At 72.2% G+C, this 56,207-nt stretch carries 55 protein-coding genes and 1 pseudogene (2 of these 56 cut by a window edge); 37 read left to right on the top strand and 19 right to left on the bottom strand.

The genetic code is table 11. The features are described 5' to 3' along the window. From ACQPXB_RS23500 to ACQPXB_RS23465, 8 genes are all read left to right on the top strand, one after another. A protein-coding gene (locus tag ACQPXB_RS23500; protein WP_366587120.1) for a helix-turn-helix domain-containing protein crosses the window boundary here: on the top strand, nt 1-55 show its 3' portion. Its footprint begins 1,373 nt before the window's first position; the window shows 55 of its 1,428 coding nt (coding positions 1,374-1,428); its start codon lies beyond the left edge, outside the window; the stop codon is at nt 53-55. A 50-nt stretch (nt 56-105) separates the two neighbouring features. Then, on the top strand, nt 106-513 hold the full coding sequence (locus ACQPXB_RS23495; RefSeq protein WP_366587122.1) for a YkvA family protein: 408 nt from the start codon (nt 106-108) through the stop codon (nt 511-513). Nucleotides 514-651: 138 nt separating this feature from the next. Then, on the top strand, nt 652-1,473 hold the full coding sequence (locus ACQPXB_RS23490; protein ID WP_366587124.1) for a nuclear transport factor 2 family protein: 822 nt from the start codon (nt 652-654) through the stop codon (nt 1,471-1,473). Between the two features lie 134 nt (nt 1,474-1,607). Then, a complete protein-coding gene (locus ACQPXB_RS23485) occupies nt 1,608-2,144 on the top strand; it encodes a hypothetical protein (protein ID WP_432855937.1) in 537 nt (178 codons plus the stop codon). Between the two features lie 329 nt (nt 2,145-2,473). Next, on the top strand, nt 2,474-3,097 hold the full coding sequence (locus ACQPXB_RS23480) for a TetR/AcrR family transcriptional regulator (protein WP_432855935.1): 624 nt from the start codon (nt 2,474-2,476) through the stop codon (nt 3,095-3,097). A 67-nt stretch (nt 3,098-3,164) separates the two neighbouring features. Beyond that, nucleotides 3,165-4,118 carry a TIGR03619 family F420-dependent LLM class oxidoreductase gene (locus ACQPXB_RS23475; RefSeq protein WP_432855932.1) on the top strand — a complete coding sequence of 318 codons (954 nt, stop codon included), beginning with the start codon at nt 3,165-3,167 and terminating at the stop codon, nt 4,116-4,118. Between the two features lie 162 nt (nt 4,119-4,280). Beyond that, nucleotides 4,281-7,394, top strand: a complete 3,114-nt coding sequence (locus ACQPXB_RS23470; RefSeq protein ID WP_432855929.1) for an amidohydrolase family protein — start codon at nt 4,281-4,283, stop codon at nt 7,392-7,394. A 30-nt stretch (nt 7,395-7,424) separates the two neighbouring features. After that, the gene (locus ACQPXB_RS23465) at nt 7,425-9,170 is read left to right on the top strand and encodes an amidohydrolase (protein WP_432855927.1); all 1,746 of its coding nucleotides are present in this window, start codon (nt 7,425-7,427) and stop codon (nt 9,168-9,170) included. Between the two features lie 52 nt (nt 9,171-9,222). Here ACQPXB_RS23465 and ACQPXB_RS23460 read toward each other — a convergent pair whose 3' ends face one another. Further along, on the bottom strand, nt 9,223-10,245 hold the full coding sequence (locus ACQPXB_RS23460) for an LLM class flavin-dependent oxidoreductase (protein ID WP_386956090.1): 1,023 nt from the start codon (nt 10,243-10,245) through the stop codon (nt 9,223-9,225). 109 nt (nt 10,246-10,354) lie between these two features. Here ACQPXB_RS23460 and ACQPXB_RS23455 point away from each other — a divergent pair, with 109 nt between their 5' ends. Together ACQPXB_RS23455 and ACQPXB_RS23450 are read left to right on the top strand one after the other, a co-directional pair. Further along, on the top strand, nt 10,355-13,441 hold the full coding sequence (locus ACQPXB_RS23455) for an NACHT domain-containing protein (protein ID WP_432855923.1): 3,087 nt from the start codon (nt 10,355-10,357) through the stop codon (nt 13,439-13,441). Between the two features lie 26 nt (nt 13,442-13,467). Beyond that, the gene (locus ACQPXB_RS23450) at nt 13,468-14,397 is read left to right on the top strand and encodes an AraC family transcriptional regulator (RefSeq protein WP_432855920.1); all 930 of its coding nucleotides are present in this window, start codon (nt 13,468-13,470) and stop codon (nt 14,395-14,397) included. A gap of 3 nt (nt 14,398-14,400) precedes the next feature. Here the strand turns inward: ACQPXB_RS23450 and ACQPXB_RS23445 are convergent, their stop codons facing one another. From ACQPXB_RS23445 to ACQPXB_RS23435, 3 genes are all read right to left on the bottom strand, one after another. Continuing rightward, nucleotides 14,401-14,958 carry a flavoprotein gene (locus ACQPXB_RS23445; protein WP_366589529.1) on the bottom strand — a complete coding sequence of 186 codons (558 nt, stop codon included), beginning with the start codon at nt 14,956-14,958 and terminating at the stop codon, nt 14,401-14,403. A gap of 72 nt (nt 14,959-15,030) precedes the next feature. Beyond that, nucleotides 15,031-16,386, bottom strand: coding sequence for an MFS transporter (locus ACQPXB_RS23440; protein ID WP_432855916.1), 1,356 nt, complete (start codon nt 16,384-16,386; stop codon nt 15,031-15,033). 204 nt (nt 16,387-16,590) lie between these two features. After that, nucleotides 16,591-17,667: a 1-aminocyclopropane-1-carboxylate deaminase/D-cysteine desulfhydrase gene (locus tag ACQPXB_RS23435; protein WP_366589525.1), complete on the bottom strand. Its 1,077-nt coding sequence runs from the start codon at nt 17,665-17,667 to the stop codon at nt 16,591-16,593. Between the two features lie 76 nt (nt 17,668-17,743). Here ACQPXB_RS23435 and ACQPXB_RS23430 point away from each other — a divergent pair, with 76 nt between their 5' ends. Then, on the top strand, nt 17,744-18,646 hold the full coding sequence (locus ACQPXB_RS23430) for a LysR family transcriptional regulator (RefSeq protein ID WP_366589522.1): 903 nt from the start codon (nt 17,744-17,746) through the stop codon (nt 18,644-18,646). 49 nt (nt 18,647-18,695) lie between these two features. On the opposite strand, the gene ACQPXB_RS23425 is transcribed toward ACQPXB_RS23430, so the two are convergent. Further along, nucleotides 18,696-18,962, bottom strand: a complete 267-nt coding sequence (locus ACQPXB_RS23425) for a hypothetical protein (RefSeq protein ID WP_366589520.1) — start codon at nt 18,960-18,962, stop codon at nt 18,696-18,698. A gap of 4 nt (nt 18,963-18,966) precedes the next feature. Continuing rightward, on the bottom strand, nt 18,967-19,389 hold the full coding sequence (locus ACQPXB_RS23420; protein ID WP_432857344.1) for a hypothetical protein: 423 nt from the start codon (nt 19,387-19,389) through the stop codon (nt 18,967-18,969). Here ACQPXB_RS23420 and ACQPXB_RS23415 point away from each other — a divergent pair. The 3 genes and pseudogenes from ACQPXB_RS23415 to ACQPXB_RS23405 all read left to right on the top strand — a co-directional run bounded on the left by ACQPXB_RS23415 (nt 19,289) and on the right by ACQPXB_RS23405 (nt 20,749). Next, nucleotides 19,289-19,770: pseudogene (locus ACQPXB_RS23415) on the top strand (molybdopterin-dependent oxidoreductase). The gene ACQPXB_RS23420 and the pseudogene ACQPXB_RS23415 overlap by 101 nt on opposite strands. Next, a complete protein-coding gene (locus ACQPXB_RS23410; RefSeq protein WP_432855911.1) occupies nt 19,740-20,492 on the top strand; it encodes a ferredoxin reductase in 753 nt (250 codons plus the stop codon). The pseudogene ACQPXB_RS23415 and the gene ACQPXB_RS23410 overlap by 31 nt, the downstream one beginning before the upstream one ends. Beyond that, nucleotides 20,489-20,749 carry a DUF6510 family protein gene (locus tag ACQPXB_RS23405; protein WP_366589512.1) on the top strand — a complete coding sequence of 87 codons (261 nt, stop codon included), beginning with the start codon at nt 20,489-20,491 and terminating at the stop codon, nt 20,747-20,749. Before ACQPXB_RS23410 ends, ACQPXB_RS23405 begins: the two co-directional genes overlap by 4 nt. On the opposite strand, the gene ACQPXB_RS23400 is transcribed toward ACQPXB_RS23405, so the two are convergent. Then, a complete protein-coding gene (locus tag ACQPXB_RS23400; RefSeq protein WP_432855908.1) occupies nt 20,740-23,439 on the bottom strand; it encodes an AAA family ATPase in 2,700 nt (899 codons plus the stop codon). The genes ACQPXB_RS23405 and ACQPXB_RS23400 overlap by 10 nt on opposite strands. A gap of 202 nt (nt 23,440-23,641) precedes the next feature. On the opposite strand from ACQPXB_RS23400, the gene ACQPXB_RS23395 reads away from it, so the two are divergent. The 7 genes from ACQPXB_RS23395 to ACQPXB_RS23365 all read left to right on the top strand — a co-directional run bounded on the left by ACQPXB_RS23395 (nt 23,642) and on the right by ACQPXB_RS23365 (nt 29,725). Continuing rightward, nucleotides 23,642-26,131 (top strand): LuxR C-terminal-related transcriptional regulator, encoded by a 2,490-nt coding sequence (locus tag ACQPXB_RS23395; protein WP_432855905.1) that lies wholly within the window; start codon nt 23,642-23,644, stop codon nt 26,129-26,131. After that, nucleotides 26,128-26,259 (top strand): hypothetical protein, encoded by a 132-nt coding sequence (locus tag ACQPXB_RS23390; RefSeq protein WP_366589505.1) that lies wholly within the window; start codon nt 26,128-26,130, stop codon nt 26,257-26,259. The genes ACQPXB_RS23395 and ACQPXB_RS23390 overlap by 4 nt, the downstream gene beginning before the upstream one ends. Then, nucleotides 26,256-26,426, top strand: a complete 171-nt coding sequence (locus ACQPXB_RS23385; protein ID WP_432855902.1) for a hypothetical protein — start codon at nt 26,256-26,258, stop codon at nt 26,424-26,426. Before ACQPXB_RS23390 ends, ACQPXB_RS23385 begins: the two co-directional genes overlap by 4 nt. Nucleotides 26,427-26,587: 161 nt before the next feature. Further along, on the top strand, nt 26,588-26,758 hold the full coding sequence (locus ACQPXB_RS23380) for a hypothetical protein (protein WP_432855899.1): 171 nt from the start codon (nt 26,588-26,590) through the stop codon (nt 26,756-26,758). Next, complete coding sequence (locus ACQPXB_RS23375; RefSeq protein ID WP_432855896.1) at nt 26,755-26,925, top strand: hypothetical protein; 171 nt, start codon at nt 26,755-26,757, stop codon at nt 26,923-26,925. The genes ACQPXB_RS23380 and ACQPXB_RS23375 overlap by 4 nt, the downstream gene beginning before the upstream one ends. Then, a complete protein-coding gene (locus tag ACQPXB_RS23370) occupies nt 26,922-27,083 on the top strand; it encodes a hypothetical protein (RefSeq protein WP_432855893.1) in 162 nt (53 codons plus the stop codon). The genes ACQPXB_RS23375 and ACQPXB_RS23370 overlap by 4 nt, the downstream gene beginning before the upstream one ends. Further along, complete coding sequence (locus ACQPXB_RS23365) at nt 27,080-29,725, top strand: AAA family ATPase (protein WP_432855890.1); 2,646 nt, start codon at nt 27,080-27,082, stop codon at nt 29,723-29,725. The genes ACQPXB_RS23370 and ACQPXB_RS23365 overlap by 4 nt, the downstream gene beginning before the upstream one ends. A gap of 2 nt (nt 29,726-29,727) precedes the next feature. Here ACQPXB_RS23365 and ACQPXB_RS23360 read toward each other — a convergent pair whose 3' ends face one another. The 8 genes from ACQPXB_RS23360 to ACQPXB_RS23325 form a co-directional block, all read right to left on the bottom strand. Beyond that, complete coding sequence (locus tag ACQPXB_RS23360) at nt 29,728-30,666, bottom strand: urease accessory protein UreD (RefSeq protein WP_432855887.1); 939 nt, start codon at nt 30,664-30,666, stop codon at nt 29,728-29,730. Then, entirely contained in the window at nt 30,663-31,361 is a 699-nt protein-coding gene (gene ureG, locus ACQPXB_RS23355; RefSeq protein ID WP_432855884.1) for an urease accessory protein UreG, read from the bottom strand. The genes ACQPXB_RS23360 and ureG overlap by 4 nt, the downstream gene beginning before the upstream one ends. An 11-nt stretch (nt 31,362-31,372) precedes the next feature. Continuing rightward, a complete protein-coding gene (locus ACQPXB_RS23350) occupies nt 31,373-32,119 on the bottom strand; it encodes an urease accessory protein UreF (protein WP_366589491.1) in 747 nt (248 codons plus the stop codon). 1 nt (nt 32,120) lies between these two features. After that, nucleotides 32,121-33,839 carry an urease subunit alpha gene (gene ureC / locus ACQPXB_RS23345; RefSeq protein WP_432855880.1) on the bottom strand — a complete coding sequence of 573 codons (1,719 nt, stop codon included), beginning with the start codon at nt 33,837-33,839 and terminating at the stop codon, nt 32,121-32,123. Continuing rightward, nucleotides 33,836-34,216: an urease subunit beta gene (locus ACQPXB_RS23340; RefSeq protein ID WP_386956109.1), complete on the bottom strand. Its 381-nt coding sequence runs from the start codon at nt 34,214-34,216 to the stop codon at nt 33,836-33,838. Before ACQPXB_RS23340 ends, ureC begins: the two co-directional genes overlap by 4 nt. A gap of 9 nt (nt 34,217-34,225) precedes the next feature. Next, a complete protein-coding gene (locus ACQPXB_RS23335) occupies nt 34,226-34,528 on the bottom strand; it encodes an urease subunit gamma (RefSeq protein WP_366589545.1) in 303 nt (100 codons plus the stop codon). 54 nt (nt 34,529-34,582) lie between these two features. Next, nucleotides 34,583-35,818 (bottom strand): beta-propeller fold lactonase family protein, encoded by a 1,236-nt coding sequence (locus ACQPXB_RS23330; protein ID WP_432855876.1) that lies wholly within the window; start codon nt 35,816-35,818, stop codon nt 34,583-34,585. A 164-nt stretch (nt 35,819-35,982) separates the two neighbouring features. Then, nucleotides 35,983-37,383, bottom strand: a complete 1,401-nt coding sequence (locus tag ACQPXB_RS23325) for an FAD-dependent oxidoreductase (RefSeq protein WP_386956111.1) — start codon at nt 37,381-37,383, stop codon at nt 35,983-35,985. A gap of 218 nt (nt 37,384-37,601) precedes the next feature. Between ACQPXB_RS23325 and ACQPXB_RS23320 the strand changes: the two genes are divergently transcribed. The 5 genes from ACQPXB_RS23320 (at nt 37,602) to ACQPXB_RS23300 (ending at nt 41,367) form a co-directional block, all read left to right on the top strand. Beyond that, nucleotides 37,602-37,730: a hypothetical protein gene (locus tag ACQPXB_RS23320; RefSeq protein ID WP_354870323.1), complete on the top strand. Its 129-nt coding sequence runs from the start codon at nt 37,602-37,604 to the stop codon at nt 37,728-37,730. 105 nt (nt 37,731-37,835) lie between these two features. Then, nucleotides 37,836-38,645: an Fpg/Nei family DNA glycosylase gene (locus ACQPXB_RS23315; protein ID WP_386956112.1), complete on the top strand. Its 810-nt coding sequence runs from the start codon at nt 37,836-37,838 to the stop codon at nt 38,643-38,645. 87 nt (nt 38,646-38,732) lie between these two features. Then, a complete protein-coding gene (locus ACQPXB_RS23310) occupies nt 38,733-39,566 on the top strand; it encodes an EamA family transporter (RefSeq protein WP_432855871.1) in 834 nt (277 codons plus the stop codon). A gap of 107 nt (nt 39,567-39,673) precedes the next feature. Then, nucleotides 39,674-40,534 (top strand): SAM-dependent methyltransferase, encoded by an 861-nt coding sequence (locus ACQPXB_RS23305; RefSeq protein ID WP_386956113.1) that lies wholly within the window; start codon nt 39,674-39,676, stop codon nt 40,532-40,534. A 5-nt stretch (nt 40,535-40,539) separates the two neighbouring features. Next, on the top strand, nt 40,540-41,367 hold the full coding sequence (locus tag ACQPXB_RS23300; RefSeq protein ID WP_432855867.1) for an NAD(P)H-binding protein: 828 nt from the start codon (nt 40,540-40,542) through the stop codon (nt 41,365-41,367). Between the two features lie 3 nt (nt 41,368-41,370). On the opposite strand, the gene ACQPXB_RS23295 is transcribed toward ACQPXB_RS23300, so the two are convergent. Then, complete coding sequence (locus ACQPXB_RS23295) at nt 41,371-42,123, bottom strand: SDR family oxidoreductase (RefSeq protein WP_432855864.1); 753 nt, start codon at nt 42,121-42,123, stop codon at nt 41,371-41,373. Nucleotides 42,124-42,224: 101 nt separating this feature from the next. On the opposite strand from ACQPXB_RS23295, the gene ACQPXB_RS23290 reads away from it, so the two are divergent. Further along, on the top strand, nt 42,225-43,046 hold the full coding sequence (locus tag ACQPXB_RS23290) for a helix-turn-helix transcriptional regulator (RefSeq protein ID WP_432855861.1): 822 nt from the start codon (nt 42,225-42,227) through the stop codon (nt 43,044-43,046). 10 nt (nt 43,047-43,056) lie between these two features. After that, nucleotides 43,057-44,013, top strand: a complete 957-nt coding sequence (locus ACQPXB_RS23285) for a DUF1152 domain-containing protein (protein ID WP_366589466.1) — start codon at nt 43,057-43,059, stop codon at nt 44,011-44,013. A 13-nt stretch (nt 44,014-44,026) separates the two neighbouring features. Here ACQPXB_RS23285 and ACQPXB_RS23280 read toward each other — a convergent pair whose 3' ends face one another. Further along, nucleotides 44,027-44,380, bottom strand: coding sequence for a hypothetical protein (locus ACQPXB_RS23280; protein ID WP_366589464.1), 354 nt, complete (start codon nt 44,378-44,380; stop codon nt 44,027-44,029). A gap of 167 nt (nt 44,381-44,547) precedes the next feature. On the opposite strand from ACQPXB_RS23280, the gene ACQPXB_RS23275 reads away from it, so the two are divergent. From ACQPXB_RS23275 to ACQPXB_RS23260, 4 genes are all read left to right on the top strand, one after another. Beyond that, on the top strand, nt 44,548-45,096 hold the full coding sequence (locus ACQPXB_RS23275) for a hypothetical protein (protein ID WP_432855856.1): 549 nt from the start codon (nt 44,548-44,550) through the stop codon (nt 45,094-45,096). 121 nt (nt 45,097-45,217) lie between these two features. Beyond that, nucleotides 45,218-45,883: a hypothetical protein gene (locus tag ACQPXB_RS23270; protein WP_386956118.1), complete on the top strand. Its 666-nt coding sequence runs from the start codon at nt 45,218-45,220 to the stop codon at nt 45,881-45,883. Between the two features lie 46 nt (nt 45,884-45,929). Next, the gene (locus ACQPXB_RS23265) at nt 45,930-46,244 is read left to right on the top strand and encodes a hypothetical protein (protein ID WP_432855853.1); all 315 of its coding nucleotides are present in this window, start codon (nt 45,930-45,932) and stop codon (nt 46,242-46,244) included. 89 nt (nt 46,245-46,333) lie between these two features. After that, on the top strand, nt 46,334-47,332 hold the full coding sequence (locus tag ACQPXB_RS23260; protein WP_432855850.1) for an IS481 family transposase: 999 nt from the start codon (nt 46,334-46,336) through the stop codon (nt 47,330-47,332). 49 nt (nt 47,333-47,381) lie between these two features. Here ACQPXB_RS23260 and ACQPXB_RS23255 read toward each other — a convergent pair whose 3' ends face one another. Beyond that, a complete protein-coding gene (locus ACQPXB_RS23255) occupies nt 47,382-48,254 on the bottom strand; it encodes a LysR family transcriptional regulator (protein WP_386956120.1) in 873 nt (290 codons plus the stop codon). Between the two features lie 70 nt (nt 48,255-48,324). On the opposite strand from ACQPXB_RS23255, the gene ACQPXB_RS23250 reads away from it, so the two are divergent. The 5 genes from ACQPXB_RS23250 to ACQPXB_RS23230 all read left to right on the top strand — a co-directional run bounded on the left by ACQPXB_RS23250 (nt 48,325) and on the right by ACQPXB_RS23230 (nt 55,315). After that, a complete protein-coding gene (locus ACQPXB_RS23250; protein ID WP_432855846.1) occupies nt 48,325-50,115 on the top strand; it encodes a gamma-glutamyltransferase family protein in 1,791 nt (596 codons plus the stop codon). Nucleotides 50,116-50,253: 138 nt separating this feature from the next. Continuing rightward, a complete protein-coding gene (locus ACQPXB_RS23245; protein WP_432855843.1) occupies nt 50,254-51,885 on the top strand; it encodes an ABC transporter substrate-binding protein in 1,632 nt (543 codons plus the stop codon). Between the two features lie 3 nt (nt 51,886-51,888). Further along, on the top strand, nt 51,889-52,845 hold the full coding sequence (locus tag ACQPXB_RS23240; RefSeq protein WP_432855840.1) for an ABC transporter permease: 957 nt from the start codon (nt 51,889-51,891) through the stop codon (nt 52,843-52,845). After that, nucleotides 52,842-53,714: an ABC transporter permease gene (locus tag ACQPXB_RS23235; RefSeq protein WP_432855837.1), complete on the top strand. Its 873-nt coding sequence runs from the start codon at nt 52,842-52,844 to the stop codon at nt 53,712-53,714. The genes ACQPXB_RS23240 and ACQPXB_RS23235 overlap by 4 nt, the downstream gene beginning before the upstream one ends. A gap of 11 nt (nt 53,715-53,725) precedes the next feature. Continuing rightward, nucleotides 53,726-55,315: an ABC transporter ATP-binding protein gene (locus ACQPXB_RS23230; RefSeq protein ID WP_432855834.1), complete on the top strand. Its 1,590-nt coding sequence runs from the start codon at nt 53,726-53,728 to the stop codon at nt 55,313-55,315. A gap of 79 nt (nt 55,316-55,394) precedes the next feature. Here the strand turns inward: ACQPXB_RS23230 and ACQPXB_RS23225 are convergent, their stop codons facing one another. Further along, nucleotides 55,395-56,207: the 3' portion of a sialidase family protein gene (locus tag ACQPXB_RS23225; RefSeq protein ID WP_432855831.1), read on the bottom strand. 675 nt of this gene lie beyond the right edge of the window; only the last 813 of its 1,488 coding nucleotides appear in the window; its start codon lies beyond the right edge, outside the window; the stop codon is at nt 55,395-55,397.

The raw sequence follows: 56,207 nt of genomic DNA, 5'->3' as shown, positions 1-56,207 counted from the left end.
GATCTACCGGAAGATGGCGCAGTACGGAATAAAGAACCGGCAGCTACGTTCCTGAACTGCCCTTCCGTAGCATCGGGCCGTGACGACAAACCTCGGCCCCGGCCGGTGACCGGCTCGTTCTGGTGGGACCTGGTGATCGGGCTCGCCGGTGGGCTGCTGCTGTTGTGGCTGGCCCTCGTGGTCGTGCTCGCCGTGGTCCGCCCGCGCGGCGACCTGCTGCGCGAGGCGCTGCGCCTGCTTCCCGACGTCCTGCGGCTGATCCACCGCCTGGCCGGCGACCGCAATCTTCCCCGCGGCGTGCGGGTGCGGCTGGGTCTGCTGCTGGTCTACCTGGCGCTGCCAATCGACCTGATCCCGGACTTCATCCCGGTGCTCGGCTACGCGGACGACGCCATCGTCGTCACCCTCGTGCTGCGCAGTGTCGTGCGCCGCGCCGGGATCGACGCCGTCCGCGCCCACTGGCCCGGCACCGAAGACGGCTTCGCCGGTCTGACGCGGTTGACCGGCCTCTGATCCGGACGGGCGCCTCGTGCCGTGCCGTGTAGGGCGTTATACACCGGGTGAAGTCAGCCTTCCGGGACTGTCGCCGCGGCGCCGGACGGGGCAGGGTGGGGTCCGGGTGTCCGCTCGGGAGAAGGAGCGTGGGTCGAGATGCCGTGGTTCCCGGACTTCGTCAATGCCGCCGAGCTGGCGCGCAAGCAGACCCGTGTCCAGGGGCACGAAGATCCCGTCGGGCAGTTCTTCGCGGCGCTGACCGACGGCGACGCGCGCACGCTCGAGACGATCTGGCCCGGTGAGGTCGCGGTGTTCGACCCCCGGGCCGGGGAGATCCGCAGCCGCAAGGAACTGCGGCACTTCGTGCACGTGAACCAGGTCTGGCTGCGCGACCAGCACGCCCGCGCGGAGACGATCGCGACCACGCGCGTCGGCGGGCGTGCCGTGGTCGAGCTGCTGGCGCGGCTCGGCGGCGACGGGCAGGAGGTGGCCTGGCCGGTGGCCGTGGTCGCCGAGTCCGCCAAAGAGCGGTCCGTGGTCTTCCGCACCTACTGCAGCCAGTGGCCGGTCGACGGGCGCCGGCACCTGCGGCCGCCGATCCTCGCGTCGGCCGACACCCCGCTCGGCGACGTCGTCGGGCACTACCTCGCGGCGCTGGCGGCGGGCGACGCCGACGCGATCGTCGGCACCTTCTCCCCCACCGGCTACCTGCGCGAACCCATCGGCACGCACGCGCAGCACACCGGTCCCGACGCGCTGCGCGAGTTCTTCACGACGACGTTCGCGGCCGGCGGGATCCACCTGGAACCGTGCGTGGTCACCGACGACGGCGTGCGCTGCGTCCTCGAGTACAACTGCGTGCGCTGGGGCCCGCACGCCGTGCCGCCGCAGGCCGGGGTGTGCGTGTTCGACCGCGGCCCGGACGGGCTGCTGAGCGCGGTCCGCGTCTACGACGACATCGAGGCACCGGCGGCGTGAGCCCACCGGACCGGTGACCAGCACCCGCGTACGCACGCAGTAGTACGCCGAAGTACCGCAGCTCGACGGACGACGCCCGCCCGCCTTCCCCCGACGATGGACGCACAGCACGGGCCATCGACGGAGGAGGCGGCATGGCGACCGGACAGGGGTGGCGGCTCGGCGCGAGCACCCGGAAGTGGTACCTGGTCGGGCACATCGTGTCCGGGGCGGCGTGGTTCGGTCTCGACCTCGCGCTGGGGATCCTCGCGTGCACGGCCCTGCTGGCCGACGACCCGGCCGTGACCGCGACGTCGTTGCAGGCGCTGGAGTTCTTCGCCGTGTGGCCCATGTTCGCCGCATGCCTGCTCACGCTCGCGACCGGCGCCGTACTCGGCCTGGGCAGCAAGTACGGCCTGGTCCGGTACTGGTGGGTGGCCGCGAAACTGGCGGTGAACGTGCTGATGGCGGTGCTCATCCTGATAGCGCTGCGGCCGGGGATCGACGCGGCCGCCGATTACGGCCGGGCGCTGATGGCCGGTGAAACCGCCGCGCGCCCGGCGGATCTGCTGTACCCGGTGTTCGTGGCGCCGAGTCTGCTGCTGTTCTCCTATGTGATGACGGTGTTCAAACCGTGGGGTCTCCTCCGGCGCGGTGCGGCCGCGAAAGCACTCGCCCACGACGGAGCGTGAGCGGAAAGGGCGGCGGGGGCACGAAAGCGTGCAAGATCGTTTTCGGGCGAGGCGTGGCCCGCGTTTCCTGTTAGCGTCGATCGAGAAGGGCCGAATGGCCGGCCGGGATCGACAGGGAGGAAATGACCATGTTTCGCCTTCGCAGGATTCTCGGTCACGTCGTGAGCGGATTCGCCACCGCAGGGTTGTGCGTGAGCGGTCTCGCCGTCGCCGAAGCCTGATCTTCGCCATTCTCGGCGATTCTTTTCGCGAAAAGGAATCGCATTTTCTCTCGCACCCGCGGTGACCACGAAAGCCGCCGCCGGCCGCCTGCAGTACCGTGACGGTCCGTGACTCCCGAGAAGCCGCCGACCGCGCGCCAGGCCGCCGCCGAGCAGACCCGGCAGAAGCTGCTCGAAGCCGCGCGGGCGGAGTTCTCGCGGCGGCCCTACGCCGAGGTGACCGTCGGAGACATCGCGCGCGCCGCCGGCGTGGCCCACGGGCTGGTGTCACACCATTTCCAGGGCAAGCAGGGTGCATACGTCGCCGCGGTGGCCGAGGTCTACGAGCAGCTGCGCGAGGCGGAGGAAGCCGAGCAGCCGGCCGCGGTGCCCGAGCGGATCCGGGCCCGCTTTCGCGGGTTCGTCACCTTCCTCGCCGCGCACCCCGACCTGGCGTTGAACCTGGTCCTCGCCGTCGGCCGGGACGAGGCGTTCGCCGACCTCCGCGGCCGGAACCTGCGGGTGCTTGCCGGGCTGCTCGGCCTCGACCCGGATCGGCCCGCCGTGGCCACGGCGCTGCGCTCGTTCGCCGACGGCGCCGAAGGCCTGACGGCCGATTGGCTGCGGGACGACCGCCCGTTCGACCTCGACGCGCTGGTGGAGGCGTTCTGCGCCCTGCTCGCCGGCGCCCTGCGCGGCGCGCGCGAGCTGGACCCCGCCCTCGACGTGGCGAAGGCCCTCGCCCGCCTGTAGCTCCCGGATGGTTTCGCTCTCAATCAGTTTCGGCGTACGCTGATCATTGATTTACAGTCAATGATTGATGGTCAGCAAGGAGACCTGGATGAAGCTCGGCGTGACGCTGCCCCAGAACTGGAAGTTCGACCCCCGCATCGACCTGGTCCGCGGCGCCCGCGAGGCCGAGGAGCTCGGCTACGACAGCGTGTGGGTGGCCGAACGGGTGCTCTACCCGCAGGATCAGACGGGGATCCACCGGCTCACCGAGTACGGCGACGGCGCGTGGCCCGACGTCTACCGCAAGGTGCTCGACCCGATCGTGGCGATCACGATGGCCGCGACCGTCACCTCGCGGGTCCGGATCGGCGCGTCGGTGCTGCTGCCGCCGCTGCACATGCCCTACCGGCTCGCGAACTCGCTGGCGGCGATCGGCGCGATCAGCGGCGGACGGGTGATCGCGGGGCTCGGCACCGGCTGGTCCGTGGACGAGTTCGCCGCCACCGCGCCCCGGCCGATGGATGAGCGCGGCGCCGCCCTGGAGGAGTTCCTCGACGTGGCCGACGCGGTCTGGGGCCCGGACCCGGCGTCCTTCGAGAACGAGCGCTACACGTTGTGGCCGGCCGAAACCGGCCCCAAACCCGCCGAGCGGATCCCCGTGTTCCTCGGCGGCTGGTCCCGCAAGCCGCTCGAGCGCATCGCCCGCCGCGCCGACGGCTGGCTCCCGGTCATGGTGCCGCCCGCCCAGGTCGCCTCGACGCTGACCGACCTGCGCAAGCGGGCCGAGGAGCACGGCCGCGGCCCGCAGGCGATCCGGTGCATCGCGATCATCGCGCTGGGCGGCGAGTTCGTGCGCGTCGAGACGGCCGATCGCGCGCCGTACCAGGGCAGCATCGAGCAGATCCTCGGCGATCTCGCCGAGCTGGGTGCCGCAGGTGTCGAGGAAGCCGTGCTGACGCTGCCGAACATCTCGCGCGACATCGAGGAGTACAGCGACCTGCTCGCCGAGTTCCACGCGGCGTTCGGCGCGGCCGGGATCTGACCACCGCGATGTCCGGCACTACCCCGGACGGCCCGGTCGCCAGGGCCGTCCGGGCAAGACGACTGCTCTGTTCGTGTCGTTCCGTGGTCGAGGGTTCACTCACGGCACAACTTCGGTACTAGGGTCCGGTTCGATCTTGCGTCGAGGTGGAGGTGGGACTCGGTGACGGTCAACAGGCGGGGATTCCTGACCGGCGTGGCAGGTGCGGTCGGGGCCGTGGGCTTCGGCACCGCGAGCGCCGGACGGGCGGCGGCCGAGCCCCGCGCGGGTCAGCCGCTCGCGCTGCGCCAGGGCACGAACATCGCGGCGCAGGTCTCCCCGGACGGTCGCCAGGTCGCCCTCGACCTGCTCGGCGTCCTGTGGCTCATGCCGGCGCGCGGCGGGCCGGCCCGGCGGCTGACCGGCGATCTGTTCGACATCGCGATGCCGACGTGGTCGCCGGACAGCTCCGCGCTGGTGTTCCAGTCCTACCGCGAGGGCAGCTTCGACCTCTGGACGATCCGGGCCGACGGCACCGGTCTGCGCCGGCTCACGAGCGGGCCGTTCGACCACCGCGAGCCCGTTTTTTCGCCGGACGGCAGTAAAATCGCCTACTCGTCCGACGCGCCGGGCAGCTACGGGATCCACGTGCTGGACGTCGCGTCGGGCCGGGCCACGCTCGTCACCGACACGCCCGACGAGGAGTACGAGCCGGCATGGTCACCGGACGGGAGCAAGCTCGCGTTCGTGGCAGCCGGGACGAGGATCGACGTCGTCACGGTCGCGAGCGGCGCCCGCAGCACGTTCGCCACCGAGCCGGGCACCGTGCTGCACAGTCCGATGTGGACACCGGACGGCCGCGACCTCGTCTACGCGCGCTTCTCCGGCGGGGTGCCACCGGTCGCGGTCGGCGCCGCCGAGCTGGTACGGGGCGGGAAACCGCTGTTCACCGGCGAGGACGTCTTCCCGTTCCGCGTCTCGTGGCTGAGCGCCGACGAGTACCTCTACACCGCCGACGGCGCGCTGCGGCGCCGCAGCCTCGGCGGCGGCGCGGCGACGGACGTGCCGTTCACCGCTCCGGTCACGGTCGCCGGCGGGCCCGTCCACGCGCGGCCGCGTGACTTCACCTCGGCCAAGGCGAATCCGGTGCTCGGCATCGGCAGCCCGGTGCTCTCGCCCGACGGCCGCAGTGTCGCGTTCCGGGCGCTCAACGACATCCAGGTGATGGAGCTCGGCCGGCCGCCGCGTCCGTTGACCGGCGACGGCTGGTGGAAGAGCGATCCCGCGTGGTCGCCCGACGGCACGCGGCTCGCGTACTCGACCGACCGCGGCGGCACGCTCGACCTGTGGATCCGCGATCTGAAAACCGGGCAGGACCGGCAGCTGACGAACCTGCCCGACCTCGCCGCGGTGTCGGGCACCTGGTCTCCCGACGGCACGAAGATCGCGTTCCTCGACCAGACCGGCGCGCTGCACACCGTCGACGTCGCGTCGGGCGCGGTGCGGCAGGTCTTCACGGCGACGTTCGAGCCCGGGCGCCCGACGTGGTCGGCCGACGGCCGGGTGATCGCGCTGGCCGCGGTGAAGCCGTTCTCCGCGCGCTACCGCGAGGGACTCAGCAAGATCCTGCTGGTGAACGTCGCTACGGGCGAGGGCCGCTACGTCGACCCGATGCCGGACCGCTCGATCCAGACCCGCGGTGACGACGGGCCGGTGTGGTCCCCGGACGGGCGGCGGATGGCGTTCGTGGTGGCCAGCGTGCTCTACGTCGTGGACGTGCACGCGGACGGCACCTTCGCCGGAAAACCGCGGCAGATCACCGACGAGGTCACCGACGCGCCGAGCTGGAGCGGCGACTCGCGCACGGTGCTGTACCTCAGCAACGGCCGGCTGCGGCTCGTCTCGGCGTCCGGTGGGAAGCCACGCACCGTGCCGACGAACCTGACCTGGACCAACGCCCGCAGCCGCGGCCGCGTGGTGGTGCGCGCCGGCCGGATGTGGGACGGCACCTCGCGCACACTGCGGTCCGATGTGGACATCGTGGTGGACGGCGGCCGGATCACGAGCGTGGAACGCGCGGGCAGCGGGCTCGACGGCACGGTCGTCGACGCGCGCGACGGCGTGGTCGTGCCCGGCATGATCGACATGCACAACCACCGCCAGATGCAGGGCTACGGCTACGGCGACCGCCAGGGCCGGCTGTGGCTTTCGCTCGGTTTCACCACGACCCGCTCCCCCGGCAGCCCGGCGTACCACATGGTGGAGGAACGCGAGTCGATCCAGTCCGGCGCGCGCCTCGGGCCGCGGTACTTCGCGACCGGCGAGGCGATCGACGGTTCGCGCATCTACTACAACTTCATGCGCCCGACGTTCGACGAGCGCCAGCTGGAGCTCGAGCTCGATCGCGCCGAGAAGCTCGACTACGACCTGATGAAGGCCTACGTCCGGCTCAGCCCCGAGATGCACCGGCGCGTGATCGACTGGGCCCACGCGCGACGGCTGCCCGTGACGTCGCACTACCACCACCCGGCGCTCGCGTTCGGCGGCGACGGGATGGAGCACATGGGCGCCACCAACCGCCTCGGCTACTCGCGCACGGTGTCGCTGCTCGGCTCCGGCTACGACGACGTGGTGGCGCCCTTCGTCCGCCGCGGCGCCGCACGTACGCCCACGCTGTTCGCGGCCAGCGCCCTGTTCCGCGACGACACCAGCCTCGTGACCGACCGCCGCGTGCGCACGCTGTACCCGGCGTGGGAGTACACCTCGCTGCAGAACTCCGTCACCGCCGCGAAATCCGCCGACCAGACCGCGCTGCTCGACAACCTGCGCCGCCAGGTCGCCCAGGCCGCCGCGATCCTGCGCGGCGGCGGGCGGGTCGTCACCGGCACCGACTCCCCCATCGACCACACCGCCGTGAGCACGCACATGAACCTGCGCGCGATGGTCAAGTACGGCTTCACCCCGTACGAAGCGCTGACCACCGCCACGAGCATCGCCGGCGACGTCCTGGGCGAACCCCTGGGCCGCATCGCCCGCGGCTGCTACGCCGACCTCGTCGTCCTCGGCGCCGACCCGCTCACCGACATCACCGCCGCGGCCGACGTCCGCCGGACCCTGGTGGCCGGCCGCGAGCACACGGTGGACGACCTGCTGGCGCCGTTCACCTCTGTCCCGACCACGGCCGCGGTCAACCCGCGGCTCGCGCCGGTCCCCGACCACCCCGCGAACGCCGCCTTCTGGTGGCACGACCCGCATTACGTCGCGGCGGCCCGCACGTCGTGCTGCAGCGGGCACTAGGTCCGTTCTCCCGTCCCGGAAGGTGAAGGCATGTGCCAGCTGTGTGGTTCCGAACCGCGGGAAAGCTCCGCGGTCTCGAGGCGGACGTTGTTCGCCGCGGCGGCCGGGCTGGCCGTGACGCCGATGATGCTCGGGACGCCCGCGGAAGCCGCGACCCACGCGGACGCCGAGGCCGACCTGATCCTCCACAATGGACACGTCGTGACCGCGGCGCTGCACGGGCGCACCACGCAGGCGATCGCGATCCGCGGGGGTCGGGTGCTCGCGGCCGGCCCGTCGGACCGGATCCGGCGCCTGGGCGGGCGGCACACGCGGACCGTGGACCTCAAAGGTCGCGCGGTGGTACCGGGGCTGATCGACAGCCACCTGCACCAGTTCACCTCGGCGCTGGACCGGCCCAACGTGTCACTGCTGGAAGCGCGCAGCATCGCCGACGTCGTCGCGGCCATCGGCACCCGGGTCGCCGCGAGCGCAGCCGGCGCGTGGGTGCAGGCGCGGTCGGGCTGGCACGAGAGCCTGCTCGCCGAAGGCCGGCTGCCCGCGCGGGCCGAGCTCGACCCGGTGTCGCCCGAGAACCCGGTGTTCATCCCGCGCGGCGGCCACGTCGCCACCGTGAACAGCAAAGCGCTGGAACTCGCCGGCATCACGCGTGACACCCCCGATCCGACGGGCGGCGTCATCGTCCGCGACGCGAACGGCGAGCCCACGGGCGTGCTGCTGGAACGCGCGCGTTCGCTCGTGACGCCGGTGTTGCCGGCCCCGCCGTCCGCCGACCAGCAGCGCCGGCAGTTGCGCGACCAGATGGCCGAGCACAACGCGCTGGGCATCACCGGTGTCACCGAGCCGGGGCTGGGCCCTTCGCAGATCGAGATCTACACACGTCTGTGGCACGACGCCGAGATGACCACGCGCGCGCACCTGCTGTGGCGGATTGCCGCGCTCGCGGACGTCGACGCGGCCGTGGCGGCCTTCAAGCCGCGCACCGGCGACGACATGCTCCGCTTCGACGGCCTCAAGTACCTCTCCGACGGCGGCGTCGAAGGCGGCTTCCTGCGCGACCCGTACCAGCTGGTGCCCGGCGAGCAGACCAGCCCGGACTACCACGGCGTGCAGCTGCTTCCGCCCGGCGGCCGGGACGAGCTGACCGAGATGTACCGCCGCGCCGCGCGCCACGGCTTCCAGGTGCAGACCCACGTCGTCGGCGACGCGGCGATGGACTTCATCGTCGACGTTCTCGCCACCGTGCACCGCGACACGTCGCTCGCGCACCTGCGCTGGGTCCTGATGCACCTGTTCCTGCCCAGCGGCCCGAACCTCGCGCACATGCGGAACATGGGCCTGCTCGCGAGCGTGCAGGACCACCCCGTGCTGCTCGGCGCCAACCAGGTCAAGTGGTGGGGCGCCGAACGCGGCTCCCGCGCCGTGCCCATCCGCGACATCCTCGACGCGGGCCTGCTCGCCGGCGGCGGCACCGACGCCCCGGTGGTCCCGCCCAGCCCCCTGTGGTCACTCGGCTGGATGGTCACCCGCGAGACCCTCAAGGGCGACGTCCTCGGGCCCGAACAGGCCATCACCGCCCGCGAGGCCCTGCACCTCTACACCCTCGGCAGCGCGCAGACGCAGTTCGCCGAGCACACCCTCGGCACGCTCGACCCCGGCAAACTCGCCGACCTCGTCGTCCTCGACGCCGACCCCCTGACCACCGACCCCGGCGCGATCAAGGACCTGGGCGTGACCATGACCGTCGTCGGCGGGCGGGTGGTGCACGAAACCTGAGGACCACGTGACAGCGCGGGCTCGGCCGGCCGGCCGAGCCCGCGCGGAGAACTCAGCGCCAGCCGAGCTCGGGAGCCACGTGCGTCAGGATGCTCTCCAGCACGTGGGCGTTGTACTCCACCCCGAGCTGGTTCGGGATCGTCAGCAGCAGGGTGTCGGCGGCCTCGACGGCCTCGTCCTCCTTGAGCTGCCGCACGAGCTCGTCGGGCTCGGCCGCGTAGGAGCGGCCGAAGATCGCGCGCGTGTTCTCGTCGATCATGCCGACCTGGTCGCGCGAGTTGCGGTCGCGGCCGAAGTAGGCGCGGTCGAGGTCGTTGGTGAGGGCGAAGATGCTGCGGCTGACCGACACGCGCGGTTCGCGCTCGTGGCCGGCCTCCTTCCACGCCTCGCGGTAGGCCTCGATCTGCTTGCGCTGCTGGACGTGCAGGGGCTCGCCCGTCTCGTCGTCCTTGAGGGTGGAGCTCTGCAGGTTCATGCCGAGCTTCGCGGCCCACACGCCGGTCGCGTTGGAGCCGGAGCCCCACCAGATGCGCTCGCGCAGGCCGGGCGAGTGCGGTTCGACGCGCAGCAGGCCGGGCGGGTTGGCGAACATCGGGCGCGGGTTCGGCTGGGCGAAGCCTTCGCCCTCGATGACCTTCAGGAAGACCTCGGCGTGCTGGCGGGCCATGTCCGCGTCGGTCTCGCCCTCGGCGGGGGCGAAGCCGAAGTAGCGCCAGCCGTCGATCACCTGCTCGGGGGATCCCCGGCTGATGCCGAGCTGAAGCCTGCCGCTGGAGATGAGGTCGGCCGCGCCGGCGTCCTCCGCCATGTACAGCGGGTTCTCGTAGCGCATGTCGATCACACCGGTGCCGATCTCGATCTTCGAGGTGCGGGCGCCGATGGCCGAGAGCAGCGGAAACGGGCTGCCGGCCTGCCGCGCGAAGTGGTGCACGCGGAAGTAGGCGCCGTCCACACCGAGCTCCTCGGCCGCCACCGCCAGGTCGATGGACTGGTGCAGGAAGTCCTTCGCCGACCGGGTCTCGGAGTGCGGGGTGTCCGACCAGTGGCCGAACGAGAGGAAACCAATCTTCTTCACGCCCGTGGAAGCGTACGCGGGCCTCGATTGATTCCCGCACGCGGTGCGGCTCACGTCCTCGCCGCGGGTCGCCCCGGCCGGTAACCTGAACCCGGAACGCACACTGGGGGTGTCCGTCGTAGATCCGCTCTCCTCCGCACTGGTGGCCACGCTGGGTGCCACCTTCTCCGCGCTCTACCAGTGGGCGGTCGAGCGCGGCGCCGACAAGCTCACGGCCGGCCGCCGGGCGCGCGCCCTCGGCGATCCCCACCGGCAGCTGGTCGCGGCCGAAGAGGACCTGGCCGAGCTGCGGCGGGTCGAGTTCCCGGCCGTGCCCGACGGCGACTGGCAGGCCGCGCTCGACGCGGTGGCGGTCGCCCTCGACGCCGCCGACGTGGGCGGGCTCGTGCGCACCAACCCCGCCGTCCTCGTCGACGAAGACCGCCTGCGGGCCCGCGTCCGCGCCGCCGGCGGCCCCGCGCTCGACGCCGCCGCCCTGGGTTCCGACGGCACCGCGGCGTTCCACCGCCTGATCGACGAGTGCTGCCGGCGCGTCGCCCGCCGCGCGCGGGCCGTCGACGAGGTGATGCGCGCCGTGCAGGCCGGGATGGCCGGCGACGTGCTGAAGATCCGCCGCGCCGTCGCCGACCTGCAGGGCCAGGAGGACCGGCGCACCCGCGACCGCGCCGAAGCCTTCGAGCAGCACTACCTGTCCTACCTCGCGACGGACTACGCCACGTTCGAGCTGTTCCAGGTCGGCCACGGGCGCGCCCCCGTGCGCCACTCGTTCTCGCAGTACTACGCGGCGCCGTCGGTCACCCGCCAGGGCGGGACGGCCGCGGGCTCGGCGCTGACCGGCGCGGGCACCAACACCGCCCACGCGCTGGCCGCCGAACGCCGGGTCCTGCTGGTCGGCGGCGCGGGCGCGGGGAAGACGACGCTGCTGCAGTGGCTGGCCTACACGGCGGCCACCGCCGAGTTCACCGGCGACGGCGAAAGCGAAGACCCCTGGCGCGGCGTCGTGCCGTTTTTCGTGCCGCTGCGTGAGTTCGCCGACCGCGGCCTGCCGCAGCCCGAAGACCTCGTGCGCGTCACGGCCCCTGCGCTGGCCGGCGAGAAACCCGCCCGGTGGGTCAGCGAGCTGCTGCGGTCCGGCCGCGCGATGGTGCTCGTCGACGGCGTCGACGAGGTCCTGCGGCCGCGCCGGGAGGAGGTGCGCCGCTGGCTCGAAGGCCTGTTGCGCGGTTACCCCGAAGCGCGCTACGTCGTGAGTACCCGCCCCGCCGTCGTCGACCCGGGGTGGCCGATCGCCGGCGAGCCCTTCCCCGCGTATGAGCTGCTTCCGCTGAGCGGGCGGGGCATGCGGGAGCTCATCGGCAACTGGTTCAGCGCCGCCCGGGCGATGGAGCATGACGAGCTGCAGCGCTCCTGGCTCGCCGACTGCGAGCAACGCCTCGGAGACGCGCTCGCGACCCGCCCGGACGTGCGCGGGCTGGTCTCGAGCCCGCTGCTGTGCTCCCTGCTGTGCGCGCTCTACCGGCGGGAGAACATGTACCTCCCGCAGAGCCGCAAGGACCTGCTCGACAAGGCGCTGAAGCTGCTGCTCGGCGAGTGGGACACCCGGCGCGGGGTGCAGGTCGAGGACGAGCTGAAGATGTCGGACAAGGAGAAGATCATCCTCCTGGAGCGGTTCGCCGCGCCGATGGTCCGCAACGCCGAGCTGCTCGTACACCCCGAAGACGCGCGCAAGCGCTTCGGCCGCGCCATGTCCGGGCTGCGCTCGCAGGGCATCGAGCCCGACCTGGTGCTGCGGCACCTGCTGGAGCGCAGCGGCGTGCTGCGGCAGAACCACGTCGACGGGCGGATCGCGTTCGTGCACCGCACGTTCCGCGACTTCCTCGCGGCGGGCGAGTTCGTGAAGTCCGGCGAGCTCGGCTACCTCGTGGAGCACGCGCACGACGACGCGCTCAACGAGGTCGTGTTCATGGTCGCCGCCCAGGCCCGCGCCCGGGAGGCCGGCGACCTGCTGGCCCGGCTGTTGGAACGGGCGCGCAAGCGCGGCAACCGCGAAGTGGCCGACCGGCTGTCGCTGCTGGCCGCGGCGGCGATGAGCTACGTCGACGTGATCGAGCCCGAGCAGGTGCGCACCGACGTGCTGGCCGCCGTGCGCGGGCTCATCCCGCCGGCCGGGTTCGACCAGGCGGAGCTACTGGCCAAGGCCGGCTCGTTCGTGATCGACCTGCTCCCCGGGCCGGCCGAGATCACCCGGCACGCGAGCACCGACGCGGATCTGGTGGCCGCGCGGGTGATCCGCACGCTCGCGCTGATCGGCGGCGAGGAGTCGTTCGAGAAGATCCAGGCGTTCAGCCGCACGCACCGGGGCTCGGTGATCGACGAGCTGCTGCGGGCGTGGCGCCACAACGAGTACTCCGAGGGGTACGCCGCCACCCTGCTGTCCGCTGTGGACTTCGGCGACTTCGTGCTGGAGGTGCACCGCTGGGACGTGCTGCGCCGGCTGCGCCACCTGCACACGCTCACGGCCATCCGGCTCGTCGGCGACGTGACGCTCGACGACCCGGCCCTCGGGCTGCACCCGCTCACCCGGCTGCCCGCCCTGCGCCACCTCGAGATCAAGTCCAACGACGTCGTGCACGACCTCGAAGGGCTCGTCGCGTGCCGCGCGCTGCGTTCGCTGTGGATCACCGGGTTCGGCAGCGCGCTGACCGACCTGTCGGCGCTGTCGCGCATGCACCTCACCGACCTGCGGCTGCACGCCGGCACCCTCGACGCGATCAAGGCGCTGGCGTCGGTCGAGGGCACTTACCTGCCGCGGTTGTCGGTGCGCCACCGCAAGCTCGTCGACGGCCTGGACGTGCTGCCCGAGGGCCTGCGCGTCGGCGAGCTCGTGGTCGACATGGGCGCGGACCAGCGTGATCTGACCGGCATCACCCGCCTCGCCGGCGTGCACACCGTCGCCGCGGCCGGCATTCCCTCCGTCGCGGAGGTCGACGAGCTGGCCGCGCTGCCGGAGCTGCGCGCCCTCGTCCTCACCGCCGCGACCCCGGCGCGGGACCTCGTGCGCCTTCGCCGGCTCGGCGCGCTGCGCATCGAGCTGTCGGGCCTCGCCCCGGCCGACGAGCGGGCGGCGCGCGAAGCGCTGCCGGAAGCCGACCTCGTGCTGCACCTCGACCGGGCGGCGAGCATCACCGAACGCTGAAGGTCGCGCTGTGTCACCATCGAACGGTGGAAGCACCCTCGTCCTGGTCCACAGAGGACGTCGCCGCGCCCGATGCGTTCGGGTACTGGTCCGACGTCATCTGCGACACCCTCGTGCAGGTCGCGGCCCGCGCGACCGGTGAGGCGCCGTTCACGGGCCGGCTCTCGCACGCCACCGTCGACGGCGTCGGGCTGTCGACGGTCGCGTCCGGCCCACAGGAAGTAGCGCGCACGAAGCGGCTGATCGCCCGCGACCCGGACGAGTACCTGCTGGTCAACGTGCAAACGGGCGGGCGCTCCCTGGCGCAGCAGGACGGCCGGACGGCCACGCTGGAGCCGGGCACGATGACGGTGCTGGACAGCACGCGGCCCCACCGGCTGGAGTTCGCCGGCGCGTTCTCCCAGGTCATCCTGCGGGTGCCGCGGACGCTGCTGCCCGCCCGGGTCGCGGCGGGCGGCACGGCCGTCGAGCTGGACGGGCGCGGGCCCGGCGGGCTCGTCGCTGAGTTCCTGGCCGGCCTGGCCCGGCAGCAGCGCGAAGAACCGGAGGTGGCCGCCGCCTTGCTGCCGCACGCGATCGGCCTGCTGGAAACGGCCCTCGACTGGGCCGCCCGCGGCACCACCCCGACGTCGGCTTCGCTGTCGCGGCAACGGATCCACCGGTTCGTCCGGCCGCACCTGGCCGACCCGGCGCTCGACGCCGGCGCCGTGGCCGCGGGGTGCGGACTCTCGCGCCGGTCGGTGTTCCGGGCGCTGGCCGACGACGGCGAGCCGCTCACCGCGTTGATCCGCCGCCTGCGCGTGGCCCGCGCCCGGCGGCTGCTGCGGGACCGGCCGGACCTGCCGCTGGCCGCGATCGCCGCGCAGTCCGGCTTCGGCGGCGCGGCCCAGCTGCACCGGGCGTTCCGCGCCGTCGAGGGCACGACACCGGGGACCTACCGGGCGAACCGGCCCTGAGGCTCAGCCCATCAGCTCGCGCACGATCTCCAGGAACCGGGGCGGCGGCGGGGGCTGAGGGCTCTCGACGAACGCGCCGGCCGCCACGTCGTAACGCGGGCCGGATGCCGGGTCGTACACGTGGTAGCCGTCTTCGCGCAGCTGGGCCACGTTGCGCTGCACCGCGGCCTTCGCCCACATCTCCCCCGTCATCACCGGGAAGAACGCGACGGGGTGCGTGGTGGCCAGCACGGTCGTGGCGAGCATGTTCGGCGCGGCACCGGCGGCGACCGTCGAGAGCGTGTGCGCGCTGGCCGGGAGGATCACCGTGAGGTCGTGCCCGGCCGCGAGCGTCGCGTGGTTCTCGGCCGGCCACGTCGCCGCGTCCTCGCCGGTCACCACGCGGTCGGCGAACAGGCCGACGGTGTGCGCGGGCAGGAAAGTCGCGGCGGTGTGCGTCATGAGCACGGTGATCGGGCCGCGCAGGACCGTCCGCAGCGCGCCGAGGTACATCGGCAGCGTCGCGACCGCGGCCGAACCGGTCGCCCCGACGAGCAGGCGGCCTTCGAAAGTGTTGTCCATGCGACCACCATGGCCCATCGGCGCGGTTCGGGCGTGACCGAGTGTGCCCGGACGAGTGATGCCTCGCGCCAGTCAGCCCTCCCGCGCCGGCGATCCCGGCAGGGGCTTGCGCGCCGACTCCCGCATGAAGAACACGCAGATGCCGCCGATCACGCCGGCGATCATCAGGTAGTACGCCGGCCAGTCGAGGTCTCCCGTGCCCGAGACGAGCGCGCTCATCACCGTCGCCGTGGTGCCGCCGAACAGGGACACCGAAAGGTTGAACGCGATCGACAGCCCGCCGGCGCGGACGTTCGTCGGGAACAGCGCCGGCAGCGTCGACGGCAGGATCGCCGAGAACAGCACCAGCACGAGCCCCATCACCAGCAGGCCGAAGAACGTCGAGGTGCTGCCGCCCGCGCGGACCAGCAGCACGGCGGGCAGCGACAGCACCACGAGCCCGAGACAGCCGGCCAGGATCACCGGCCGCCGGCCCACCTTGTCCGAGAGCCGCCCGACGAACGTGATCACCACCATCAGCAGCACGAGCACCACGATTTGCAGGATCTCCGACGCCGTCTTGCCGACGCCGGTGTGCTGCTCAGGCAGCGTTTCAGTCAGGTAGGTCGGCATGTAGCTGGTGAGCATGTAGTTCGCGACGTTCCACGTCAGCACGAGCCCGGCGCACAGCAGCATCGCGGGCCAGTACTTCGTGAACGCCGCGCGCAGCTCGCCGCCCAGCGACTGCACGCGCTCGTTCTGCTTCTCGTTCTCCTGCAGCTGCGCGAACGCGGGCGACTCCTCCAGCCGTTGCCGCAGGTACAGCCCGACGGCGCCGAGCGGCAGCGCGAGCAGGAACGGGATGCGCCACCCCCACGTGAGCAACGCCTGGTCGGACAGGACCGCGCTGAGCACGGTCGCGATCGTGGCGCCGAACGCGTAACCGGTCAGCGTGCCGAACTCCAGCCAGCTGCCGAAGAACCCGCGCCGGCGGTCCGGCGCGTACTCGGCGATGAACGTCATGGCGTTGCCGTACTCGCCACCGGTCGAGATGCCCTGCACCAGCCGGGCGAGCAGAACGAGCAGGGGCGCGGCGAGGCCGATGGCGCCGTAGCTCGGGATCACGCCGAGGGCGAACGTGCCCAGCGCCATGAGGATGACCGTGAGCGAGAGGACCTTCTTCCGCCCGATCCGGTCCCCCAGCGGCCCGAAGATCAGCCCGCCGAACGGGCGGATCAGGAACGAGACCGCGAACACCCCGAACGTCGCGATCTGCCCGGCCGAAGCCGGCAGGTCCGTGAAGAACACCTTCTGGATGGTCGTCGCCAGGTACCCGTAGACGCCGAAGTCGTACCACTCGGTGATGTTGCCGATCGCGGCCGCGCCGACCGCCCGGTTGATCACCGCGGGCTCGACGACCTGGACGTCGCCGGCCTTGCCCTCCACCATGGATCCACCTTCCGGCCGCCCTCCGTTCAGCGGCCGCGTACGAGTGTCTCCCGGATCGGCGAGGTCTGCCGGTTCACGGCGCATTGCCCTGGTGGGACACGGGTTTCCCACGGTTTCGGCCCGCCGGCACGAGGCGAGAAACGGCACGACGACGACCAGGGCGTGTCCGACAACATCGTGGTCCAGACCATCGGGCGCTACGGCTCAGTCGGCGATGTGGCCGACGACCTGGGGGATTTCGAACAGGTTGCCGGTGTCCCCGGTGTGCAGGAACGCCACGTTGCTGCCGGCGGGGATCCGCCCGCCGCGGGCGTGGTCGAGCAATCCCGCGAGCCCCTTGCCGGTGTAGACGGGGCCGACGAAGACGCCCTCCGCTCGGGCCAGCTCGCGGATGGCCGCGGTGCTTTCGGGGGACGCGACGGCGTACTCCTCGCCGATGAAGCGCTGGTCGATGTCGATCTCGGCGCGGATCGTCGCGTCGTCGGGAACGGGCGCGCCCAAGGTGGCCAGAACCGCCTTGGTCCGTTCGACGATCACGCCGGGGTTCACCCGGTCTTCGTCGTTGACCCTCTGGATGGAGATCGACCGGAACTTCACCGGGTGGCCGAGGCTCAGCTTGGCGGCCAGCATCCCCGGCAACGCGGTCCCGGTACCGATCGTGTGGTAGACGAAGTCGAGCTCGACCCCCGCGGCGCCGGACTGTTCGAGCATCTCCCGGAAGGTCAAGGCGTGCGCGATGAAGCCGTCGGGGTGTGCCCCGCCGGTTCCGACGACGAGAACCTTGTGCCCCTGCGCCTCGAGTTCGGCCTTGCGCACCGCGATGGCGTCAGTGATCCGCGCGGCCTCCTTCGGCGAGTGCCATTCGTTGCCGGTGACGTTGATGACGTGGGTTTCGACTCCCATCGTCTTGTTGAGCAGGTAGTTGCCGCGGAACTCGCGCAGTTCACCCTGCCGGGACACGTTCCGCGTCAGGACCAGGATCGGCGTGATCTTTGCGCTCAGGCAGGCGGCGGCGAACTGAAGCCCCGAGTTGGTCAGGTACGCGCCCTGGGTGATCACGTGCGTCACCCCGTCTTCGAGGGCGCGCCCCAGTATGAACTCGGCCAGGCGCAGCTTGCTTCCGCTGATCGCACTGGGGCCGGCCAGGTCCTCGCGTTTGAGGAAGAAGTTGATGCCGTACGCCGCGGACAGGTTGGGCAAGGCGTGGAACGGAGTGGGGTAGAACCCGACGCGGCGTCGGGGGAGCTTGTCGATGGTGGTGTCGAAGTGCGTGAAATCCATGCGTCCAGCGTCAACCACGACTGGGGATTAGCACAAACGATGATATCTGTTCGGCCGATAAGCTACTCTTATTTTCATGTCTTGGCTGTTCGATCCGCGGCATCTGGTGACCCTGGCGACCGTCGTGCGGCTCGGCTCGTTCGCGGCGGCCGCCGACGAGCTGGGTTACACCCAGTCCGCGGTCTCGCAGCAGGTCGCGGAACTGGAACGACGGATCGGTGCGCGAGTCGTGGTCCGGCGTCCCGTCCGGGCGACCGAGGCCGGGAAAGTCCTGCTCGACACCGAGGCCGCCATCAGCGCGTCGATGAGCCACGCTGCCACCGAACTCGCGGCGCTGGCGGAGGGAACGGTCGGCGAGGTGCGGCTCGGCGCGTTCATCTCCGCGGCCGCCTCGATCGTCCCTCCCGCGCTCGCCCGCCTGCGTGCGAGCCGTCCGGCGGTGCACATCACGCTCCGCGAACTCGAGCAGCGCGAAACGCACGCGCTGCTGTTCCGGGGTGAGATCGACCTGGCCATCACCTTCGACTACGAGCACGCGCCCGAGCCGGCGCCGGCCGGGCTCAGGCAGGAGCACCTCGTGGACGATCCGATCATGGTCGTCCTTCCCGCCGGTCATCCCCTGGCCGGAGCCGACCGGGTCACCCCGGCCGACCTGCCGTCGGACGCGTGGATCAACACCGCGGTCGACTTCCGCGACCTGGCAACGTCACCCGTCGCCGGCGCCCGGGGAAGCGGACACCGGCTGGACTTCGACGGCATGGACTTCCGCACCGCGCTCAATCTCGTGGCGGCAGGCCTCGGCGTCGCGCTGCTGCCGCGGTTGTTGCTGCTGGACGCGCCCCCGAGCGTGGTGGCACTCCCGATGCGGCAGCCCACCCTCGTCCGTCGCCTCTACACCTGCCGGCTCGACACCCGGGGAGTGACCGCGCCGATCAGACGGCTCGAGGCGTACTTGCGGGAAGCCGCAACCGAACTCTGAACAGGTGGCCGTCCGTCCACGGCGGTCGTCCTGCACGCCCGGCCAGCGGTCAGCGCACGCGCGCCGGACGCAGCCACTCCACGTCCAGGATCCACCGCTTCCCGCACTGGCGCAGCCGGCCGGAGGCGATCACCGGGCGCAGGATGCTGGCCCGGGTCAGCGCGGTGTGGTCCGTGGGGAACTCGAGCGCGACGCAGTCCCCCGAGCCGTCGAGGACGACGGCCAGGTCGAGCCGCCCGTCTTGCGCCGCGCGGACCTCGAGCACCCCCGTGACCACCACCCGCAGGCCGGCCCGTGAGCCGATCGTGCCGGTCACCCCTTCACTCCTCCCCGACTGCTCCCTGGTCCGCCAGGGTGCCCCGGCCCAGGCCGCGGTCGCATCGGTAGGAGCCCGGGCGCGCGACCCCGGTCGTGCCCGGGCCGGTGGGACGACGCGGGAGTTCCCCGACGCGAACCACGGCCCGGGCGGGAAACGCTCCACGGCAGGAAACCCGGAGCAGCCGGGCACGGGAGGTGCACCTGATGGCGTTCACCCGCAACTTCCACCGCACACGCCACACCGAAGTCGACCCGGCGCGGGTGCCGCCGGGCCAGTACGTGACGCCGGGGTTCCCGGTGCTGTCCGCCGGGCCGACGCCGAAGGTGGTCGCGGGCGACTGGACGTTCACCGTGCGCGGCGCGGCGAAGCGCCCCGTCACCTGGACGTGGGACGCGATGCGCGCGCTGCCGGCCGAGTCGATCACCGTGGACTCCACTGCGTCACGAAGTGGACGAAGCTGGACACCTCGTGGACCGGCGTCTCTCTCGACACTCTTCTCGACGGCGTGGAAACCCAGGCGGGATACGCGGTCGCGTTCAGCGAAGGCGGTTACACCACGAACTTGCCACTGGCCGACCTGACCGGCGGCAAGGCCTGGCTGGTCTACGAGTTCGGCGGCGCCCCGCTGGAGCCCGAACACGGTGGCCCGGTTCGGTTGCTCGTGCCCCACCTCTACTTCTGGAAGAGCGCCAAGTGGGTGCGGGGCCTCGATCTGCGCGAGCGGAACGAACCCGGCTTCTGGGAGCGCTACGGCTACCACGACTACGGAGACCCATGGCGGGAACAGCGGTACGCGGGCGACTGACCTGGCAGCAGGCCACGGTGACCGGCCTCGTCGCGGAGACCTCGAACACCCGCAGCATCGCGTTCGACCTGCCGGACTGGCCGGGCCACCGCGCGGGCCAGCACGTCGATGTCCGCCTCACCGCCGAAGACGGTTACCAGGCCGAGCGCAGCTACTCGATCGCCTCGGCGCCCGAGGACCCCTCGGTGGTGCTCACGGTCGAGCGGCTCGACGACGGCGAGGTCTCGCCCTACCTCGTCGACGAGCTGCGGATCGGCGACGAGGTGGAGCTGCGCGGCCCCGTCGGCGGGCACTTCGTGTGGGAGTCCACGTGCGACAGCCCGGTGCTGCTCGTCGCGGGCGGCTCCGGTGTGGTGCCGTTCCGCTCGATGCTGCGCCACCACGCCGCGGCGGGCGCCACGGTGCCGATGCGGCTGCTGTATTCGGCGCGGTCGCGGGAAACCCTGATCTACGCCGACGAGTTCACCCGGCTCGGGGGAAGCGGCGGGATCGACATCCGCGTCACACTCACTCGCGAAAACCCGGGCGACTGGCCGGGCGAGCGCGGGCGGATCGACCGGGACTTCCTCACGCGGACCGGCCTGCCGCCCGCCCGGGAACCGCTGGTCTACGTGTGCGGGCCGACCGGGTTCGTCGAGACCGTGGCGAACACGCTCGTCGACCTCGGCCACCGGCCCGAGCGGATCCGGACCGAACGCTTCGGCGGAATGGGGACACCATGACGACCTTCGACGGCAACGCCATCGCCGGCACCCTCAACGCGGTGTTCGGCGGCGAGATGACCACGGCCAGCGGAACGTGCGCGTCCTGCGGCGCGACCGAAGTCCTGGCGCAGTTGCGGGTCTACCGCGACGCGCCGGGCGTGGTGGCCCGCTGCGGGCACTGCGACGCGGTCCTGATGGTCATCGTGGAGAAACGCGGCATCTCCTGCGTGGACGTGTCGGGCTTCGCGGCGCTGGAGGAGCCCGCTCAGGTCTGAAGCCCGCGCCGGGACGTGACGTTGAGCTTGTCGTAGATCCGGCCCAGGTGCCATTCCACCGTGCGCGGGCTGAGGAACAGCCGCGCGCCGATCTCCGCGTTGGACAGTCCCTCGCGCACCATCCGCACGATCTGGGCCTCCTGCGGGGTGAGCTCCGTGCCGGTCTCGACGGAACGCTTGCGCGCGGTGCCGCCGGTCGCGCGCAGCTCGCGGCCCGCGCGTTCGGCGAACGCCTCCATGCCCATCTCGGTGAACATGTCATGGGCGGTGCGCAGTTGTTCCCGCGCGTCGGCCCGACGGCGCCGGCGGCGCAGCCATTCGCCGTACAGCAGGCGCGCCCGCGCGCACTCGCCCCGGATGCGGGTGCGGAAAAGGCGTTCCACGGCCTCGCGGTAAGCGCTCTCGGCGTCTTCGCCGGCGGCCAGCAACGCGCGTGAGCGGGCCTCGACGCCCAGCGCCCAGTCGGTGCCGCTGGCGCGGGTGGTCACCACGAGCTTGGCGAACGCGTCCTCTGCGGCCGCGGTTTCGCCGAGCCGGGTGGCGGCTTCGATCAGCTCCACCAGCGCGAGCCACGGTTCCACGCCCATCACCGGCGGCCGCTGCCGCGCGTCTTCGCTCGAAGCCAGCGCTTCCGCGTAGAAGCCGAGGCTGTTGCACAGCACCGCCCGGGCCGAGCCGACGATCAGCAGCCCGAACCCTTCGCCGCGCCGCACCGCCTCGGCTTCGGTGCGGGCGATCACGTCGCGGGCCTCGTCCTCGCGGCCGCGCCACGCGGCGAGCAGCAGCGTCCCGTACGTCGCCGCCGGGATGCCGGTCGCGCGCGACACCTCGGCGAGCTCGTCGCGCAGGTGCGCCGCGGTGACCAGGTCGCCCGCGTAGACGTGGGCACCGATGTGCGACGCGAGCGCGAGCGGCAACGTGTTGAGCGCGCCCTTGTCGCGCGCGAGCTGCAGGTGCCGCGCGGTGTCGAGGGTCTGCTCGTCCCACATGTTCCCGGCCATGATGTGGGCCAGCCACAGCCAGTGCAGTTCTTTCAGCGAAAGCTCGGGCGTGCGGAACGCGCTCAACGCCCGCCGCAGCATCGGCAGCGAGGGCGCGAAGCCGTCGGTGAACCGGATCGCCAGACCGTCGAGCAGCAGATCCGCGGGGCCGGGCGGCTGCGGCGACCGCGGTGCGGCGCGGGCGGCTTCGGCCACCTCACGCAGGTCGGCGTCGGTCACGCCGGCGAACATCCCGGCCAGCAGCGCGTCGAGGTAGGTCTCGCGGGCCAGCCGCACGTCCAGCTCCTCGAGCTGGCGGGCCGCGGCGAACAGCAGCGGCGGCGCCTCGCGGCCGCGGTTGACGGTCATCGAGATCCGGCCGCGCAGCAGGTCGGCCTGCGCCTTCTCGAGCCGGTCGAGGGGGCCCGCCTCGGCGATCGACAGCAGCCGCATCGCTTCCTCGGGCGAGCCGGCGACGTGCGTGATGTGGGCCGCCTCGAGCGTGCGCTTGGCCCGGGTCCGGGGCTCTGCCGTCAGCTCGGCCGCGCGTTCCAGCATCGCCGCGGCGGCCGCCATGCCGCCGCGGGACTGTGCCCGGCACGCCGACCGGCCGAGCTCCTCGGCCGCTTCCTCCGCCGGCGCTTCGGCGGCCTGGGCCGCGTGCCAGGCACGGCGGTCCTGGTCGGTCTCGGGGTCGGTGACCTGCGCGAGCGCCCAGTGCGCCCGGCGCCGTTCGCCCGGCGCCGCGGCCTGGTAGATCGCCGAGCGCACGAGCGGGTGGTGGAAGCGCACGTGGGTGCCGATCTCGATCAGCCCGGCGGCCAGCGCGGGTTCCGCGGCCGCGGCGCCGATGTCGAGAAGCCCGGCCGCGCGCCACAGCGTCACGGGGTCGCCCTGCGGTTCGAGAGCGGCGATCAGCAGCAGGCGCGTGGTGTCGGCGTCGAGCTGGGCCAGCCGCGCCTGGTAGCGCTGCTCGATGCGGCGCGGGATCGTGGTCGCCCCGGCCAGGGAGAACCCCTCGGCCAGCTCCTTCGGGCTCAGCCCGCGCGAAAGCTCCACCAGTGCCAGCGGGTTGCCGCGGGTCTCGGCGACGATCCGGTCGCGCACGCGGTCGTCGGCCGGCAGGCGCAGCACGGAGTCGAGCAGGTCGCGTGCCGCCGCGTCGGGTAGCCCCTCGACCACGAGTTGCGCGACGCCCGTCAGCTCCGTGGCCGCGGCGGGTTCCCGCACGGCGAACACGAGCGCGACCGACTCGGCGACCAGCCGGCGGGCGACGAAGGCGAGAGCTTGCGCCGAAGCGCTGTCCAGCCACTGGGCGTCGTCGATCACGCACAGCAACGGCCGGTCCCGCGCCGCCTCGGCCAGCAGCCCCAGCACGGCCAGGCCGACGAGGAACCGGTCGGGCGCGGGGCCGGGACTCAGCCCGAACGCGGTGCGCAGCGCCACCCGCTGCGGGTCCGGGAGGGCTTCGGCGCCGTCGAGCATCGGCGCGCACAGCTGGTGCAGGCCGGCGAACGCGAGCTCCATTTCGGACTGGACGCCCCCGGCCCGCGCGACGCGGATCCCGGCGGCCTGGCCGACGAGGTGGTCCAGCAGCACGGTCTTCCCCACGCCCGCCTCGCCGCGCAGCACGAGCACCTGGCTCTTGCCGGCGCGGACCGAGTCCAGCAGCCGGTCGAGGGTCTCGCGTTCCGCGCGCCGGTCCAGCACTCACCCACCTGCCCGTGTGCTCGCTCTTCCCTTCCGGTCACGGCGACCAGCGGGCGTTCGCAGGATAACCCGATCACCGGCCGGCGCCGGGTACACAGCGTTCACCGGTGCCGCCCGGTTCGCCCGGGTTCGCCCGGGTCCCGGGGTCGGGCCCGGGGCGGCCCGGGTTCGAAGCGGCCGGGGACCCGCGAGCGTCGACGCCGTGCCCGACCCGAACCCGGCCAGTGCCGTAACTCTGCACGGCCGTGCCGCCGAAGTCCACCGGCTCGACCGGCTCGTGCGAGACGGCCGCGGTGCGCTCGTGCTGCGCGGCGCCCCGGGTGCGGGGAAGACGGCGCTGCTGCGGCACGCCGTCGCGCGAGCGCGCGGGTGCCGGGTGGTCCACGTGCGCTCGTCCGACTCGCGGCCGTACGCGGGGCTGCGGCAGTTGTGTGCCGCGCTCGACGGGGTCTTCGGGCAGCTGCTGCCGCACCACGCGCGGGTGCTGCGTGCGGTCGCGGAGGACTCCGATCCGTTCCTGGTCGGGGTGGCCACGACGTTCCTGGTGTCGGCGGCGGCGCCGCTGCTGTGCGTGGTCGACGACGCCCAGTGGCTGGACGAGCCTTCGGCGCGTGCGCTGGCTTTCGCGACCCGGCGGGTGGAAGGGAAACGCGCGGTGCTGCTGTTCGCCGAGCGCGGCCGGGCCGGGGTGCTGGAAGGTTTGCCGGAGCTGGTGGTGTCCGAGTTGTGCCGGGCCGGCGCTCGTGCGTTGGTCGAGTCGCTGGTGCTGGGGCCGGTGGACGAGGACGTGGTCGAGCGGTTCGTCGCGGAGACACGGGGAAATCCGCAGGCGATCTGTGCGGGCGCGCGTGGTCTTGCGCAGGCCGGCGGGTTCGGGCTGTCCGATGGGAATCCGGACGCCGATACCCGGGAACGCGTGCTGCGCCTGGACCGCGACGCCCGCACCCTCCTGCTGGCGGCTGCAGCGGATCCGACGGGTGACGTGGCTGTGCTGTGGCGAGCCGCCGCGCGACTGGGGATTCCGGCGGTCGCGCCGGACGGTGTCCTCGCGTTCGGCGAGTGGGTCACCTTTTCCGACCCGGCTGTACGCGGCTGGATTTATCACCGGGCCACGCCTTCGGCGCGCCGCGCGGTCCACCGGGCTCTGGCCGAGGCGGCCACGTCAGCCGACCGCCAGGCTTGGCATCACGCCCACTCCGTGACCGGCCCGGATCCGGCAGCAGCCGACGGCCTGGCCGCGCAGGTGGCCTCGGCGCGCCGCCGGGGCGGGCCCGGCGCGGCGGCGGCGTTCCTGCACTGTGCCGCCACGCTCACCTTGGATCCGGTTCTGCGCGCCGAACGCACCCTGGCCGCGGCGGCAGCCGAACTCGACGCCGGCCAGCCCGGCAACGCGCTGCGGTTGCTGGACTCGATGGTCGGCCCGGCGCACAGAACCGAAGCCGCTCGGCTGCGCGCCTGGCTCACGTTCACCTCGACCCGCACGCCCGCCGCGGCCGAAGCCCTGCTGCGCGCCACCGGCCCGGGCGCGACAAGCCGGGCGTGCCTCGCCGCGGTCGGCGCCGCCGTCCTCACCGGCGTCGATTTCGCGTCGGTGCCAACAAGTCCGCGGGACGAGCTTGCGGCCGGGCTGCTTCTGCGTCGCACCGGAGGTTTCGACGCCGCGATCGGGCCGCTGGCGGCGGCTCTCGAAACCGCTCAGCCATCGTGGCTCGCGGGGCTCGTCGCCGCTGAGTTGTGGGACGACCAGGCGTGGCACCGGATGGTGAGCGGTGCGGCCGATCCCGGTGCGCTGCCGGACGTCTTGACCGGACGGGCACTGTTTTCGGTCCACACCGCCAATTTCACCGGGGCGGCCGCACTCCACGACGAGGCTCGCACGATGAGCACGAAGCTGGGCCAGGCACCCCTGGCGCACACCACCCCGCTGATCGCGGCCTGGCGCGGTCAGGACTTCGGCGGCTTCACCGGCCACGGACTCGTCCGCGCCTGCGCCGACCTGGCCACCGCGGTGGCGGGCAACGCCGCCGGCGACCACCTGCGGGCCCTCGCCGCCGCACAGCGCGTCGTCGACCGCGACGAACTGGCGACGGCGGGCTGGGCGCTGGTCGAACTGGTCGAAGCCGCCGCCGGCGCGGGCCGGCAAGACGTCGCGCACACCGCGCTCCGGATCCTCGTCGACCGCACCGACCGCTGCGGAACGGACTGGGCGCTCGGTGCCCAGGCCCGTTCACGTGCGCTGCTGGCCGAGGGCCCCGAGGCCGAAGGCCAGTACCTGGAAGCGCTCGACCGGCTGGCCCGCACGAAGATCCGCACACTCCTGGCCCGCACCCGGCTCGGCTACGGCGAATGGCTGCGCCGCCAAGGTCGCCACGACGAAGCCGGTCGCCCGCTGCGCGCCGCGTACAACGAGTTCCTCCGCAGCGGAGCCACCGCCTTCGCCGACCGCGCACTGCTCGCGATCGACACCCCCTCGGCCACCCCCTCGGCGCTGACCCCGCAGGAAACCCGCATCGCCGCTCTCGCCCGCGCCGGCCTCACCAACTCGCAGATCGGCGCCGCACTGTCCATCAGCCCCCGCACGGTCGAATACCACCTGCGCAAGGTCTTCACAAAGCTGCGCATCACGTCGCGAACCGAACTGCACCTGGCCTTCACCGAGCACCGGCAGGGAATCGAGGCCGCCCCGCGATGACCACAACCCTCCTCATCGGACGCAACCCCGAACGCACCCTGCATCGCGAACTACTGACCGACGGCGGCGCGATCGCGCTGCGCGGCACCGCCGAGCACCAGCACGGAATCGAGGTCGCGCCCCGATGACCACAACCCTCCCCCTCGCCGGACGCGCCCGACTGCGCGCGCTGCCCACCAGCGGCGGCGCAATCGCGCACCGCGGCACCGCCGGGCTCGGCAAAACGACCTTGCTCACCGACCCCACGAACACAGCCGCCGAGCACCAGCACGGAATCAAGGACGCGCCCCGATGAACACAACGCTCCCGCTCCTCGGACGCACCCAGCTCCGCGAACTACTCACCGAGGGCACGATCGCGATCCGCAGCACCGCCGGGCTCGGCAAAACGACCCCTGCTCACCGACCTCACCAACGCGACGGACGAGCACCAGCACGGGATCGAGGTCGCGCCCCGATGAACACAACCCTCCCCCTCGCCGGACGCGCCCGACTGCGCGAACTGCCCACCAGCAGCGGCGCAATCGCGCACCGCGGCACCGCCGGGCTCGGGAAAACGACCCTGCTCACCGAACTCACCAACACCGTCGCCGAGCACCAGCACGAAACCGAGGCGGCCCCGCGATGAACACAACCCTCCCCCTCACCGGACGCGCCCGACTGCGCGAACTGCCCACCAGCAGCGGCGCAATCGCGCACCGCGGCACCGCCGGGCTCGGGAAAACGACCCTGCTCACCGAACTCACCAACACCGTCGCCGAGCACCAGCACGAAACCGAGGCGGCCCCGCGATGAACACAACCCTCCCCCTCACCGGACGCGCCCGACTGCGCGAACTGCCCACCGCGAGCGGCGCAAGCGAGGTCCGCAGCAGCGCCGGGCTCAGCAAAACGACCCTGTTCACCGACGCCGCCGGCCTGCACCAGCACGAAACCGAGGCCACGTCACGATGAACACAACCCTCCCCCTCACCGGACGCGACGCCGAACGCACCCAGCTACGCGAACTACTCACCACCGGCGGCACAATCGTGGTCCGCGGCGCCGCCGGGCTCGGCAAAACGGCCCTGCTCACCGACCTCACCAACGCCGCCACCGAGCATCGGGTGCTGACCGTGCGCGGGATCGCCGCCGAGGCGGGCCTGCCGTATGCGGCGTTGCACCTGCTGTGTTCGGCGCTGCCCGCGGAGCTGGTCCGGCTGCACGAGCACCGGCGCGAGGTGCTGGAACGAGCCGTCGGGCTCCGCGCGGGTGTCGCGCCCGGGCCGCTCCCCGTGTGTGTCGCCGTGGTGGAGTTGCTGGTGCTGGCGGCCGAGGAGCGGCCGGTGCTGTGTGTGGTCGACGACGCGCAGTGGCTGGACGAATCGTCGGCCTTCGCGCTCGCGGCCGCCGCCCGGCGGCTCGGGCGGGCGCGCGTCGCGGTGGTGTTCGCGGAGCGCGGTGAGCGGTTCGGCGACCTGCCGGGGTTGAGCCTCGCGCCGCTGCGTCACGCCGAGTCGCGCGCGCTTCTCGAGTCCGCGCTCGGCGCGCCGCTCGACGAGGCCGTGCGCGATCGCGTCGTGGCCGAAGCCGGGGGGAACCCGCGGCTGCTGCTCGACGCTGTCCGCCCGGCGGGCGGCCTCGCCGGCGGATACGGCGTGGTTCCCTTGTCCTGCCCGGAAACCGCCGCCGTGGCGACAACGTTGACACCTGAGGCCAGGCTCCTGCTCGTCCTCGCCTCCGCCGAACCGCTCGGCGAGCCGGTCCGGCTGTGGGAGGCGGCCGCCCGGCTCGCGATCGGGCCGGACGCGGCCGGACCGCTCGAAGCGGCCGGCCTCGTCTCGTTCGGCGCGTGGGTCGCCTTCCGTGAACCCCGCCTGCGCCAGTGCGTTTACGGCCTCGCGTCCGGTGCGGAGCGTCGCCTGGTGCACGGCGCCCTGGCCCTGGCGACCGATCCGCGGCTCGAGCCCGACCGGCGCGCGTGGCACCTCGCGCACGCCACGGTCGAGCCGGCCGAGGCCCTCGCCGAGTCGCTGGCCCGCCTCGCCGACGAGGCCGGACGCCGGGGCGGGCTCCCCGCCGCGGCCGCCTTCCTGGAGCACGCGGCGCTGCACACCGCCGACCCGCGGCTGCGCGCCGAGCGGGCCGTCGCGGCGGCCGACGCGCACCACGCGGCCGGCGCGGTCGACGCGGCGGTCCGGCTGCTCGCCGTCGCGGAGCTGGGTTCCCCCGGCACCGCCGCGCGGGGGCGGGCGAACCGGGTGCGCGCCCGCATGGCGTTCGACTCCGGCCGCGGCGGGCCGGCGGTCGGCCGGCTGCTGACGTCGGCCCAGGACCTGGAGCTGTGCGAACCCCGCCTCGCGCGGCCCGCGTACCTCGAAGCGCTGGGCGCGGCGATCTTCACCGGCCACATCGACGTCGTCCACGCCGTGCTCGCGCGCCTGGCCACGCACCGGCCGACGGGCTCCGACCGGCTGCTCGAAGGCGTCGCGCAACGCTGCACCGCCGGCTACGCGGCCGCGGTCGAGCCGCTCAAGCTCGCGTTGAAGACCCTCGACAACGACCACGAGAACGACGCCCGCTCCCGGCTGCTGGCCTGCCTCGTCGCGCCGGACCTGTGGGACGACGACACCTGGCACGACCTCACCCGGGCCGAGCTCGCCAGCGCCCGCGAAACCGGCGCGCGCACGATCCTGCCGTACCTCCTCACCCACCGCGCCCTCGCCGAAGTCCACTTCGGACAGTTCGCTGCCGCGGAAGCGCTGGTGGCCGAGGCGGAAGCCCTCACGCGGCTCACCGGCACCCCGGCATTCCCGCACGCCGCCTGCGTGCTGGCCGCGTGGCGCGGGCACGAGCTGCCGGCGTTCGCCGAGTCCTGCTTCGAAAACGGCGGCATGGCGCTGACGACGGCCCGCTACGCCACCGCCGTGCTCCGCAACGGCCTGACCGCGTACGGCGAGGCCGCCGACGCGACCCGCGACGTCCTCGACCGCGACGGCATCGAGCTCCAAGGCTGGTCCCTCGCCGAACTCGTCGAAGGCGCCGTGCGCTCCGGCGACCTGACCACGGCGACGGCGGCGGCCGACCGTCTCTCCGAACGCGCCTGCCTCAGCGGCACCGAATGGGCGCTCGGCGTCGACGCCCGTTCGCGCGCGCTGCTGCGCGAAGGCCAAGCGGCGGAAGACCTGTACACAGAAGCCATCGACCGCTTGGGCCGCTCGCGCATCACCCCGCACCTGGCCCGCGCCCGCCTGCTCTACGGCGAGTGGCTCCGCCGCCGCGGCCGGCGCGTCGACGCGCGCGGCCCCCTGCGCGCCGCCCACGAGGCGTTCGTCGCCATGCGCGCCGAGGCATTCGCGGCCCGCGCGATGCGTGAGCTCCTCGCGACCGGCGAACGTGCGCGCCGCCGGGTACCGGAAACCAGCTCTCACCTGACGCCGCAGGAGCGCCGCATCGCCTCGCTCGCCCGCGACGGCCGCTCCAACCCCGAGATCGCGACCGCCCTGTCCATCAGCCCGCGCACGGTCGAGTACCACCTGCACAAGGTGTTCACCAAGCTGTCGATCACCACGCGCACCGAGCTGCACCTGGTCCTGGCCGCCTGCGCCGCCGAGTGAGCTCAGCCCTTGCGCAGGTCGGGGGCGGGCGCACCGAGCACGCCGAGGCGGGCGCGGTCCCAGGCTGCGTGCAGCGCGGCCTGGACGGACCGGGAGGTGTGACCCAGCAGCCGCACGCCGGCGCCGCACGCGGCGGGCAGCTCGGAGACCCCGGCGAGGACGTCCGGCACCTCGGCCAGGGCCTCGCGCAGCGCGGCCACGAGCTCGGCCGGCGGCATCCGGTCCGACACCACGTACAGGCTCGCCACGACCTGGTACCCGCCCAGCGTCGCGGGTGAGCCCGGGTCGCCGGCACCGCCCGAGCGCAGGCGCAGGGTGTCGGCGAACAGCAGCGTGCCGTCGGGAGCACGGGCTTCCAGCTCGGCCCAGTACAGGTCGTAGACGTGGGCCTCGCCCCGCGCCACCCGGCCCGGGAGCAGCACCTCGCCGAGGATCACCGTCGCGCCGGGTGCAATCGTCACGGCCGTGCGCTGGAACAGGCGCGAACCGCGGAACGGGACGACCGGGTCGGGCAGGTACTCCAGGACCGCACCGGCGCCGACGGTCAGGTTCATCAGCTGCGTCGCGTAGTTGTCGCGCGCGCCGAAGACCTTGGTGGACGCCTGCGTCGTGAGGTGGACGGCCGAACCGGGAGCGCAGTCGACGTCGATGCGGTAGCGGTCGCCCTGCACGAAGCCATCGCCCTGCTGCTGCAGGAACACGAACGCCATGTCCGGCCGGCGCGGGTCGAGGTGGATCGGGCGGTAGATGTGCAGCGGTGCGCGCTGGTACTGCCGGACGACCCGGGTGGTGCCGCCGCGCGGGGCGAGCGCGAGGTCGAGCACGCCCAGCTTGCCGGGCGCCCCGACGCCGAGGCCGTCGCGGATCGACCCGTCGAAGCCGAGCAGCTCCTCGGGCAGGCGCGCCGGCGTGCACCAGGCCGGGTCGTCGCGCCGGGTCATCCCGCTTCGGCGGCGGGCACGAACCGACCGATCACCTCGCGGACGCGACCGGTGACCTCGTCGAGTCCTTCACCGGTGAAGCAGTTGGTGAACACGAACGGACGGCCTTCGCGCACCGCACCCGCGTCGCGGTCCATCACCGACAGGTCGGACCGGACGAGGTCCGCCAGGTCGACCTTGTTGATCACCAGCAGGTCGGAGTGGGTCACGCCGGGGCCGCGCTTGCGCGGGATCTTGTCGCCCTGCGCCACGTCGATCACGAAGACGAAGTAGTCGGCCAGCGCGGCGCTGAACGTCAGCGTCAGGTTGTCGCCGCCCGACTCGACGAGGACCACGTCCGCGTCGGGGTAGCGGTCGGTGAGCTCGGCGACGGCGTCGAGGTTCATGGTCGGGTCGTCGCGCACCGCGGTGTGCGGGCACGAACCCGTCTCCACGCCGACGACCCGATCCGGCGCGAGCACGCCGGCCAGGGTGCGCCGCACGTGCAGGGCGTCTTCGCTGGTGAAGATGTCGTTGGTGACGACCAGCGGACGGTGGCCGGCCGCGATCAGCATCGGCACCAACGCTTCGATCAGCGCCGTCTTGCCCGACCCGACCGGGCCGCCGATGCCGATGCGGGCGACGCCGGGGGTGCGCCCGGCGGAGAACTCCGCGTGGGAGTGCGGGTGGTCATGCGTATGCGTGTGGGCCTGCATGGTTTCCTTCCTCAGCTGGCGAACAGCCGCAATTGCGTTTCCTCGTGCCGCATCGCCGCCACGTCGAGCAGCGGCGTGCAGCTCGTGATGGCGTCGGGGTCCTTGTCCACGGCGCACATCGCCGCTTCGGCCGTGATGGCCCGCACGTCGTGCAGCACGGCCTGGGCGGTGCTGTGGTCGGTGACGGCCAGGCGAACGCCGGCCGCGACCCAGGCCGCGGAGAACGCGAACAGCTCCCCCGTCACCGCCTCCAGCCGGGGCACACCCACCGACGCGCTGAGGATTCCCAGCACCACCGCGTGGTTGCCGGGCGACCGTCCTTTCGCGACACAGCCGGCGTAGTGCAGCAAAGCTTTCGTCGGGAAGACCGACTTCGCGATCCGCAGCAACGCCCGCCCCGTGCGCGTGGACGTCTCCCGCGCCTCCCGTGGCAGCTTCACCGCGGTCAGCCGTTCGTCGGCTTCCGTCACGCACTCGAGGTCGAGCGAGTCCTCCGACGCCGTGGCGCGGTGCGCGCACGCCAGGGCCACCCCGTCCGACGGCGCCACCCCGAGCAGCAGCTGGTCCCGCAGCAGCGCCGAGAGCACCCGCGGGTCGCTCGGCGTGGCCAGGAAACCCGACTGCACGAGGGTTTCCAGGCCGTAGGACAGCGTGTAGCGGCCACTCGGGAACGCCGAATCGCTCAGCTGCAGCACGGACAGGAAGCCCGTGAGCCGGTCGGCTCCCCCGAGGTACGGCGGCATCAGCGGATCCCGCACATCACACGATGTAGTACAGCTGCGCCATGGCGACCTCGTCGACCGCGGGCACCACGGCCGGCTCACCGTCCACAGTGACCTGGTAGGTCTCGGGGTCCACCGCGATGTCGGGCGTCAGCTCGTTGCGCACCATCTGGGCCTTGCCCACCGTCCGGCAGCCGCGCACGGCCTCGGTCCGCCGGTCGATCCCGAGGCGCTCGAACAGCCCGCTCTCGTGCGCCGCCTGCGACAGGAACGTGATCGACGTCCGCCCCACCGCCTTGCCGAGCCCGGCGAACATCGGCTGCAGCAGCACCGGTTCCGGCGTCGGGATGGATGCGTTGGCGTCACCCATCACCGACCAGGCGACGAACCCGCCCTTGAGCACGTACTTGGGTTTGACGCCGAAGGTGTTGGTCGGCCACAGCACTATGTCGGCCAGCTTGCCCGGCTCCAGCGAGCCCACGACGTGGCCGATGCCGTGCGTGAGCGCCGGGTTGATCGTGAGCTTCGCCAGGTACCGCAGGATCCGCTGGTTGTCGTCGCCCGCGGTCTCCCCGGGCAGGCTGCCGGTGAGCTTCTTCATCTTGTCCGCGGTGCGCCAGCACGTCGTGACGGTGTCCCCGATGCGCCCCATGGCCTGCGCGTCCGAGGAGTACATGCTGAGCACGCCGCGGTCGTGCAGCACGTCCTCGGCCGCCTCGGTCTCGGCGCGGATCCGCGACTGCGCGAACGCGACGTCCTCGGGGTTGTCGGGGTTGAGGTGGTGCGTCACGATGGTCATGTAGAACAGGTTGTCCGTCGTGTCCGTGGTGTACGGCCGCGTCGGGTTGGTCGAGGACGGCAGCACGTTGGGCAGCGAGGCGATCGCCATCATGTCCGGCGCGTGCCCGCCGCCGGCCCCCTCGGTGTGGTAGCTGTGGATCGTCCGGCCGTCGATGGCGTCGAGCGTGTCGGCCAGGTAGCCGGATTCGTTGAGGGTGTCGGCGTGCAGCGCCACCTGCACGTCGTACTCGTCGGCGACCGACAGCGCGCAGTCGAGCGCCGCCGGGGTGGCACCCCAGTCTTCGTGGACCTTCAGTCCGCAGGCGCCGGCCTCCACTTGCTCGCGCAGGCCTTCCGGACGGCTGCTGTTGCCCTTGCCCATCAGGCCGACGTTGACCGGCAGCGCGGCCGTCGCCTCGAACATCCGGGCCAGGTTCCAGGGCCCCGGCGTGCACGTCGTGCCCTTGGACCCGTCGGCGGGCCCGGTCCCGCCGCCCAGCAGCGTGGTGACACCGCTGGAGAGCGCGTGCGGGATCTGGGCCGGCGTCAGGAAGTGCACGTGGGTGTCGATGGCCCCGGCGGTGGCGACGAGGCCCTCGCCGGAGATCACCTCCGTGCCCGGGCCGATGACCAGCCCGGGCGAGACCCCGTCCTGCACAGACGGGTTGCCCGCCTGGCCGATGCCGGCGATCAGCCCGTCCTTGACCCCGATGTCCGCCTTCAGGATGCCGAGCACGGCGTCCATCACGATCACCGAGGTGATCACGAGATCCAGGGCGCCGTCGGCGTTGCGCACGCCGGGGGCCTGCGCCATGCCGTCGCGAATGGACTTCCCGCCGCCGTAGATCGCCTCCTCGCCCGGGAGGATGAGGCTGCGCTCCACACGGGCGAGCAGGTCGGTGTCGGCCAGCCGGAAGCGGTCGCCCGCCGTCGGACCGTAGAGCGACGCGTAGTGCCGCCGCGAAACCGTGGTCACGCCTGTTCCCCCGTTCCCGTGAACCCGCGCTCGGCGGCCCGCGCCTGGGCCCGGGCCGCCGCACCGCGAACGGCGAAACCGCCGTCGAGCAGGCCGCTGAACCCGACCACCCGCCCGGCGCCGCCGAATTCCACGAGCTCGACGTCGCGTTCGTCGCCGGGCTCGAAGCGGATCGACTGCCCCGACGGCACGTTGAGCCGCATGCCCAGCGTCGCCGGGCGGTCGAAGTCCAGCACCCGGTTCACCTCGAAGAAGTGGAAGTGCGAACCGACCTGGATCGGCCGGTCACCGGTGTTGCGCACCGGCAGGCGCGCGGTGCGCCGGCCGGCGTTGAGCTCGATCGGCTCGTCGGCCAGCAGCCACTCGCCTGGGATCATCGTGTGCTCCTACGGAATCGGGTCGGCCACGGCCACGAGCTGCGTGCCCGTGCGGAACGTGGCCTCGACCTGCACCACGTTCACCATCTCCGGCACGCCGGGCAGCACGTCCTCACGCGTGAGCACCTGCTTGCCCAGCTCGGTCACCTCCGCCACCGACCGGCCGTCCCGGGCCGCCTCCAGCAGCGCCTCGGTGATCAGCGCGATCGACTCCGGGAAGTTCAGCCTCAGACCGCGGTCCTTGCGCCGCCGAGCCAGCTCGGCCACCTGGTAGATCACCAGCTTCTCGATTTCCCGGGGGCTGAGCATCAGCGACGACAGCGTCGCCTCGATGCGCGCCTGACCGGCCTCACCCGCCGTCACGGCTCAGAACCCGGCCAGGCCCTGCGGGCTGTTGTACGGGATCTCCGCGGCGGTGACCTCGGCGAGCGAGCCGTCGGACTGCACCGCGTAGCCCACGAGCTTCGAGGCGTTGGCGTAGATCTGGTACAGGTGCGTGCCGTCCGGGGAGAGCCAGTTGTCGCTCGGGCCGCTGCTGACGGTGCCGTTGAGCGCGCGGAAGGTGCCGTCACCGGGGACCTTCGGGCACGCGTTGTCGTGCACCAGCGAGACGACGTCGCCGTCGATGCGGAAGCTGGAGATGTTGCTGTAGCCGAAGTTCGTGGCGAACACCCACTTGTCGTCGGGCGAGACCGCGAGCCAGCACAGCTCCGAGGGCAGGCCGGCGCTGGTGTCGATCTTCACGACCGGGCCGGTGCCGATCTGGCCGCGGTCGTCGAGCTTGGCCAGCGCGATGCCGTCGGCCACGGCGTAGCCGATCACGAAGTGGTCCGGGCGGTGGTGCAGGAACGCGGGGTAGAACGGCGAACCGCCGCCGCCGTCCTGGAACATGCCCTCGCCCAGCGAACCGTCGTGCTGCAGCGGGAAGACGATGATGCCGTCGGGGTCGGGCGCGTTGGACGCGACGGACTTCTTCGAGCCGTCGGGCTGGTCGGCCCACAGGATCGGCGAACCGTCCGGGTTGGCCGCCGCCGGCTGGTCGAACGTGGTGCCGACGACGAGGAAGCGCTCATCCGGCGAGAGCACGACCATCGTGGACACGCGCAGCGGCTTGTCCGGCGTGTTCACGGTGTAGCCCTCGGGCCGCGAGGTGAGCTTGCCCTCGGGGTCCACGGTCATCAGGCGCACGTGGTCCGGGCCGAAGGAGTGCAACACGTACAGCGTGCTGGTGGCCGGCGAGAACGCCAGCGACTTCGCGGTGCCGCTGCGGCCGGCCACGATGTTGCCGGTGCGCTTCACGTCGAGCAGCGTCAGCTTGCCGTCGCCGCCGACGGCGAAGCTGGACACGGAGTTGTCGCCGCCGTTGGTGGCGAAGAGGAACTGCTTGTCCGCCGTGAGGATCACGCTGCCGGCCGCCTCGAAGGCGTTCGGCGCGCTCTCCTGGCCGCTGATCGGTTTGTACACCCCGGACCCGCCGCCTCCGGTGGGCACGCGCTCCACCTCGGTGAGGGCGCCGTCGGCCCCTCGGGAGTAGTGGATGATCGCGTTCTTGACCTCGTTGGTCTGGAGGTAGAGGTGGCCGGCGGCCAGCGTAGGTGACATGTGGGTTCTCCGTTTCCGGTCGTCGCCTCAGAGCCTGCCCGCGCGGCGCCCGCGTCGCGTCCGGGTGCACCCCGGCCCGGACCCCCAGTTCGCTGGGGTGGCAGGAAAACAAAAGCCCCACACCATCCTTTGTGGACGGTATGGGGCTTTTCGCCTTGGGACGGCTACTGCTCGTCGCTGCGGACCACGGTGGCGATCACGTCGTTGAACGCCTCCGTCGACGACGGGTGCGTGTAGATCGCCTCACCCAGCTGCGCGGCCTTGATGCCGTAGCGCATCGCCATCGCCACGGTGTTGATCAGCTCCTGCGCGTCGACGCTCAGCAGCGAGGCGCCGAGGATCTCGTCGGTGTCGAGGTCGATCACGAACTTCATCACGCCGCGCGTCTCGTCCACGACGTAGGCGCGCGGCATCGCGATGATCTCCGCGACCGGCTGGCTCGAGACCTTGATCCGGTGGCCCGCCTCCCGCGCCTCGCGCTCGGTGAGGCCGACCATCGCCAGCGGCGGCGTCATGAACAGCGTCCGCGGTACGGCGACGCGGTCGGTCGTGGTGCGCTTGCCCTCGCCGCGCAGCTGGTCCAGCACGATACGGCTGTCGTCGAGGGAGACGTAGGTGAACTGCGGCCCGCCGTTGACGTCGCCGAGCGCGAAGATGTGCGGCCGGCTGGTGCGCAGGTACTCGTCGACCTCCACCGCGCCCCGGGCGGTCACGCGGACGCCCGCCGCGGCCAGACCGAGGCCCTCGGTCGCCGGCTTGCGGCCGGCGGCGGCCAGCACCGCGTCCACGGCCAGGGTGCGCTCGCGGCCGTCGTGCATGTACGACACGATCGCCTCCCCGTCGGCGTCCTCGACGCCCGTGACGTTGGCGCCGGTGACGATCTCGATGCCCTCGTCGACGAGGATCTTCTCGGCCACGGCCTGCACGTCGTCGTCGAGGTGGTCGAGGATGCGCGCCGTCGACTCGAAGAGCGTGACCTCGGAGCCGAATCGGCGGTAGATGGCGGCGAACTCGATACCGAGGTAGCCGCCGCCGACGATCGCCAGCCGCTTCGGCAGCTCCGTGCGGTGGATGAGGTCGGTGCTGGTGACCAGGTACTTGCTGTCCCGCAGGCCCGGCAGGTCGGGGATCACCGGCGTCGAGCCGGTGTTGATGAGGATGTGCTCGGCCCGGACGGTGACGGGGCCGTCGGCGGTCTCGACGAGGACGGTGTCCGGGCCGGTGAACTCCGCGTGCCCGGTGAGGACGGACGCGGTTTCGAGGCCGTCCATCCCGTCGAAGTTGCCCTTGCGGAACAGCGACGTGATCGCGTGCACCTCGCCCACGGCCCGCTCGTACCACTCCTGCGGCGGATCGGACGGGCGGCGGTTGCCGGACCGGTGCACCAGCGCCTTGGTGGGCACGCAGCCCACGTTCGGGCAGGTGCCGCCGTACATCTCGGGCGATTGCTCGACGACGATGACCCGCTTCCCGAGCCGGGCCATGGTACCGGCGGCGATCTTGCCGCCCTTGCCGAAGCCGACCACGAGGAGGTCGGCCTGGAGCGAATTCTCGACGGTTTCCATGTTTGAAGGCCCTTTGCGCACGAGTGTGGACAACGCGGTACGGCCCGACCCTGCCCCGGGCCGCCGCGTGGTCGCATCGAGGAACACCCGAGCCGGCGACCCCGGTGGGCCGCGGGGTTTTCACGCGGGCCGACGCGGGTTGTGGTCCGGGTCACGGAATGCCGGACGATCTTCGGCGCTACAGAAGGGAGAAACCTGTTCCGACCCGAGGGAGAGACATGACTGCTTCCACCGCGTCCGAGACGGCCGAGGCCCTGCCCGTGCCCGTGCTCGACGACTTCGACTTCGAGCTCACCGACGGCGCCTCTTGCCGCATCGACGACCCGGACTGCGAAGCCTGCCAGTGACGCACGGCCGGTGATCCGCGTGGGCTCGCGGGTCACCGGCCCGGATCGCGTCGCGTCGGTGACAATGGTTGCCGTCGTGTCCACCCTCCAGCCGCGGAGTCGCCCGTGCCCGAACTGCCCGAGGTCGAGTCGGCCCGATCGGTGATCGACCGGGCCGCGCTCGGCCGGTTGATCGTCGACGTCGACGACACCGATTCCTACGTGTGCCGGCCCCACGCGCCCGGGGAGATCCGCGAGGCGCTGCTGGGGCGGCGGCTGGTGGCCGCGCACCGGCGGGGCAAGTCGCTGTGGTGCGACACGGGCGACGACGGGCCCGCGCTCGGCGTGCACCTCGGAATGTCCGGCAAGATCGTGATCGCCGACGCCGACGGCACCGAGATCGACGGCGGCGACTACTGGGAAGGCCGCCGCGTGCAGGGCGACTACCGCTGGTCGCGCTTCGCCCTGACCTTCGACGACGGCGGCCTGATGATGCTCGTCGACCCGCGCCGCCTCGGCCGCATCACGCTCGACCCGCACATCGAGCTGCTCGGCCCGGACGCCGCCGCGGTGACGCCCGCCGAGTTCCGCACCGCCGTCACCAAGGGCACCGCCCCCATCAAGGCGCGGCTGCTCGACCAGCACGCGCTGGCCGGCATCGGCAACCTCCTCGCCGACGAGATCCTCTGGCGCGCCCGCGTGCACCCGGCCCACCGCGTCGACGAGCTCGACCGCCCGGCCGTCGACCGCCTCCTGCGCGCCACCCGCAGCTCCGTCACCGCCGCCCTCGACCACGGCGGCGTCCACACCCTCACGGTGATCCCCTACCGCAAACCCGGCGCACAGTGCCCGCGCGACCACGCGCCCATGGCCCGCGGCAAGGTCGGCGGGCGCACGAGCTGGTGGTGCAGCGCGGAGCAGCAGCTCCCCCACTGACCCCACCGACGCCACTGATCCCACTGAGTCCAGGTCGGCTCGGGCACCGCGAACCGTCGACTCGCGGGAAATCGGCAGAATGGACCCGTGGGTGTCCTTCTGGGGTTGCTGTCCGCGCTCAGCTACGGCGCTTCCGACTTCGTCGCCGGCGTGGGCGGGCGGCGCAGCGACCCGAACGCCGTCACGGTCCTGGCGCAGCCGTGGAGCCTGCTCGCGGCCCTGCTCGCCGTGCTCGTGATGGGTCCGCGCGCCCCGTACCCCGAGGAGCTCGCGTGGGGCGCGGTGAGCGGGCTGGGCACGGCCGTGGGCACGTTCGCGCTCTACCGGGGCCTCTCCACGGCGCGCATGAGCGTGGTCGCGCCCGTCTCCGCGGTGCTCGCGGCGGCGCTGCCCGCGCTCGTCGGGTTCGCGACGGGCGACCGGCTGGCGTGGCTGTCGTGGGTGGGGATCGCGCTGGTGCTGCCGGCCATCGCGCTCGTCTCGCAGCACCAGGGCGACGACGCCGAACGCAAGCGCTCCGGCCTGGTCGAGGGCGTGATCGCCGGCGCGGGGTTCGGGGTCCTGTTCATCGGCCTCGACCGTGCGGGCACCGGAGCGGGCAGCTGGCCGCTCGTCGCCGGCCAGTCCGTCGGCGTGCTCCTGCTGGTGCTCGCCGCGATCTGGCTGAAGCCCACGTCGTGGTCGCGCGCCTGGTGGCCGGCCACCGCCGCCGGCATCCTCGGCGGCGCGGCCAACCTCCTGTTCGTCGCCGCCACTGGGGCGGGCCAGCTCGCCGTGGTCGCGGTCATCACGTCGCTCTACCCCGCCATCACGATCGTCCTCGCGCGCGGCCTTCTGCACGAACGCTGGAGCCGCCCCCAGATCACCGGCCTCGTCATCGCGGCGGCCGGGGTCACGGCCATCACGCTCGGCCAGCCGTGACCCGTCCTCGCCGAGATCGTGAACCCCGCCGCCCGGTTTTACGCGACGACCTGCGGACCCCTACGCTCGGTGCCGGACCCGCCACGCAAACCCGAGGAGGCACCCGGATGTCGCAGCACGCGGACCGATCGGCACTCGACAGCCCGCCGGGCGTCGACCCGAACCGCGCCAGCGTCGCGCGCGTCTACGACTACCTGCTGGGCGGCAACACGCACTACGAAGTGGACCGCAAGGTCGCCCGCGAGCTGGCCGAGAAGATGCCGGACGTGCGTGACCTCGCCGTCGAGAACCGGGCGTTCCTCATCCGCGCCTGCACCTTCCTCGCTCGCAACGCCGGGATCGACCAGTACCTCGACTGCGGCTCGGGCCTGCCGACGGCAGAGAACGTGCACCAGGTCGTGCAGCGCGTGAACCCCGAGGCGAAGGTCGTGTACACCGACTTCGACCCGGTCGTCACCGCGCACGGGCGGGCGCTGCTGGAGGAGAACGAGCGCACCCGCTACGTCGAGGGCGACATCTACCGGCCCGCCAGCATCCTCGACGACGAGGTGGTGCGCGGGCACCTGGACTGGACCAGGCCGATCGCGCTGCTGTTCGTCGCGACGCTGCACCACTGGAAGGGCGATCGCGGCCGCCCGGCCGAGGTCACGCAGGAGTTCATCGACCGCCTGCCGCCGGGTTCGTTCGTGGTGATCTCCCACATCCTCGACCCGCACGACGGCTCCGACGACGCGCAGGCCATGGAGGAGCTCATCGAGACCGTCCGCAGCGGCGCGCTCGGCGGCGCCACCATGCGCACGCGCGCGGAGATCCGGGAGCTGTTCCACGGTCTCGAGCTCGTGCCGCAGGGCCCGGGCGCCGAGCCGGAGATCGTGCCGCTGGCGGCCTGGTGGCCGGCCGGTCCGCAGCTGTCGGGGATGAACGTGGCCCAGCGCCTGATCGTCGGCGGCGTCGCGCGCAAACCGTGATCCTCGTGACCGGCGCGAGCGGCAACGTCGGCTCGGCGCTGGTCGCCCTGCTCGGCGCGGACGCCGTGGCCGCCTACCGCGACCCGGCGAAGACCGCCCGCGCGCTCGAGTCCGGACAGCCGGCGGTGACGCTCGATCTCGCCAAACCCGAGACCCTGCCGCCCGCGCTGGCCGGCGTCGACGCGGTGTTCCTGCTCGGCGCGATGAGCCCGGCGCAGACCGGCCAGGAGCTCGCGATGCTCGACGCCGCGCGGACCGCCGGCGCGCGCGTGGTCAAGCTGTCCGTGTGGCGGGCCGGCGAGGAGCTCTCGCCCATCGCCCGCCTGCACAAGCCCGTCGAAGAAGCCCTGCGCGCGACCGGCCTCGCGTGGACGATCCTGCGGCCGAACTTCTACCAGCAGAACTTCCTGGCCCAGCGCTCGATCCGCACGGCGGGCGAGTTCGGCTTCCCCGCGATCACCGCGCCGATCAGCTTCCTCGACGCGGCCGACGTCGCGCGCGTGGCTGCCGCGGTGCTCACCACCGCCGGGCACGACAGCCGCGTCTACGACCTCACCGGCCCGGCCGCCCTCACCTACGCCGAAGCGGCGGACGTCTTCTCCGCCGTCCTCGGCCGGCCCGTGCGCTACCGCGGGCTGTCCGACGAACAGGCGCGCGCGGCGCTGCTCGGCCGGGGTGTGCCGGAGTTCCACGCCGACGCCCTCGTCGAGGTCGCCCGCGCCTATCGCGACGGCGGCGCCGACTCGGTGACCACGACCGTCGCCGACCTCACGGGCCGGCCGGCGACGGAGCTCGCCGAGTTCGTCCGCCGCCACCGCACGGTGTTCGGCTGAGCGTCAGGACGGCTGCCGGGTCGGGATGAGGATGCCCTGGCGCAGGTTCACGTGCGCGGGCCGCGTCACGAGGTAGGCGATGAGGTCGGCGACGTCTTCGGGCTCCAGGCTGGGGAACGCGTCGAAGGTCTGCGCGAGCTGCGACGCGTGGGCGGCGTTGTCGATGTGCGCGCCGAGCTCCGTGCGGGTGAGGCCGGGTTCGAGGTTCGTCACGCGCACCGCGCCGAACTCCTGTCGCAGCGAGGCGCTCAGGTGCGTCACCGCGGCTTTGGTGGCGTTGTAGACGGCGTACTCCGGCATCGCGAGGTGCGCCGCGACCGACGAGATGTTCACCAGGTCCGCCGGCCGGCCCTCGGCCGCGGCGGCGCGCAGGTCGTCGCCGAACCCGTGGATGACGCGCAGCGGGCCGGCGAGGTTGGTGTCGATCATGCGCTGCCACTCGTCTTCGCGGCCTTCGGTCATCGGGTTGGGCAGCATCACGCCGGCGGCGTTGACGACGAGATCGACCGGTCCGAACCGCTCGTGGACGGTGTCGACGGCCGCTTCGACGGACCCGGTGTCGGTGAGATCCGCGGGCACGGCGAGCGTGGTGGCACCGAGCTCGGCGACCAGGTCGTCGAGGACCGCGCGCCGGCGGGCGAGCAGGGCGACGCGGGCGCCGGACCCGGCCAGCAGGCGCGCGGTGGCCGCGCCCATGCCGCTGGCGGCTCCGGTGACGACGGCGGTGCGGGTGGCGAGTTCTCCGTAAGTGGTCATGGAACCAGCGTCACGGCACGCGAAGGTGTGCGGGGAGGCGCTGGTGTTCCTGTGTTTGCCAGAACCACCCAACTTTCGCGGGGCCGGGTGAGAATGGGGGCATGTCGGAGATCGGTGAGTTCCTCCAGGCCCGCCGGGCGCGCGTGAGCCCCGAGAGCAAAGGCCTGCCCGGAGCCGGGCGGCGCAAGGTGCCGGGGCTGCGGCGCGAGGAGCTGGCGCTGCTGTCCGGCGTGAGCGTGGACTACTACACGCGCCTGGAGCAGGGGCGCGCCGACGCCGTGTCCGACAGCGTCCTCGACTCGATCGCCCGCACCCTCGGGCTGGACGCGACTGAGCGCGACCACCTGCGGCTGCTCGCCCGGCCGCCGCGCGACCCGGAAGCTCCGCCGGCGCAGTCCGTGCGGCCGGGGGTGCGCGACCTCGTCGACGGCATGGGCGTGCCGGCGTTCGTGGCCGGGCGGTGGCAGGAGATCCTCGTGGCGAACCCGCTCGGCGAAGCGGTCCTGCCGCCGGCGATGGGCCCGGGGACCAACGCGGCGCGGCACGTTTTCCTGAACCCGGAGGCGCTCGAGTACTACGTGGACTGGCCGGACGTCGCCGCGGAGACCGTCGCGAACCTGCGCCACGAGAGCGCCCGCCACCCGGGCGACCCGGTGCTGGCGAAGCTCGTCGGCGAGCTGACCATCGCCAGCCCGGCGTTCACCGACCTGTGGTCCCGCCACGACGTGCAGGCGAAGTCCCACGGCCTCAAGCGCCTGCGGCATCCCCGCGCGGGACTTCTGGTGCTGGGCTACGAATCCCTGCACCTGCCGGACACCGACGACCAGCTGATCGTCACCTACACCGCGCGCGACCGCTCCACGGCCGACGCGTTGGCGTTGCTGGCTTCGGAGTTCGCTTCGGTCCAGACCACTGCCGAGTAGGATCGCGGGGGTGTTCTCCCTGAGCGAGCCCCCGCTGTTCACCCGGCTGCGTGCCGCGTCTTCCGTGCTCGTCGCGGGTGCCGGCGGCGGGTTCGACGTGTACGCGGGGCTGCCGCTGGCGTTCGCGTTGCGGGAGCAGGGCAAACGGGTGCACCTGGCGAACCTGGCGTTCAGCGACCTGAGCGCCCTGGATCTCGGCGACTGGCTCGCGCCGGATGTCGCCGCCGTCGGTCCCCGCAGTACCGGCAGCGACGACTACTTCCCCGAACGCACCCTCGCGCGCTGGCTGGCGGGGCGTGGCCTGCCGTCCACTGTGCACGCGTTCAACCGCACGGGCGCGAAGCCGTTGCAGGCCGCGTATCGGGCGCTCGTGGAGCACCTGGGCGTGGACGCGATCGTGCTCGTGGACGGCGGCACGGACATCCTGCTGCGCGGCGACGAAGCCGGCCTCGGCACGCCGGAGGAGGACATGACGAGCCTCGCCGCCGTCGCCGGCCTCGACGGGCCCGACCGGCTCGTGGTCTCGCTCGGCTTCGGGATCGATGCCTACCACGGCGTCTCCCACGCCCACGTGCTCGAGAACCTCGCCGCGCTCGACCGCGCGGGCGCCTACCTCGGCGCGCTGTCGATCCCGTCGGCCTCGGCCGAGGCGCAGGCGTACCTCGACGCGGTGGCGCACGCCCAGGTCAGCACCCCGCTTCGGCCGAGCATCGTGAACGGCCAGATCGCCGCGGCTCTGCGCGGCGAGTTCGGCAACGTCTCGTTCACCGCGCGCACCACCGGCAGCGAGTTGTTCGTGAACCCGCTGATGGGCGTGTACTTCACCGTCGATCTCCCCGCGCTCGCCGCGACCGTCGGTTATCTGCCGGGCCTCGCGGGCACGGTGTCGATGACCGACGTCGCGCTCGTCATCGAGGAACACCGCGACACCGTCGAGCGCCGTCCCCGCCGTCCGATCCCGCACTGACCACTGTGGACGGTCAGGGGGCGAGCAGCGTGCAGATGCTGATCTGCTCGGGCATGCCGAGGAACTCGCACGCCGCCCAGCTGCCGTAGGCGCCGCCGTTGGTGTTCGTGTCGCCGCCGGTGGCCCGGCTGTTCTGCGCGATGCGGTGCGTGTAGCCGTCATACAGCTCGATCCCGCCGCGGGCCGGGCCGATCAGCTCGCCGTGCAGCTCGCGGGTCTGGTCGTCGCGCCAGAGCTTCACGTCGTTGCCGTCGCTCGCGTGGGTCATCCACACGAGCGAAAACGTGTCCGCCGGCGCCGCCGCGGCCACCCCGGGCACCAGCACCGCACCGGCGATCACCGCGGCCGCGATCATGGGTACGCGCATGTTCGTCCGTCCCTTCACTCCGTCAATGCCGGATGACGGTGGCAGCGGTGTCCGGGAGTGTGCAACGGTTTCGACCTGGGTCGAAAGGCTTGTCGCCCCGTTCGCTGCCACCACACGCTTGAGAACGCCCGGGGATCCCCGGCTTCAAGGTGTTCGACAGGAGACGCATGCGACACACCCTTCTGCGCGCGATGGCAGGACTCACGCTGGCGGCCGCGATCGCGGTGCCGGACGCGGCACCGGCCTCGGCGGTCACCCCGACCCGGTTCGGCGCGACCGTCGAGCAGCAACGGCTCGTCGACGGCATCCTCGCCGCGAACCCCGGCGCGCACCAGATCAGCGCGACCACGGCCGAATTGCAGCCCGGCGTCAGGGAATCCATCCCGGCGGCCGCCGCGTCGCCCCGGACGCCGGCCCGCTACCTCTGCTCCGGCGGGTACCTCTGCCTGTATGAGAACGCCGACTACCAGGGCTACCAGCTCGCTTTGTACAAGTGCGGCTTCGTCGACCTCGGCACCCAGTTCATGCCCACGAGCCCGAAGACCCCGTGGTACGACGCGGTCTCCTCGGTGGAGAACTTCCAGACCAACGGGACGAAATCCCAGTTCTACAACTGGAACGGCCACTGGGACCTGCTCTACACCTCGACCGCCCCGGACGGCGACAGCTGGGTCGACGAGTGGAACGACCAAGCCGACGGCGTGAACGTCTGCTGACCGCACCCTGGCTGCCCGCGCGCACGTTCGCGGACGGCCCGGGGCGTACCCTTTCGCCGCTCACCGGAACCGGCCGCGCTCGGCTGCGTCGAACACCGGGGGCCTGAGGAAAGGGACAGCGGTGCGAAGAAGATCCTGGTTCGCGGCAACCGTCACACTCGCGGCGGCGATGACGTTGACGGCCTGCACGCAGATCACCACCGGCCAGGCACAGCCCAGCCCCGCGGGTGGCGTCGGGCAGCTCGGCGGCTCGCCCGGCACCGGCTCGCCGGCCCCCTCCACGCAGCCGTCCTACCCCTCCACCGACGGCGTCACCGCGACCATCGCCACCATGACCGTCACCCTGCCGGCGGGCATGCAGTACGCCGTCGAGTCGCGCGACCCCGGCTACGAGGGATGCCTGCAGTCCGCCACCTTCGCCTGCGCCGGCAAGATCCTGGACCTGCGCCAGGCCGCCGCCGAGGGCATGATCAACCTCCCCAGCTCGACCCGCGCCTTCGGCTGGTACCCCGGCACGGACGTCCCCACGTGCATCGGCCCGTCCGCCGACCCCGGCGCCGCCTCCGAAGCCACCGGCGGCATGGTCCTGGAGCACGGCTTCGCCCCGGTGGGCCCGAAGAAGGCCGAATACGGGCGCTTCCAGGAGACCTGCAAGGACCCGGCGCAGAACAACCAGATCCGCATGTGGTGGCTGCCCACCAGCAAACTCCTCATCGTCGAACACGCCAGCACCCCGGCCCAGGACGCGGCGTTCGACGGGATGGTGGCTTCGGCCAAGTTCAGCTGACCCCTACGCCGCGACCCGCGCCGCGAGGTACGCGAGATGATGCGAAGTGACGACGGCGACCGGCCTTGGTCTTCGTACCGGCGCCGTCACCTCTGCCCTCGCCGAGCTGTTCACACAACCTGCCGAGCACGGCGGTTTGGCGTTCGTCCGCGCCGGCTCGCGCGACTGGGATGAAGGGGATCTGTGCCTGGCCATCGAGCAGGTCGCGGGACACGCGAGCCGATCGGCCGGTTCCCCGGGCGCACCGGCTGGGCTACCGCCGAACCCGGCGTTGCCGGCCGCCTCCGAAGCACCGATCATCACCAAGCGGCTGAGGGTGTGCGGCCTAGATGTGATGTCCGGGGACGTTGTTCTCGGTTGAGGTGAGGTCGGCCTGTCGTGCAGACAGGCGAAGGCCTCCGGTTGTGAAGTGGAGCTGTTGAGGAACCGCTTCACCAACGGGAGGCCTTCGTGTCCCACCCTAATGCTGCGTTGACCCCGCGGGCCCGGTTGCGTCTTGCTCGGTTGATTGTCGAAGAGGGCTGGACCGCGACTACTGCGGCGAGAATGTTCATGGTCGCGCCGCGCACGGCCGGCAAGTGGGCCGCGCGGTATCGCGCCGAGGGTCAGGCGGGTATGGCCGACCGCAGCTCCCGGCCACACCGCAGCCCGGCTGCAACACCTGAGCAGCTCGTGCGCCGGATCGTAGGGTTGCGGTGGCGGCAGCGGTTGGGGCCCGTGCAGATCGGTGGCCGGCTGGGTATGCCCGCTTCCACCGTGCATGCGGTTCTGACCCGGTGCCGGATCAACCGGCTTGCCCGCATCGACCGGGTCACCGGAGAACCGTTGCGTCGCTATGAGCACGACCGCCCCGGCTCACTGATCCACGTCGACGTGACCAAGTTCGGCAACATTCCCGACGGCGGCGGCTGGCGTTACGTCGGCAAACGGCAGGGCAAGCGCAACCGCACGCAGACCGCTTACCGCACCGGAGAACGCGACAGGCACCACGGACCCAAACTCGGCACCGCCTACCTGCACACCGTCATCGACGACCATTCCCGGGTCGCCTACGCCGAGATCTGCGCGGACGAGACCGCCGCGACCGCCATCAGCGTCCTGCACCGGGCCGTTACCTGGTTCGCCGACCGCGGCGTCACCACCGAGCGAGTGCTCTCCGACAACGGCTCGGCCTACCGCTCGTTCGCGTGGCGCGACACCTGCACCGCTCTTGGCCTCACCCACAAGCGGACACGGCCCTACCGCCCGCAAACCAACGGGAAGATCGAAAGATTCCACCGCACCCTGGCCGACGGCTGGGCCTACGCCCACTTCTACAAGTCAGAAGCCGACCGTCGAGCCGCCCTACCAGCCTGGCTCCACTTCTACAATCACCACCGACCCCACAGCGCCATCGGAGGCCACCCACCGATCACCCGGCTGACCAACCTCCCTGGACATCACACCTAGATCAGCGACACGCGCGCCCACATCCACTACAAGCCTGAATCCAGAACGGCTACCGCGCCGCCAACGTCGTGTCGAGGAATGCCTGCGTGGCCGCCGTGATCGGGCCCGATCGGTGGACCAGCCACTGGGGCAGCCGTTCCGGCGGGGAGAAGTGCACCACGTCCGCGCCGGCGCGGCGGGCCAGGTCGGTCCAGCCGTCGGGCATCAGGCCGGCGCCGATGCCGCGCAGGACCATGGGGAGGACGACGCTGCGGTCGCCCACTTCGGCGGCGATGGAGACGTCCGGGACGGTCGCGGCGATGCGGTCGAACAGGGCGCGCACGGCCGTGGCCGGCTTCGTCACGACGAAGCGCATGCCGCGCAGGTCGGACCACTCGACCGGGTCCGCGACGCCCGAGCCCGGGGGCGCGACCAGCAGGAACTCCTCGTCACGCAGGTGGTGGGCCACCAAGCCCGGGCCGGCGGGGCGCTCCGCGCTGCCGCAGACGCCGGCCTCGCAGCGGCCTTGCAGGACCATCGCCACGACCTCCGCCGCGGACAGGGCCGACGACGTGCTCACCAGCACGCCCGGGTGGCGTTCGCGCAGGTCGGCGATGATGCTGATCACCGGTTCGAGCGCGGAGGACGACGTGGCGGCCACGTCGACGCGGCCGGCGAGACCGTCGCCGACGGCGCGGGCCGCGGCGCGCAGCGCGTCGAGGTCGCGCAGGACCAGGCGGGCGCGGTCGGCCATGAACTCGCCCGCGCTGGAGAGCACGGCGGTACGGCCCACGCGGTGGAACAGCGCCACGCCCAGCTCGTGCTCCAGCTTGGCGATCGCGCGCGACAGCGACGGCTGGGCCACCCGCAGCGCCCGCGCCGCGTGGGTGAAGCCGCCGTGCTCGACGATCGCGACGAAGTACTCGAGCTGCCGACGTTCCATAGCACCAGGCTATCGGAACGGTGTCATACATGTCTTTGACGTCCGCCGACGGACGCGCGACGATGCAGGGATGTTCCAGACCCGTCCCACGTTGCAGGGCACCTTCGGAATGGTGTCGTCCACCCACTGGCTCGCCTCGGCCGCCGCGATGGCCGTGCTCGAAGACGACGGCAACGCCTACGACGCCGCCGTCGCGGCCGCGTTCGTGCTCCACGTCGTCGAACCGCACCTCAACGGCCCCGGCGGCGAGGTGCCGATGATCGTCGCCCCGGCGGACGGCACGCCGAAGGTCCTCTGTGGACAGGGTGGTGCGCCGGCCGGCGCCACCATCGAGCACTACACCTCGCTCGGCCTCGACCTCGTGCCCGGCACCGGCCCGCTCGCCGCCGCGGTGCCCGGCGCGGTCGACGCGTGGCTGCTGCTCCTGCACGACCACGGCACCAAGCCGCTGCGCGAGGTCCTCAAGTACGCGATCTCCTACGCCGAGAACGGCCACCCGGCCGTCGACCGCGTCGGCGCCACCGTGGAGACCGTGCGCGAGCTGTTCGAGACGGAGTGGACCACCTCAGCCGAGCTCTACCTGCCCGGCGGCCGTTCGCCGAAGCCCGGCGCGCTCTTCAAGAACCCCGCCCTCGCGAACACCTGGCGCCGCCTCATCGCCGAGGCCGAAGCCGCCGGCGCGAGCCGCGAGACGCAGATCGAGGCCGCCCGCAAGGTCTGGCGCGAGGGGTTCGTCGCGGAGGCCATCGCCGAGTTCGCCGCGAAGCCCACCATGGACACCTCCGGCGAACGCCACGCCGGCACCCTGACCGGCGACGACCTCGCCGCCTTCCGCGCGACCTACGAGGACCCGGTCACGTTCACCTGGAACGGCTGGACCATCGCCAAAGCCGGCCTGTGGAGCCAGGGCCCGACGCTGCTGCAGCAGCTCGCGCTCCTGCCGGACGCCGACGGCCTCGACTACGCCACGCCGGACTACTACCACACCCTCATCGAAGGCACGAAGCTCGCGATGGCCGACCGGGAAGCCTGGTACGGCGACAGCGCCGACGTCGACCTCGCCACGCTGCTTTCCCCCGCCTACAACGAAACCCGCCGCAAGCTCATCGGCGATCGCGCGTCGCACGAGCTGCGCCCGGGCCGCCCCGACGGGCGGGAACCGCGCCTGAGCAAGCACGCCCAGTACGTGGCGGGCGGCGGCGCGGTCGCCACGGCGGCCGGCGCGGGTGAGCCGACCGTCGCCAAGGACGGGGCGACGCGCGGCGACACCTGCCACCTCGACGTGGTCGACCGGTGGGGCAACATGATCGCCGCGACGCCGAGCGGGGGCTGGCTGCAGTCCAACCCGGTCATCCCGCAGCTCGGGTTCCCGCTCGGCACCCGGCTGCAGATGGCGTGGCTCGACCCGGGCCTGCCCAACTCGCTGGCGCCGGGCAAGCGCCCGCGCACCACGCTCACGCCGTCGCTGGCCTCGCGCGACGGCGTGCCCGTGATGGCCTTCGGCACGCCCGGCGGCGACCAGCAGGACCAGTGGAGCGCGCATTTCTTCCTCGCCGTCGCGCTGCGCGAAAAAGTGCGCAGCGGACTCGACCTGCAGGGCGCGATCGACGCGCCCAACTGGCACACCGACAGTTTCCCCGGTTCGTTCTACCCGCGCGCGATGATGGCCGGCAGCGTCACCGTGGAATCGCGGATCGGCGACGACGTCATCGCCGAACTGGAGCGCCGGGGCCACCTCGTGACCGTCGGAGAACCCTGGTCCGAAGGGAGGTTGTGCGCCGTCGCCCGCGACCCGGAGACCGGTGTTCTCTCCGCCGCGGCGAACCCCCGGGGAAATCAGGGGTACGCCGCCGGGCGATAATCACCGCACATCCCGCCGAAAAGCGGACCCGATTCCCGGGCCCGCTTTTCGGCATGCCCATTTTCGGCGAATAACGATTTAACACGCATTAACCGGCCAGAAATCGAGTAAGGGAAAAACCGACGTACGTTGTTCGCCATGTCTCCTCGGTCCCTGCTCCCCCTCCTGGCCGGGCTGGCGGTGCTGACCCTCACGGCGTGCGTACCCGTGCAACACGCGAGCGCCCGCGGCGAGCACCGCGACGACTTCGGCACCCCCGTCGGCAACCAATCCGTACAACGCGGCGGCGACCTCGTGATGGGCCTGTCCAACGAGCCCGACAAGCTCGACCCCACCACGTCCAGCTCGCTCTACACGCGCTACGTGATGACCACGATCTGCGAAAAGCTCTACGACATCGACGACACCAGCACCGTCGTCCCGCAGCTGGCCACCGCGCTGCCGGCGGTCTCCCCGGACGGCCTCACGGTCACCATCCCCGTGCGCACCGGCATCGTCTTCGCCGACGGCACCCCGTTCGACGCGCCGGCCGTCGCAACCAGCCTGCGCCGGCACTTCGAGCTCAAAACCTCCCAGCGCAAAAGCGAAATGGGCCCGATCAGCCGCATCGACGCGCCCGACAAGAGCCACGTCGTGCTGCGCTACAAGAAGCCCTTCGCCCCGATCACCGCGGCGCTGGCCGACCGGGCGGGCATGATCATGTCGCCCGCCGCGATCGCCAAGGAGGGCGACGACTTCGGTGACCACCCCGTGTGCGTCGGCCCGTTCAAGTTCGTGAAACGCGTGCCGCAGACCGAGATCGACGTCGAGCGCGACCCGCTTTACTATGCTGCCGCGGACGTCCACTTGGACACGATCACCTACCGGATCATGACCGACGCCAACATCCGCGCCGCGAACCTGCGCTCCGGCGACATCCAGGTCGCCGACACGATCTCGCCCCAGGACGTGGACGCGCTCGCCCAGGACCCGGACCTCAAGGTGCTGCAAGCGCCTTCACTGGGCTACCAGAGCGTCACCTTCAACACCGGAAACGTCGACGGTGTCGGCAAACCCACGAAACACATCGACGGACCCCTCGCCAACGACCCCCGCATCCGCCTCGCGTTCTCCCTGGCCCTGGACCGGCAGACGCTCGTCGACACCGTGTTCAACAACTGGTTCGACCCGGCCTGCTCCCCCATCGCGCCGAAGACGCCGTATTCCAGCCCGGCCGGCGACGCCTGCCCGCCGTTCGACCCGGCGAAGTCGCGGCAGCTGCTGAAAGAGGCCGGGGTGCCCATCCCGTTCCCGATCTCCTTGCAGGTGACCAACACCCAGGACCAGCTGCGCTACGCCCAGGCCCTGCAGGCCAGCGTCGCCGAGGGCGGGTTCGCCGTGCAGATCGTGCCGGTCGAGTACTCCACCTTGCTGGACGTGCAGAAACGCGGCACGTTCGAAGCGCTGATGCTCGGCTGGTCCGGCCGCATCGACCCCGACGCCAACACCGCGCGCTTCCTGTCCACCGGCTCGGGCGGCAACTACGGCGGCTTCAACTCGTCCACATTGGACAACCTGCTCACCGCGGCCACGCGCACCATCGACACGAAGCAGCGCGCCGCGTTGTACGGGCAGGCCGTGCAGCTGATCCAGCAGCAGAACCCGATCGTCTACACCTACCGGGTCCGCAACCTCACCGTGCACTCCACCCGCGTCACCGGCATCCAGGTGTACGCCGACGGGGTGGTCCGGCTCGGCAAGGCCGCGTTCGTCGGCAGTCAGGAGGGCTGAGCCGTGGGACGTTACCTCCTCCACCGCCTGTGGCAGTCCGCGCTGACCCTGGTGCTCGCGTCGATCGTGGTGTTCATCGGCGTACGCGCGCTGCCCGGTGACCCCGCCACGGCGATGGCGGGCGAAGAAGCCGACCCCGCCGCCATCGCGGCCGTCCGCGCGCAGCTCGGGCTCGACGACCCGTTGCCCGTGCAGTACTTCAAGTTCGTCGGCCACGCGCTCACCGGCGACTTCGGCAAGTCCGTGCGCACCGGCACCCCGGTGCGCGAGATGATCGGCGCGACCCTGCCGGTGACGGTGCAGCTCGCGGTGTTCGCGATGCTCGTCGCCGTCCTCATCGGCGTGCTCGCCGGCGTCGTCGCGGCGGTGTTCCGCGGCCGCTGGCCCGAGTGGGGCGCCAACGGCTTCTCGCTGTTCGCGCTGTCGGTGCCGACGTTCTGGCTCGGCATCCTCGCCGTGCTGTACCTGTCCGTGCAGCTGCGGTGGTTCCCCGCGTCCGGCTACGTCTCGCCGTTCGAGCAGCCGTTGCGCGGGATCTACTACCTCACCCTGCCCGCGGTCATCCTCGGCCTCACGCACGCGGCCGTGGTGCAACGGCAGACGCGGTCGTCGATGGTCGAGACGCTCACCGCCGACTTCGTGCGCACCGCGCGGGCGAAGGGACTCGGGCGCGCCTCCGTGATCTTCCGCTACGGCCTGCGCAACAGCCTCATCGTGGTCACCACCATCGTCGGGCTCCAGCTCGGCGGGCTCATCGCGGGCGCCGTGGTGACCGAGCGCATCTTCAGCCTGCCGGGCATCGGCAAGCTGACGCTGGACTCGGTGTTCACCCGCGACTACCCGGTGATCCAGGCCGTGGTCCTGGTGATCACGGCGGCCTACATCGTGATCAACCTGCTCGTCGACTTCCTCTACACGGTCATCGACCCACGCCTGCGAGTCTCCGGGAGGACCCGATGACGATCGCCGCCGAAACCCCCGCGCCCCTGGCCCGCGTCCACGGCCGCGTCACCCGACGGCTCCTGCACAACCCGCTGGGCGTGATCGGCGGCGTGCTGCTGCTGATCGTCGTGATCGCCGGGGTCTTCGCGCCGCTGCTGGCACCGTACGCACCGACGGAGGTCCACTTCGAGACGCCGTTCCAGCAGCCGGGCACGGTCGGGTTCGCCCTCGGGACCGACGACCTCGGCCGCGACATCCTCTCCCGCGTCCTCTACGGCACCCGCGCGTCGCTGGAGGTCGGGGCGCTGTCGGTGCTGTTCGCCGTGGTCGTCGGCGTGCCGCTCGGGCTGCTGTCCGGCTACTGGCGGTGGCTCGACGCGCTGATCTCCCGGCTCGCGGACCTCCTGCTGGCGTTCCCGTTCCTCATCCTCGCCGTCGGCCTCGCCGCCATCAACGGCGGCGGCCTGACCAACGCGGCGATCGCGCTCGGCATCGCGCAGATCCCGACGATGACGCGCGTGGTGCGCGCGGACACGTTGCGGCTCAGGGAAACCGACTTCGTGCTCGCCGCGAACACGATGCACGCCGGCCCGTGGCGGATCCTCGGGCAGCACGTGCTGCCCAACGCGGCCTCGGCGATCATCGTGCAGGCCACCGTCATCATGCCGGTCGCGGTGATCGGCGAGGCGGTGCTGTCGTTCCTGGGCCTCGGCATCCAGCCGCCCGCGCCGAGCCTCGGGATCATGCTCTCGGACGCGCAGCAGTACCTGTTCCGCACGCCCTGGCCGGGCATCTTCCCCGGGATCGCGCTCGCGGTGATCTGCCTGGGATTCAACCTGTTCGGCGACGCCCTGCGCGACGCGCTGGACCCGAAGAGCACGCGGTGAAGGGGACCACGATGACCGGACCGCTCCTGGAAATCAGCGACCTCGAGGTGTCCTTCGGCCGGACCCCGGCCGTGCGGGGCGTGAGCCTCGAGGTGGCGCCGGGTGAACGCGTGGCCGTCGTCGGGCAGTCCGGCTCCGGCAAGTCCACCACCGCCCACGCGGTCATCGGCCTGCTGCCCGGCGCCGGGCGCGTCACCGGCGGCGCGATCCGGTGGCGCGGCGAGGACCTCACGCACGCCGGGGAGAAACGGCTGCGCCGCCTGCGCGGACGCGAGGTCGGCCTGGTGCCGCAGGACCCGATGTCCAACCTCAACCCCGTGGCTCGCGTCGGCCGGCAGGTCGCCGAAACCCTGGTGGCACACCGGGTGTGCTCGCGCCGCGAGGCCTGGACCCGGGCGGTGGAACTGCTCGGCGAGGCCGGGATCCCGGAACCGGCGCGGCGGGCGCGGCAGTACCCGCACGAGTTCTCGGGCGGGATGCGCCAGCGCGTGCTGATCGCGATCGGCCTCGCGTGCCGGCCCGACCTGCTCATCGCCGACGAGCCCACCTCGGCCCTCGACGTCACTGTGCAGCGGCAGATCCTCGACCACCTGGAGAAGCTCACCCACGAGCTGGGCACGGCGTTGCTGCTGGTCACGCACGACCTGGGGCTGGCGGCGGACCGGGCCGACCGGGTCGTGGTGATGTCCGAGGGCGAGATCGTCGAGACCGGACCGGCACGCCGCGTGCTGACCGAGCCGCGGGAGGGCTACACGCAACGGCTGGTGGCCGCGGCTCCTTCGCTGCACGGTCCGATGCCGGAGGCCACGGCGGCGCCCGAGGTGGTGCTCGAGGTGTCGCACGTGTCGAAGGAGTACCGCGTGCGCGGCGGCGGTGGTGCGCTGCGGGCCGTGGACGACGTGTCGTTCACCGTCGGGCACGGACGGACCACGGCGATCGTCGGCGAATCCGGTTCGGGCAAGACGACCACCGCGCACATGGTGCTCGGCCTCGTGCCCGCGACGTCGGGCACGATCCGCCTCGACGGCGCCGAGGTCGTCGGCCTGCGCGGCGCCCGGCTCCGGGCCGCCCGGCGCGCGATGCAGCCGGTGTTCCAGGACCCGTACGCGTCGCTCGATCCGATGTGGACGGTCGAGCGGCTGATCACCGAGCCGTTGCGGACGTTCGGCGTCGGCGACCGCGCGGCGCGGCGCAGGCAGGTGGCGGAGCTGCTCGACCAGGTGGCGCTGCCCGCCGCGCTGGCCCAGCGTTATCCCAACGAGCTGTCCGGCGGCCAGCGCCAGCGCGTCGCCATCGCCCGGGCGCTGGCGGTGCGTCCGCGGCTGGTCGTGTGCGACGAACCGGTGTCGGCGCTGGACGTGCTGGTGCAGGACCAGATCCTCGGCCTGCTGCGGACCCTGCAGGAGGAGCTGGGGCTCAGTTACCTGTTCATCTCCCACGACCTCGCCGTGGTCCGGTCACTGGCCCACGACGTGCTCGTGATGCAGGCGGGCCGCGTCGTCGAGCACGGACCGGTCGGCGAGGTCCTGTCCGCACCGGCCGACCCGTACACGCGGCAGCTGCTCGACGCCGTGCCCGGGGCCGGCACGTTCACCTCGTGACGGACGGGGGTCCTCCAGCCGCGTGCGGCCGGAGGACCCCCGGTTCAGCCGTGGGTGTCCGATCAACCGCAGTGGTCTGTCAACCGCAGTGTTCCAGCGGGCTGTCGTACTTGTCCGCGCCGATCGCGCCTCCCCACTGCACGCACTTGCCCGCCGCGGCCGCCGACACCGGGCCGGCGTAGTAGGAGAACGCGCCCGAGTCCGTCTTGCGCGTGGCGCCCTCCACCTGCAGGTAGGCCGAGGTCTGCGACGGCGTGCCCGCGCCGGTCTTCTTCATGGTGCTCACGCAGTTCTGGCCGTTGGCCGCGTTGTACGACAGGTACGCGGTGCCCGCCGTGCCGAGCGGGGCCGAGTCGATCACGCCGTAGCCGGTGCCGCAGGCCGGGGCGCCGAGCTGCGCCTCGGTGACCGTGGACCAGCGGATGCTCGCGTCGGCCTGGAACTCGGGACCGGCCTCGTACAGCAGGCCGACCGAGGTCGCGCTGAGCGAGATCAGGTCGGTGTAGGACGCGTCCTGGCCCCACACCAGCAGGCTGTTCGCGTCGCTGGTCCACGTGCCGCCCTCGTCGAACGACGAGCGCACGCGCAGCTCCTCGCGCCGGTCGCAAGTGGACGGTCCGGCGAACAGCAGCCGGTCGTACGCGCCGCCGGCGGTCGTGGCGCTCATCTCCAGCACCGAACCCTGTACCCGCGGAGTCGTCAGATCCGGCTCCACGACGAACTTCTGCGAGAACGTGGCTCCGCCGTCGGAGCTGATCGCGAAGGCGCGGTTGTGGATGGCGCACGCGTCGGCAGGCGTCGAGTGGTGGTCGTTGCGCGCGGCCGCGTAGACGCGCCCGTCGGCGAGCTCGGTGACGCTGATCTCCTGCGGGTTCAGCGTGTCCGGGTCGCT

The organism is Amycolatopsis sp. CA-161197, assembly GCF_050942255.1.
Classification (GTDB): domain Bacteria; phylum Actinomycetota; class Actinomycetes; order Mycobacteriales; family Pseudonocardiaceae; genus Amycolatopsis.
Note: the sequence above shows the minus strand (reverse complement) of the source record. Positions and strands in the feature narration are given on the sequence as shown.

Bases quoted from the DNA above. Each gene is read 5' to 3' on its own strand.
- ACQPXB_RS23490 (WP_366587124.1), top strand. From the start codon at position 652: ATGCCGTGGTTCCCGGACTTCGTCAATGCCGCCGAGCTGGCGCGCAAG.
- ACQPXB_RS23485 (WP_432855937.1), top strand. From the start codon at position 1,608: ATGGCGACCGGACAGGGGTGGCGGCTCGGCGCGAGCACCCGGAAGTGG.
- ACQPXB_RS23475 (WP_432855932.1), top strand. From the start codon at position 3,165: ATGGTCAGCAAGGAGACCTGGATGAAGCTCGGCGTGACGCTGCCCCAG.
- ACQPXB_RS23465 (WP_432855927.1), top strand. From the start codon at position 7,425: ATGTGCCAGCTGTGTGGTTCCGAACCGCGGGAAAGCTCCGCGGTCTCG.
- ACQPXB_RS23445 (WP_366589529.1), bottom strand. From the start codon at position 14,958: ATGGACAACACTTTCGAAGGCCGCCTGCTCGTCGGGGCGACCGGTTCG.
- ACQPXB_RS23440 (WP_432855916.1), bottom strand. From the start codon at position 16,386: ATGGTGGAGGGCAAGGCCGGCGACGTCCAGGTCGTCGAGCCCGCGGTG.
- ACQPXB_RS23435 (WP_366589525.1), bottom strand. From the start codon at position 17,667: ATGGATTTCACGCACTTCGACACCACCATCGACAAGCTCCCCCGACGC.
- ACQPXB_RS23430 (WP_366589522.1), top strand. From the start codon at position 17,744: ATGTCTTGGCTGTTCGATCCGCGGCATCTGGTGACCCTGGCGACCGTC.
- ACQPXB_RS23410 (WP_432855911.1), top strand. From the start codon at position 19,740: ATGGCGGGAACAGCGGTACGCGGGCGACTGACCTGGCAGCAGGCCACG.
- ACQPXB_RS23405 (WP_366589512.1), top strand. From the start codon at position 20,489: ATGACGACCTTCGACGGCAACGCCATCGCCGGCACCCTCAACGCGGTG.
- ACQPXB_RS23390 (WP_366589505.1), top strand. From the start codon at position 26,128: ATGACCACAACCCTCCTCATCGGACGCAACCCCGAACGCACCCTGCAT.
- ACQPXB_RS23385 (WP_432855902.1), top strand. From the start codon at position 26,256: ATGACCACAACCCTCCCCCTCGCCGGACGCGCCCGACTGCGCGCGCTG.
- ACQPXB_RS23380 (WP_432855899.1), top strand. From the start codon at position 26,588: ATGAACACAACCCTCCCCCTCGCCGGACGCGCCCGACTGCGCGAACTG.
- ACQPXB_RS23375 (WP_432855896.1), top strand. From the start codon at position 26,755: ATGAACACAACCCTCCCCCTCACCGGACGCGCCCGACTGCGCGAACTG.
- ACQPXB_RS23370 (WP_432855893.1), top strand. From the start codon at position 26,922: ATGAACACAACCCTCCCCCTCACCGGACGCGCCCGACTGCGCGAACTG.
- ACQPXB_RS23365 (WP_432855890.1), top strand. From the start codon at position 27,080: ATGAACACAACCCTCCCCCTCACCGGACGCGACGCCGAACGCACCCAG.
- ACQPXB_RS23360 (WP_432855887.1), bottom strand. From the start codon at position 30,666: ATGACCCGGCGCGACGACCCGGCCTGGTGCACGCCGGCGCGCCTGCCC.
- ureG (WP_432855884.1), bottom strand. From the start codon at position 31,361: ATGCAGGCCCACACGCATACGCATGACCACCCGCACTCCCACGCGGAG.
- ACQPXB_RS23340 (WP_386956109.1), bottom strand. From the start codon at position 34,216: ATGATCCCAGGCGAGTGGCTGCTGGCCGACGAGCCGATCGAGCTCAAC.
- ACQPXB_RS23330 (WP_432855876.1), bottom strand. From the start codon at position 35,818: ATGTCACCTACGCTGGCCGCCGGCCACCTCTACCTCCAGACCAACGAG.
- ACQPXB_RS23325 (WP_386956111.1), bottom strand. From the start codon at position 37,383: ATGGAAACCGTCGAGAATTCGCTCCAGGCCGACCTCCTCGTGGTCGGC.
- ACQPXB_RS23320 (WP_354870323.1), top strand. From the start codon at position 37,602: ATGACTGCTTCCACCGCGTCCGAGACGGCCGAGGCCCTGCCCGTGCCC.
- ACQPXB_RS23305 (WP_386956113.1), top strand. From the start codon at position 39,674: ATGTCGCAGCACGCGGACCGATCGGCACTCGACAGCCCGCCGGGCGTC.
- ACQPXB_RS23295 (WP_432855864.1), bottom strand. From the start codon at position 42,123: ATGACCACTTACGGAGAACTCGCCACCCGCACCGCCGTCGTCACCGGA.
- ACQPXB_RS23290 (WP_432855861.1), top strand. From the start codon at position 42,225: ATGTCGGAGATCGGTGAGTTCCTCCAGGCCCGCCGGGCGCGCGTGAGC.
- ACQPXB_RS23280 (WP_366589464.1), bottom strand. From the start codon at position 44,380: ATGCGCGTACCCATGATCGCGGCCGCGGTGATCGCCGGTGCGGTGCTG.
- ACQPXB_RS23275 (WP_432855856.1), top strand. From the start codon at position 44,548: ATGCGACACACCCTTCTGCGCGCGATGGCAGGACTCACGCTGGCGGCC.
- ACQPXB_RS23255 (WP_386956120.1), bottom strand. From the start codon at position 48,254: ATGGAACGTCGGCAGCTCGAGTACTTCGTCGCGATCGTCGAGCACGGC.
- ACQPXB_RS23250 (WP_432855846.1), top strand. From the start codon at position 48,325: ATGTTCCAGACCCGTCCCACGTTGCAGGGCACCTTCGGAATGGTGTCG.
- ACQPXB_RS23245 (WP_432855843.1), top strand. From the start codon at position 50,254: ATGTCTCCTCGGTCCCTGCTCCCCCTCCTGGCCGGGCTGGCGGTGCTG.
- ACQPXB_RS23235 (WP_432855837.1), top strand. From the start codon at position 52,842: ATGACGATCGCCGCCGAAACCCCCGCGCCCCTGGCCCGCGTCCACGGC.
- ACQPXB_RS23230 (WP_432855834.1), top strand. From the start codon at position 53,726: ATGACCGGACCGCTCCTGGAAATCAGCGACCTCGAGGTGTCCTTCGGC.